Below are 55888 nucleotides of genomic sequence, written 5' to 3' on the forward strand. Positions count from 1 at the left end.
CACATGGTTCTCCAGAAGGAAGGTCACGTCATTGAGGAACTCAATGGCCACCTTGCGATCCACCCGGAGGACAGCGCCGTTGATAAAGATACGCTCGCCGGATTTCAGCGAGATACGCAATGTGCTTTTCATTTCAATCCATCCCTGATGATGGTGATCACGTCGGCGATGCCCTTGAAGTTATCGGATTGGCGCATGCGAATCCGTTCGGCTTCCTTGAGCACCCATATGCCGATCGATATAAGGTCTGCCCTGAGATTGATGGGCAGCTGATTTTCTGGGCTGCGCAGATCGTCGATGAAGGCGATCCAGACGCGGCGCGTAAAGAAAAGTGCTTCGACGGCTTCCCGGGACTCGCGTCCCGATCTAATGGCCGCCTGCAGCATGGAGATGGCCTTGTCCAGGACCTGTCTTTCGCGGCCCTTGGAGTCGGCGACGTCATCCGCCATGATCTCTGCATAGGAAAACTGGTACATTCAGCCCCTCACTCCGTCATACTTCAAAGCGTAAACCCTTTGCCTGAACCCAGGCTTACGCGTTCTATTCTTCGTCCGCCGGATGGCGGATTCATTGTCGTCAGACATAATTGACGAGGCTGAGTTGAGATATCCTCGCCGTCAGATTGTATGAAATTTCCATCTGGTTGGTCAGCGCAGTTATCTTGGTCGACGCAGCATAGACGTCGACACCCTCAAGATCGTCGAGGTTGAGCTTGACGATATCGACCTGCGCCTGCAGCACTTCGTTGGCCATAGAGACGCGGTTTTCCGAGAGGCCAAGCAAGCCTCGCTGGCTGTCAACGCCGTAAATCGCCTTGCCCATGAAGTCGATTGCCTTGTTCGATACGACCGCGCGGGTGTCGCTGCTAATCGGAAGATTGAGCAATTCTATACCGATGACGGTGGCGTAGGCGAGCTGCTTGAAGCCGTCCTGATTGATACTCACCGAGCTCTGCACGACTTCCGTCCGTGAGATGCGGCTGGTCATCGGCGTATCCGACGCCGTCGACCACGTGGTCCCCCATTCCGGCCCGCCCGTGAACATCGGCTCAACGGCGATGTCAAAGAAGCTCTGCATCTGCGCAGGCGTGATGAATTCGGTCTGCGGGTCGTCCTTATTGAATCCGAAAAAGCTGGTGAAAGCCGTGTCGAAAGCCGTCCGTGCGCCGGTTTCGTCCGTCATGTAGTCGCCCATCGGCTTTACATCGGTGTTGATGCCGGCGAAGATATATTCGCCGTTGACCGATGTATTGGCCGCGTCGACCATCTGGTCGATCACGTTGGTCAGCGTCTGCACAGCGGTTCCGAGTTGGGTGCTGTCGGTCGAGCCAGCCAGCGCAACATATGTATTTAGCGCCGTCTGGCCAGCATCCGAGATCGTCTCCAGCGCCATCTGCGATGATGACAGGCGCTGCGTGACGACCGAGTTGGTCGCCATCAGATTGTCCATCATATCGCGCTCGCGGCGCAGATCGAGTGCGCGGGTGGTCGTGCCGCCCAGCGTTTCGCCGATATTATAGAGCTGCCCCGTCACCACTTCCTTCTGAGCTTGGACCAGCTCATTCTGGACGGAGTTGATCGTCGAGCGCATGGCTGACTGGACGGCGAGGTTGGATATGAACGAGGTTTTCATGGCCTATCATCCGACAGATGCGAGTAGGGCCTGGATCATCTCATCGACGGTCGCGACCAGTTTGCTTGAGGCTTTGTAGCTCTGCTCGAGATCGAGCATCAGCGACATTTCCTCATCGAGGCTGACGCCGGTGGTGTTGGAAAGCGCTTCGCTCACACGCGTGAGCTGCGCATCCTTGTTTTCCATGGCAGCGGCACTTTCGGAGATCAGCTGTTCCAGCCAGCCCACCGAACCCGTCGCATATTCGCCGATGCTGGTCCTGGCATCGATCATGGCATCGGGGTCGAAATCCCGTTCCGCCTCGAAGCCGGCGACATAGCCGTCGAGCAGATCGGAATAGCCCGCCTCATCATTCGTGTTGCCGAGGTAGTCACCCGTCACGAGCCCAAGTCCGTCGACATCATAACCGCCGTCCCGGAGCAGCGTCGGATCGCCGGCCAGCGACTTGACGAGCGTATCATTGACCTTGAGCACGGCAGAAAGGCCCGGAGTGAGCGTCCCCGTCACCGGAATGAGATCGCCGGCGGCGTAGCCGGTCCAGGTGAAGAGACCGGGAATCGGGTTGGCACCGCCGCCGGTCTGGTCTTCCTGCTGGAAGAGCTCGACCATGCCGCGTGCGGTTTCGTCGAGCTGGTTCTGATAGGTCGGGATGATGTCGTCGCGCATCTGCAGGAGCGCCTGCAGCTTGCCTTGGGCGGTGGAATTTCCAGTCTCGCCGGCGCTGACTTCCTGGCCGTCGATTACGACAGGATTGCCGACGGTCGTCGCATCATATGCCGGTTGCGGCAGGAACGATATTTCGCGCGCACCGGAGTCGAACAGCATGGTGCCGTCGGTGGTGTAAAGCGCCATATCGTTGTTGTCGCGGACGAACGAGCGGACCCCAACGATCTCCGAGATCTGCTTCAGATAGCGCTCGCGCATGTCGAGCTCGTTGTTCACATCCTTGCCGAGAGCCGTGCCGGACTTGATGGCACCGTTCACGTCGGTGAACTGCTTAAGCAACCCGTTCAGCTTCTCGATGAGATCCGAAATCTCTCGATCGATCGTGCCGCGCATTGACTGAATTTCGGTGGAGATCCCGTTCAGCGAATTCGCCACATCCCTTGCGCTCGACACGACCGTCGCTGCTAGCGTCGATTCGTTGGGCTTGGTGGCATAGGCTTGCAGATTGTCGCGCAATGTCTTGAGATAGGTGGACGGCGCGGTCTCGTAGTCGTTGCCGCCGAGCAGCGACTTGATGCCTTGAAGCTTCTGCTGCAGCACTTCCTGCGCTGCAGCATCCGCCGTCGAATGCATGACCTGCTTGACCAGGCCGTTGTCATATGTCCGCTCGATGACGAGCTTCTGCGCACCATTGGAGTCGACCGTCAGGGTTCCTACCCGGCGCGCATAGTCCGGGTTGGACGCGTTTTCGATGTTCTTCGAAAGCGCCGAGGCTTGCAGCCCCGTGTTGGAGAAGATCGACTGTGCAGTGCTGATCGCCGAGGACAATGACATGACGCTGGCCTATCTTTCAAACTTATCGCTTCAGGTTGACGAGAACGTCCATCAAGTCTGAACCGGTCTGGAACACCTTGGAGTTGGCCGTATAGGTTCGCTGCGACTCGATCATACGGGTCAGCTCTTCGGCGATGTCGACGGTAGAGTTTTCGAGAGCGCCGGAGACGATCGAACCCATGCCATTCGCGCCGGGGAAGCCCAAGATGACGATGCCGGAGTCATTGCTCTGGGCGTAGACATTGCCCGAAATCACCCGAAGCTCATCGGGGCTCTGCACCTGCGCCATAGCCAGTCGATACATCGGAAGAAGATCGCCATTCTTGTATTGGGCGTAGACGATGCCGTCTTCAGCGACCTGGATCTTCTCGACTTCGCTCGGCGCGTTGCCGTCGACTTCGGCACTGATTGTGAAATCATAGTTGAGCTGTGTCAGGCCGGTGAAATCCAAAGTCATCGCGAGCATGTTTGGCGGCGTGTCGGTAGGACCGGTGGCAGCCAGCGCCACTTCGGCTGCCGTCAGCGAGGCGGCGTCCAACTTACCGTTCGTCGGATCAAAGGTCAGGGCGATACCGCCGGCCACGACCGTGCCGGTTTCCTGGTCGGCGACATCCATCTGCCATGTATTGTCGGCTGTCTTCGAGAAGTAGACGTCGAAGATCACTTCGTTGCCGAGGGTGTCGAATGCCTTGATAGAGGTCTTATGTGTGAAGTCGTCGCCAACAGCCGCCCACGGAGCAGCGAGATCGTCCGCGCTGGCATCGAGGTTGGCGATAAAGGTGCCCAGCGTGGAACCCGTCGCGACGAGGCCATCCGAGGCAATCTTGACGGGCTCTAGGCCAGCATAGCCGTTCACCACCGGCGTCGGGTCGTCTTCGGTGTAGGGGTACCCCAGCAGCTTGTAGCCGCCGGCATTGACCAGTTCACCACTGCCATTCGGCACAAAGGAACCGGCGCGCGTCATGTAGGGAACACCGCTCGGGTCCTCGACGACGAAGAAGCCGTTGCCGTTGATGGCAAGGTCTGTGGTCGAAGACGTGTATTGCAGAGCGCCCTGATTGCTGATGCCGTATCGAACGTCGGTCTGCACCGCACCCGAGTTGTAGTTGCCGGACACCGAAGGCAGCAGCAGCGAAGAAAATTCGGTCGACGCTGCCTTGTAGCCGGTGGTGCTGGCGTTTGCGATATTGTCAGCAACCGTGCTCAGGCGGCTGGCTTGTGCATTCATACCGGACGAACCGGTTCTCATCATTCCATAAAGGCTCATATCGGATCCTCGTGTCCGTCGTTCATTGGGAGAGTAGGGAGCGCGGCTTGCGTGAACCTTATAGGTCGCCCGACCGATGCGCTTATCCTGGGTTTTCACGCAGAGACAAAATATATGACTGAAACTAAATGATAATTTCGGCGGTCGACGCCACTGCCCAGCCAGGCACGCAACCGGCCACCGGGCAAAAGAAATGGCGGGCACCGCATCACGCGAAACCCGCCATTCATGTCAACTTACTGGGATCGGATTGCCGATCGACCGTTTACTGCCAATCGATGCAGTATCCGAGGAAGCGCTTGGAATCGATCGGGTCGAAGCCGAGGCGCTTACGGAGCTTCTTGCGAAGCTTGGAGATGTGGCTTTCCACCACATTCTCTTCAACATCCTCATCGAAGATGCCGTAGATCGCATTGAAGATCTGGGTCTTCGAAACGCGGCGGCCACGATTGGCCACCAAATATTCGAGGATTCGACGCTCGCGCCGCGGCAGCGGGAACACTTCCCCTGCGATCTCGGGATCCCGACCATCCGAGAAAACCCTGACTTGGCCGATATCGGTGTAGTTGTTTTGGACTTTCTGCCGGCGCCGAATTGCCGCCGCACGTGCCAGAATCTCTCTGGGATGAACCGGCTTTCTCACCACGTCATCCACGCCGCAATCGAAGAATGCCAGCGTCGTTTCTAGAGAGGGAGAATCCGACACCGCGATAACCGGTGCCTGGCTCCGATCCCTGATCGCCCTCGGCAGGTCGAGCGAGAGCTCGGACTGTCCGATCAGGAACGCTTCCACGGCATCAATATCCGTGTCAGCTGCCGTCAAGACCCACTCCCCGAATTCCCCTGGATCAAATCCCGTGGAAGGCACGCCTTCACGGAAAAATAGGGAAGTGTAGCCATCTTTTACAAGTGTACGCTCATCAACCACTACGATCATCGTCCGCCTCCGAATCATCGTGTGAATTTCCAATGACCAATGAGTACGAATCCTGCGAATCGCCGTAAATATCGAAGAAGTCAGTCATACAAATTAACAGTAGATTAACCACTGAATGCCGATTTGCGCTATATATTGTGTCAATTCCTAGAGGCAGACACTAAATTCCGTTTTGCACATTAACGTATGGTTAATTCCCTGCAAAAAACGACTCATGGCTTGACTCGCCACATTGCCGCCCAATTTGCGCGCAGTCCGATTCAACCAAGGCGATTGTCTACTGTGGGTTGTCGCAGAACTCGGACGCCGTGGCGGTCCATTTTCCGTACCCCGTCGCGACGAGGTTCGAAATCACCCGGCACACGTACCGCTTTTGTGCCGGATCGTTGTTCGGGCCCGCGTGATAGCGAGCCACCGCCATGGTCCATGTGACATGCTTCGCATGCAGCCGCGAGAGAAATTTTGCGGCATATTCGACATTGCGGCGGGGGTTCAGCATGTCCTCCGGCGCCGCAAATTGGTCGCCGTGATAATGGTGATTGATCTGCATGCAGCCGAGATCGATGAGCTTGGCGCCCTGGCTACGGGCGTCCTCGAACGCCTGTAACGCGTCGTCGCGGGAGTCGGCGAAAATCGCCTTGCCCTCGACATTGAGCGCCCAGGGCTGGAGCGAGCCGCGCTTGCCCGTCTCCGTCAACCCCACCGAATAGAGAATACCTTCCGGGACGCCATATTTTGTGGCCGCAGCGGCGATCTCGCGCTCACAGATGCCACCCTGCGACGCCGTTGCGTCAGAGATAGAGATTGCCGGCCCGGCCAGGATCAGAGCTGCCGTCGCCAGCAGTGCCATCGGCGCTCGTGCCAGACGGCGTCCAGCGCGGCTGCTCGCGCTGGCCGTCGTTGCGACCGGACTGGTTGCTCTGTCCGTCACGCTGCTGGGCCTCTGCATCACGCTGGGCCTGCCCCTGCCGCGCCATGTCTCGATCTGCACCCGTATTGGTCCTGTCAGCCGCATTCAGTTGCACCGTTACCTTGTCGATGGAGAAGCCCTGATCCTGCAGCCCCCTGACGATATCGTCATGATCTGCGGAGAGCTGCTGATAGGCCTCGATCGAGTCCACACGCAGTTCGACCGTGAGTTCCTCGCCCTTGAGCTTCAGCGTAGCCACCATGTTGCCCAGATTTTCCGGGTTCATCTGGAGCTTGAGGGTGTTGACCTCGCTCACAGTGTTGCCGAGCGTGCTGAGGTCAGAACTCTGGGCAGCATGCAGGGCTTCCGTCCAAGTGGGATCTGCCTTGATTGCCGTTGTGAGCGCCGTTGCATTCGGCTCGGGTGTGAAGCCGAGATAGCGGCGTGCTTCGAGCACTGTCGCAGTATCGACCTTCGCTGTGGTCGCGGGCTTGGCCGCTTCACGTTGCGTGTCACCGGGGACCGTGGACACATCGATATCGACCGAGCGACCGCGGCCATTGGCACTGACGAGTCTTACGACGTCGTTGTGGGATGACTTGTCATCTGCCGCGGGGCTGTCCTTGGCGAGCTTGGCATCGGCTCCTGCTGCGATGTGATCCACGCGCGACGTATCACTGTTCGTGGTCAGCTTGTCCCCGTGGGAATCCTGCTCATCATCATCATCGGTCTTTTCCACTTTATCATCATCGGACGATTTCTTGCCGTGCTTGGCGTCCGTTTCCTTGGTGAGACCTAGAAGGAGGCCAAGTTCGTCGGACGGCGTCAAAGGTTGGCCGGCGTCAGCGTCAGCATCGCCTGAGACCTGCTGGATCTTGTTCGCCAACTTCTCTGCCTGTTGTTCGGCATCCTTGAGCTTCTCGACCAGTTTGGCCAACCGGGCCTCAGCCTGCTCGCCGGCCTGATCGACGCTGTGCGCCACCCTGGCAATGTCCTCGACCGTGATCTTCAGTTGCGCATGCTCATTGGCCTGGGCTTGGTTGAGAACCTGGACTTGAGTTTGGGCTTGAGTTAGCGTTTGGGATTGAGTTAGAGCCTGGGCTTGCGTCAGAGCCTGCACTTGCGTTGGGTTTTGGACTTGCGTCTGCGCCGACGTCCCGAAGCCGCGAAGCGCCGCAGAAAGTTCGAAAGTCGTCTTGGATCGGTTGTCGGTCGAGCGTCGTGATTCTGCTTCTGACTGCGGCCGAAGATCGATCTCCCCGTCCTTGCCCTTGCCACGGTGTGACTCCTGCTGGCCAGCCTTCGAGACGATGTCCTCGAAGCTGTTTGCCTGGTCGTCCTTTTCCGCCGAAGCCTGCTTGCGGTCACGATTTGCCGAATTGGCCGATTGTGCCGGTTGCGGCACGGCGGTTGGAAGTTGGTCGATCATCGTCAATTGCTTTCTGTTGAAAGAAGCGCGTCGATATCTTTGAGTTTTGATTTGCCCGCGCTCACGAAGTCCTCAATCCGATTAATCCGGGAATCGAGGGCCTGCATCCGTGTTTCCACCGGCAGGTCTTCGGCATTGGGAAGAGGATCGGGCAGCACCGGCGTTTCCGTGGCTGCCTCCGTGACCGCTTTCGCGACGCGTTCGGACATCATGTCCCGATATTCTTTGTCGACCATAGCCTGCCTTACTTGCTTCAGACTGGTCTCGCTGGGCGGCCGCAATACTTCCTCGCCAATCACCGTTGCCGCATCGCGCAGGAAACGATCCTTGGGCGAAAGCGCCTTGTCGGGAATCTCGGCAAGCTCCCGCAGAACCTTCTCGATCCCATCCGTGGGTACGTTGACGAGACCGGAGTAAAGCTCGGCCAGGGCCAGTTGGCCGCTGTCTTCACTGGTTGACAATCGTCGTGCCTCGCGGGAAGCGAACTCCGCCAGTTCCTTGTCGCCACCGATGGCGGCGCGTCGGCCAAGACGCAGGTAGATCTCGCGCTGACGCTTGCGTTCGACGAGCGATAGCACCGCCTTGATCTCCGGGGGCGGCAACGCCTCCTTGTGATCCATCGCCAACGACACGAAGATGTCGGCGAACTGCGAGGCATAGGGAGAGTTCATGAAGCGGCGCGCATAGCGCCGGGCGTAGGGCAGAGCGCGCTTGGCGTCGCCCTTCTGCGATGTGATGGCGAGCGCACGGCGAAGCGCCGCTTCCTCCACGATCGTGCCTGGCGCTTCGATGCGGGCCCAGTCAAAGAACTTCAGCGCCACGTCGGTCTGATCCTCCATCAGCGCGTTGGCGCCGATGAGTTCGAGATAGGGACCGATGCGCGTGTTGCGGTATTCGGGCACCACGTCCTTCAACTGCTTCGTGGCCGTGGATCCGCGGCCCGCGAGGTAGCGCCGCAGTATGCTGGTAACGCGATTGTCGAAATTGCCCTCGACGTCACGTTCGGCGAGGATATCGAGCGTTTCGGGGTTGCCGCCGCTCATGGCGAAAATCAGCGCCGCGTCGACATTGCGCGGATCGTCGAACACGGCCATGTCGATCGTGCGCAGCCGCCGGTCGATTTCATTGAGCAGATAGCGCTGCACCTCGAGGGACTCGATGTCCCCGCCGATGACCTTGTCCTGGATCGTCTGAAGCGACCGCACGAGCAGATAGGGTGGCGCCGAGGTCGAAGAGTCCTCCGCGCGAGGCGCGACCGGCAAAGCGAGCGCGACACACAAGGTGACGACAGTGATCAGACGGGGCGAGCGAGTAACCATCGGTTACCCCGCATCCGCCTGGAGCAGGATCTCGATCCGCCGGTTGCCCGGGTTGAGCGGATCCTTCTCGAACTTCAGCCGATGGTCAGCGAAGCCGGAGATCTGCGACACGCGCCCCTCCTCGATACCGCTCCGCATCAGCATGAAATAGGCGCTCTGGGCACGCGCGGTGGAAAGCCGCCAGTTGTCAAAGGTCTTGGACTTGTACGGGCGGCCGTCGGTATGACCGCGGATGGCGATCTTCCCCTTGCGTGCCTTGAGCAGCTTGGCGATGGTTTCCATCGCGGCAACGGTTTCCTTGGTCGGAATGGCCGACGCCGAGCGGAACATCGGCGTCTTCACCTGGTCGGTGATGCTGATCAACATGCCGCCTTCTGCGGGCTGAACGATCAGGCCCTCCGCCAGATAGCCCGCGCGGTTGCCGAGCGCCTTGCGTAGCGCATCCTGCAATTCGGCGGCCTGCTTGGCCTCATTCGCCACCTTGAGCTCGCCGTCGTCGAGCTTGCCGTTTTTGTCCTTGTCGAACTTGGCGAGCAGCGCCTTCTCGTTCTTGCCGAGCTCTTGCTGATCCGACTTGCCGTCCTTGTCGTGATCGGTCTTGCCGAGCTTGGACTTATCGGTCTTGCCATCTTCCTTCTTGTCGGATGGCTTGTCCTGGTCTGCCTTGGCCTGCTTTTCCTTGTCGCCGATGTCGGACTTGTCGGTCAGCCCCTCGCCTGCCTTCAGGTCGCCCTTCGGCTGCTCGCCGCTCTTCTTGTCGCCCTCGTCCTCGGTTCCCTTGAACATGGAGTCCGGATTGTCGGCGTTGATGATCTCGCCATCGCCCGGCAGGCCGGCGGTCTCGGCCGGCACATCGCTCGCATTGGCGGGCGAGGTCTTGGAGATTTCGATCTGTTGCGTCCAGAAATCCGGGTCGAATATGTCCTTGAAGGCCTCGCCGCCGTCGGCACCTGTTCCGGGGCCGGCGTCATTGGCACCACCATCGCCGCGCAAGCTGATATTGGCCTTGTCCTCGGTCTCCTGCGCGATCTCGGCGATCACAGCGTAGGGGTTTTCGAAGTAGTCCGCCTCTGATGACTTGACCTGCTCCAGCTCGGCATCGGACTCGGTTTCCTTGCCGGGATTGCTGTCCTTCTCGGCCGACTTGCCGTCCTTGGTATCCTTGGTTTGCTCCTGGGACTCGCTCTTGTCCTTGGCGCGCTTGGGCGTCTGGATGCCCTCGTCGGGCGGAACTTCGCTCGTCAGCTTGATCGGATTGAAGTAGCTAGCGACGGCGGCCTTCGTCTCTTCATTGGCAGCATTGACGAGCCACATGATGAGGAAGAAGGCCATCATGGCGGTCATGAAGTCGGCATAAGCAATCTTCCACGCACCACCGTGATGACCATCGTGATCGCCCCTGTGGCGCTTGACGATGATGATCTCGTTTTTGCCGTGGTGGTGGCTTTCCGCTTCGCTCATTCCATCACCTCGGCAAGCGACTGCGCCCAGACCGACAGACGCGTCGTAAGCACGCTTTCATTGATTTCGACGAGAATATCGATCGTCTCAGCTTCAACATGCCGGCAGGCAATGCCGCGCTCATCGAATTTGGGCTTGAGCATCTCATAAAGCCGCATCGGACCACGAACGAGCACGTCGGCAGCCTTCTCTTCCGTCATCGCTTTGCGGACTGCATCGGCGAGCGCAGTGACAGAACGGCGCGCGACATCAGCATCGATGATGGGCAGAAGCGCCTGCAGCGTCTGGTCGGCAACGGACTGCGAAATGGCCACCGTCATGTCGAAGAAGCGAGCATGGATCACGCGCATCACTTCGGAATCGTGGCGCTCTTCCTGGGCCACGACCTCATGCTGATGGTCCTCGGCGATCGTTACCAACTGGCCGGCGAAGTGCTCTTCCAGTTCGGCGCGCGCCTTGGCATAGCCCTCGTCAAAGGCCTCCTTGCGCTCGGCTTCCAGATCGATCTGAGGTTCCGGTTCGGAGAGAAAGTTCATATCGCCGAGGTCGCCGAGCGGAGAGGAATCTGCCAGGCTCGAAAGCATGGTCGTCCCGACCAGTGCGGTGGTTTCAGGGACGCTGAAGTCCTTGAGATACTTCGTCAGCATGGCATTCATCGCCGCCGCCATCTTCTTGTGGTGCCCCGCCGCATGATCACGGCATTTCTGTCCGAGACGCTAGAAGTTCAATCTTGTGCGAAGATGAAATGCATTGGGCCGCGCCAGGGCAATAACGCGGCCCAATCTTCCCGATCCACGCCGATGACCGTTGGCGCGGCGGAATCCTGGGGATCCGTGCACGCCGTAGCGGCCACCCTCCCCCTCCGGCGGCACCGTATGAGAACGACGCGCCATTACCCCTTTTTGTGCGGGGCCGATCTGGCCCCGGCTACCCTTACTTGAAGAGCTGCAGAATATTTTCGGCGTTGGAATTGGCGATGGAAAGCGCCTGGATGCCGAGCTGCTGCTGTGTCTGCAAGGCCTTGAGCCTCGTCGATTCTTCATTCATGTCGGCGTCGACCAGTCGGCCGATACCCTTGTCGATCACATCTCGCAGTGTGGCGACGAAGTCGTCCTGCATGTCGATGCGCATGTTGATCGAACCGAGCGTTGCTGCCGAGTTGGTCAGCGTCTGAAGCATGGCGTCGACGGCGGAAATCATGCCGGAGACTTCATTGTCGGTCGTCGTCATCGAGAGGGTGATCTCGGTACCGCTGGCCGCAGTGGCGGAGCCGGAGTCGAGGAGGAAGTAGGTCGCCGAGGTAGAACCGGTACCAGTGGGAACGGAGACAGCCGTATCGCGGGTGAGAATACCCTGAGCTGCATCATTGATGTCGATCAGCGTCGAGGTGGATGTGTCGAATTCCAGCGTTTCGACGGCGACCGTGCCATCGGACGCGCGGTTGAAGGAGCCGACCATTTCCACGATCGTGGGCGGATAAGCGGTATCGTTGAAGAGCCAGTTCTCGCCGGAGAAGGAGGCCGATTCCGCAATGGATCCGAGCTGATTCTTGAGCTCTTTCAGTTCCTCGTTGATCTTGTTCTTGTCGACACCGGGTTCGCGGGCGGCGACCAGCTTGGCTTTCACTTCGGTGATGACGTCGATGGCCGTCTCAAGCCCGGTATAGGCCGTGTCGGTCTTCGCGGCGCCTAGGCCGAGAGCGTCCTGGACGGTCGAAAGCGCCTTGTTGTCCGAACGCATGGTCGTTGCGATCGACCAATAGGCGGCGTTGTCGGATGCAGTCTCGACGCGGTAGCCGGAGGAGATGCGCTGCTGCGTCGTCTCCATCTTGCCATTGATGTCGCGCAATGTCTGGAGAGCAGCCATTGCGGCTGCATTGGTCATCATGCTGGTCATACTAAACCTGCCCCATCGGGAGTTTCCTGGCCATTCCGGAGTCGGGGCACCGGCAACGGCAGCTTCGCTTCATGCTATCTCCACCACACTTGCCCTGGGCGGAAGATCTGCCGTTCGTTAACTTGGTGTAAACAACTATGGTTAATCAGAGGTTAACAATGGGACGCGGGAGAAGACTTTATTAAGCTGTATAAACAAGATCTAAACCGGCAGCGCCCGCAGTTGCACGCCTGGCCTTCATCCTGGAGACCAGATTTCCGGCAGACATAGCTGTTTGCAGGGTCAGTCTGCGCGCTGAAGCTTGCGGCTGGCTGACGTGAGATCCGCCAGGCTATCGCACGGCGTGCAACCATACGCATTCAAACGCGAAGAACGCCGGCTGCGAAAGCAGCCGGCGTTCTTTTGTCAGTCGTTCGCTCTTGTGGATTAACGGAAGAGCTGGAGGACGTTTTCAGAATTGGAGTTGGCGATCGAGAGCGCCTGGATGCCAAGCTGCTGCTGCGTCTGCAGCGCCTTGAGCTTGGTGGACTCTTCATTCATGTCGGCGTCGACGAGGCGGCCAACACCCTTGTCGATCACGTCCATTAGATCGGCCACAAAGGATTCCTGCAGTTCGATGCGCATGTTCGTCGAACCAACGACGGCGGCGGCGTCGGTCATCGAGCTCAGCATCACTTCAATGGCCGAGATCATGCCATCGACATCGGTATTGGTCGTTGCAGCAGACAGCGCAATTTCCGTGCCCGACGCTGCGGTCGTGGAGGTTGCGTTGACCAGGAAGTAGGTCGCAGACGTCGTACCGGTACCGACCGGAACGGTGACGGTGATGTCGCCGGTCAGAAGGCCCTGGGCCGCATCGTTGGTGTCAACCAGCGTTGAGGTCGAGGTGTCGAAGGTCAGGATGCCGACCGACACCGTGTTGTCGGAAGCGCGGTTGAACGAGCCGACCATTTCCACGGAGCCGTTGGCTGTGGAGTCGTCGTTATAGAGCCAGTTCTGGCCGGAGAACGAAGCAGATTCCGCGATGGAGATCAGCTGGTTCTTGAGTTCGGTCAGTTCCGAATTGATCTTGAGCTTGTCGACACCCGGTTCGCGGGCGGCAACCAGCTTGGCCTTGATTTCGGTGACGACGTCGATGGCTGAATTCAGACCGGTATAAGCAGTGTCGGTCTTTGCAGCACCGAAAGCCAGTGCGTCCTGAACGGTCGAGAGCGCCTTGTTGTCCGAACGCATGGTGGTTGCGATCGACCAATAGGCAGCGTTGTCAGAGGCCGTTTCGACGCGGTAGCCCGAAGAAACGTGGCTCTGTGTTTCCTCCATGTTCGAATTGATCGAGCGGAGTGTGTCGAGAGCCGCCATTGCGGCTGTGTTGGTGATGATACTCGTCATGTTCGTACTGCCCCTTGTGTAACGGGTAAATTTGGAAGGGACATTCCGGGATATTCGAACCGGTAACGACGGACAGCTTCATGCCAGCTAACTCAGGTAAATCTGTTAGCCCGACGTTTCTATGAGCACTAATAAACACTCTTATGGTTAAAGAAACCTGAAGAGATATTCCTCGTTAACCATCTTTCTTATCGAAAAATTCCGAATTGCGATTGCCCGGGCGCACAACGAAAGAGGCCGCCCGGAAATCCGGGCGGCCTCTGAAGCCGGTATGCCTCTTCGCTTAGCGGAAGAGCTGGATGATGTTTTCGGCGTTGGAGTTGGCGATCGAGAGCGCCTGGATGCCGAGCTGCTGCTGCGTCTGCAGAGCCTTGAGCTTGGTAGACTCTTCATTCATGTCAGCGTCGACGAGGCGGCCAACGCCCTTGTCGATCACGTCCATGAGGTCGGCTACGAAGGCGTCCTGAAGCTCGATGCGGGCGTTAGCGGCACCGAGGGTAGCGGCAGAGTCGGTCATCGAGCTGAGCATGGACTCGACAGCCGAGATCATGCCGTCGACGTCGGCGTTGGTCGTCGCAGCCGACAGCGCGATTTCCGTGCCGGAAGCAGCCGTGGTGGAGGTTGCGTTGACTAGGAAGTAGGTCGCAGACGTCGTACCGGTACCGACCGGAACGGTGACGGTGATGTCGCCGGTCAGAAGGCCCTGGGCCGCATCGTTGGTGTCAACCAGCGTCGAGGTCGAGGTGTCGAAAGTCAGGATGCCGACCGACACGGTGTTGTCGGAAGCGCGGTTGAACGAGCCAACCATTTCGACAGTGCCGTTGGCTGTGGAGTCATCGTTGTAAAGCCAGTTCTGGCCGGAGAATGCAGCGGATTCGGAGATCGAAACCAGCTGGTTCTTGAGTTCGGTCAGTTCCGAGTTGATCTTGAGCTTGTCGACACCCGGTTCGCGGGCGGCAACCAGCTTGGCCTTGATTTCGGTGACGACGTCGATGGCCGCGTTCAGACCGGTATAGGCGGTATCTGTCTTTGCGGCACCGAAAGCGAGAGCGTCCTGAACGGTCGCAAGCGCCTTGTTGTCCGAACGCATCGTGGTGGCTATCGACCAGTAGGCAGCGTTGTCGGCAGCCGTTTCGACTTTGTAACCCGAAGAAACGCGGCTCTGAGTTTCTTCCATGTCCGAGTTGATCGAACGAAGAGTGTTCAACGCAGCCATGGCTGCACTGTTTGTCATGATACTTGTCATACTGATACGCCCCTTTTTGAACGCTAAGACTTGAAGGGACATTCCGGGTTAGCGCCCGGTAACGGCGGAAAGCTTCATGCAGCTAACCGAAAACGATGTGTTAGCCCGACGTTTCTATGGATAATAGGGATAAACGGTTAGGGTTAAAGAAGCTTGAAGCGCCGCTCGCCTTAACCAGATTTCTTATGACATGGTCGGAATGCAAATTGTGAAAATTGACAAATGAAAAGGCCGCCCGGGTGACCGGGCGGCCTTTCAAGTCTTGACGCTCTTCGTTTAGCGGAAGAGCTGGAGAACGTTTTCAGCGCTCGAGTTGGCGATCGAGAGTGCCTGGATGCCGAGCTGCTGCTGCGTCTGCAGCGCCTTGAGCTTGGTGGACTCCTCATTCATGTCGGCGTCGACGAGGCGGCCGACGCCCTTATCAATCACATCCATCAAGTCTGCCACGAAAGCGTCCTGCATTTCGATGCGGGCGTTGGCGGCGCCGAGGGTGGCGGCGGAGTCCGTCATCGAGTTGAGCATTGATTCAACGGCCGAGATCATGCCGTCGACATCGGCGTCCGTGGTCGCAGCCGACAGCGCGATTTCCGTGCCCGACGCTGCGGTCGTGGAGTCGGCATCAACCAGGAAGTAGGTCGCCGATGTGGTGCCGGTACCGTTCGGAACGGTGACGGTGACATCGCCTGTCAGAAGACCCTGGGCAGCGTCGTTGGTGTCGACGAGCGTGGAGGTCGAGGTGTCGAAGGTCAGGATGCCGACCGACACCGTGTTGTCGGAAGCGCGGTTGAACGATCCAACCATTTCGACCGAGCCGTTGGCGGTCGTGTCGTCGTTATAGAGCCAATTCTGACCGGAGAACGAAGCCGATTCGGAGATCGAAACCAGCTGGTTCTTGAGTTCGGTCAGTTCCGAGTTGATCTTGGTCTTGTCGACACCCGGCTCGCGAGCTGCGACCAGCTTGGCCTTGATTTCGGTGACGACGTCGATGGCCGAGTTCAGACCGGTATAGGCTGTATCTGTCTTCGCGGCGGCGAAGCCGAGAGCGTCCTGAACGGTCGAGAGCGCCTTGTTGTCCGAACGCATCGTGGTGGCGATCGACCAGTAGGCGGCGTTGTCGTCAGCGCCGGCGACACGATAGCCGGACGAAACGTGGTTCTGCGTCTTCTCCATGTCCGCGTTGATCGAACGCAGAGTGTTAAGTGCCGCCATAGCGGAAGAGTTGGTCATAATAGAGGTCATCGGGGGTGTCCCTGAATACGCGTTACAAGAGGGACATACCGGGTTTAAAACTTACCGGTGATAACGGTTCGGCCTCATGCCTAACGACCCGCTTTCTGCGCAATCGTGTCCGTCTCTTGAGGCCGATTATTGGTTTCAATGCTTGCGTTTATCTTAATTCCGCAAGGTCGGTGGAGTCATAGGAAATGAAGCGTAAACGGCTTTATTAAAAGGAAAACAATATGGAAATTCAGATGGTTAACGAAGCGTCAGGTAAACGACCTGACAAGGCTTCCAACCAGCAGGTTCCAGCCGTCGATCAGCACGAAGAAAAGGATCTTGAACGGCAGTGAAATCGACGTCGGCGGCAGCATCATCATGCCCATCGCCATGGTAATTGTGGCCACGACAAGGTCGATGACGAGGAACGGCAGCACGATCAGGAAGCCGATTTCGAAGCCGCGGCGGATCTCCGAAATCATGAAGGCCGGAACGAGCACGCGCAGGTCGATCTGGCCATTGGTCGTCGATGGCTGACCGCGCTCGGCCGCGATATCGGCAAAGAGAGCGAGATCCTTGTCACGTGTATTGTTCGCCATGAATTCCCGGAACGGCACGGCAACGCGTTCCAGTGCCTGCGTTTCCGTGATCTGCTCTGCCAGCAGCGGCTGAACGCCATCCGTCCAGGCGCGGTTGAGCGTCGGTGACATGACGAAGAAGGTCATGAACAGTGCCAGACTGGTCAGGATCATGTTGGACGGCGTGGTCGATAGGCCCATGCCCGACCGGAGGATCGAAAACGCAATGATGAACCGCGGAAAGCTGGTCACCATGATCAGGATGCCCGGCGCGACCGAAAGAATCGTGAGCAGGCCGAACGTGCGGATAATCCAGCTCGCGACCGAGCCGGTGATCGGCGTATTGAGGATGTCAGGCGTGGTCGTCTGCGCCATCGTCTCGCCCGCCATGCCCGGCAGGATGATCAGCAGGACGAGGGCGGCAATCACCGTTGTCGCGAGTTTCCGGATCATTGGATTAGAAATGTCCTGAACATGAGGCGTGACACCTTGCCTTCCGAGATCATGTCGGCACGCTCTTCGAGATCTTCCTTGAGATACTGGAAGCCGCGGGGCCCTTCGATCTGCTGGAGCGACACGGTCCTGAGATAGACAGCGATATCCTGGTGGATGGTTTCCGCCAGCTTCGCGTCCGGCTTATCCTTGAAGAGTAGAGCCACTTCGAGGCGCACCCAACGGTCTGTCGGAAAGGCGAGATTGGTGGTGATGGGTTCGAGCTGGACAACGCCATTCTCTTCGGTCGCGAGCTTCGGCAGACCTTCTTCCTTGCTGCCACCTTCGGCAGGCTTTTCCTCCGCCTTCGCTTCGACCTTGGGCGGCTCGACCTGGGGTGCGAGCATGTTGCCGACGAGCCAGCCGCCGATGCCGCCGATCACAGTGACCGCCGCGACCCCGATGATGGTCATGACAAGGCCGGATTTCTTCTTGGGCGCTTCGGATTGGCTTTCGTCGAGCATCTGCGTGTCCCGGCCTAGATCGGTGAGAAGACGTCGATGACCTGCTGGCCAAGCGGCGGATTCTGGATTTCGGAGAGTCGGCCGCGGCCGCCATAGGAGATGCGCGCCTCGGCGATCTTTTCGTAGGCAATCCTATTGTCGGCATCGACATCCTGCGGCCGGGCGATACCGGCGAGGTTCAGAACGCGGAGTTCCTGATTGACTCGGACTTCCTGGGAACCCGAGATCAGAAGATTACCATTGTCCATCACGCCGGTGACGACGACCGCGAGCTGCAGGTCCAGCACTTCCTTGCGCTCGATCGAACCGTCGCCCTTGGAATCGGACTTCGAGGAATTGCTGATCGTGGCATCGAGCGACTGGTCGTTGTGCGTATCTGTGCCGAACAGGTTGAAGGCCTTGCTCCAGGAACTCTCGCGTTTGCGTTCGGTCGTATTGTCGAAGGTCGCCTTGTCGTCGATGTTGATCTTGACCGTCAGGATATCGCCGACCTTGAGCGCGCGCGCGTCCTTGAAGAGCGCCGACTTCTGGTCGCTCCAGAGCGAATAGCCCGTCGCGACCTGCTGCGGCTCCTTGGGATAGAGCGCGAGTTCATTGGTCTTGGTGAGATTGAGACCCGAACCGATCGGGCTCATCGCGGGCGCGCGATTGAGATCCTTCACCGCCTGGCCCGAGCAACCCGCAAGGAAAGCGACGGCGGCCATGGGCGCCGCGTACTTGAATGTCATGACGGATTCCTTTGCGCGATGCGGCTGCCTGCGGCCGAGATGATCTCGGTGAGTGCCGCAGCCTTCTTGGGATCCATCTCTGCGAGGATCAGGCTCGATTGCCGCGGCGAGAGCTTCATGATGATGGCGGATGCCAGGTTCGGATCGATCAGGTCCAGCTGACCTGCGGCCGCATCCGGCTTCATACCCTTATAGATATCGACGAGACCGGACTCGGCCTTCTTGAGGAACTCGTTGCGCTGTTTCAGCCAATTCTCATACTCGGACTTCTTCTTCTCAAGCTGCGTAATCCGGTCATCGACCTGTGTCTGTAGCTTCACCAGTTCCTCCTTCTGCAGGAGGTAGCGCTGGTCGCGAGCAGAGTCGGCGATGTTGGCGCAGAAGGCCTTGATCTCTTCGCGCGCGGTCTTCGCGGCAGGCTTCGGCTTCTGTTCTTCCTGAGCCAGAGCCCCCGAGATGGAGCCGATGGAGAGGACCAGCACCGGAGCGATGGCCATCTTGAGCGAACGGGTCATCTTGATCATTGCAGTACGAGCTCCGCATGGAGGGCACCGGCAGACTTGATCCCCTGCAGGATGGCAATGATGCCATCAGGCTTCACACCGATGCTGTTGAGGCCAGATACGAGGGTCTTGAGGTTGGGACCGGCGAGCACCGCAACCTTGCTGCCCTCCTGATTGGCGATGATGTCGGTCGATGGTTGCACCGCCGTCACGCCATCAGAGAAGGGCAAAGGCTGGACCACCGTAGGATTTTCGCTCACCTGCACCGTCAATGTCCCATAGGACACCGCAACCTGCGAGATCCGGACGTCGGCGCCGATGATGATGGTGCCGGTGCGCTCATTGATCACGACCCGCGCCGGCGAGTCCGCCTCGACCGTCAGGTTCTCGATCTCGGCCATCAAACGGGCGAGATCGGCATTGCGCGGCTTCTCTATCACGACCTCCTGGTTGTCGTTGACCTCCGCGATGCGGCCGCCATAGATGCCCGCAGCATAGGCGTTGATGACATCCTGCATGCGAACTGCGGTCGAGAAATCGGGATTGCGCAGTTGAAGGACGAGATTGACCGAATCCTTGAAACGCGATGGCAGAGGCCGCTCGACGATGGCGCCATTGGGCACGCGACCCGCGGTGGTGACGCCTTGGGTCAATTGAGCCGCATCACCCGTTGCGGAGAAGCCGGAGACGATGATTGCGCCTTGCGCCACGGCGTAAATCTGACCATCAGCCCCAGTGAGCGACGTCATGACCAGCGTACCTCCGCGCAGCGAGGTCGCATCGCCGAGCGAACTGACGGTCACGTCCATGCGCGAACCGGGGCTTGCGAAGGGCGGCAGGTTGGCCGTGACCATGACGGCCGCGATGTTCTTCGAGCGATTCTCGCCGCCCTGCGTCGAAATGCCGAGATTCTGCAGCATGGCGCGCAGCGACTGCTCGGTGAACGGCGAGGCGCGCAGGCTGTCGCCCGAACCTTGCAGACCGACCACGAGACCATAGCCGATCAGCTGGTTGTCACGTCCCGCCTGAAGCGAGGCAATGTCCTTGATGCGGGCGATCGCCGCCGCTTGGGCCGGCTGGGCGGGAAGAATGCCCGATATCGCCAGCGCGATCACCAAGGCGAAGAGTTTTCTCATTTCTGCACCACCAGCACCGATCGGTCGGGCATGATCGTTCCGGAGAGAATGACCCCGGTGTCGGTGTTCCGAACCTGGATGAGCTCGCCGACGGCGCCCTCAGCCAAGGGAGTACCGGCGGCGGTAATGCGCAGCACGCCATTGTCATAGACGAGCAGGATCTTGTCGCCCCGCTTCACGGCTGACGGCTGTTTGAGGCCCCCAACCATGATCGTCCGGCCAGGCAGCAGTGTCCGTGTCGTCACCAGGCCTTCGACCTGATTGACATCAGACGCGTAGCCCAATGCGAGATTGCGATTGGTGACTTCCACCAACTTCAGCCGCTTGGCGTCGATTTGCTCACCCGGATAGATGATCTGCGTTGGAACAACGGCAAAGCCGAGAGTCTCGGCACGCGCCACCGAGACGGCGAACATTGCCGGTACGAGTGCGGCAAGCGCCGCCCTTTTCAAGCCAATGAAAAATGTCTGGCCAAACATCATGTTCGCCTGCCTTCTACTGTCACATGTTCTTGCTGACGGTGGCCGCCATTTCGTCCGCAGCAGTGATCACCTTGGAGTTCATCTCATAGGCACGTTGTGCGGAGATGAGCTCGGTGATTTCCTTCACCGGATCGACGTTCGAGCCTTCGAGGTAGCCCTGCTGGAGATAGCCAAAGGACGGATCATCCGGGGCGCCGACCACGGGCGAACCCGATGCAACGGTTTCCTGGAACAGGTTGTCGCCGAGTTCCTTGAGACCGGCTTCGTTGACGAAGTTGGCGGTCTGTATCTGACCAAGCTCGGTCAGGTCCGTGGCACTGCCGATGCGGGCGAAGACCTGCCCAGAGCGGTTGATGGTGACTTCGGTCGTATCGACGGGAACGGTGATGTTCGGGACCACGCGGGCACCATTGATGGTGACGAGTTCGCCGTTCTCGTTGGTGTTGAAGGCGCCGTCACGGGTGTAGACCGTGCTGCCATCGGCCGCTTCAACCTGGAAGAAGCCACGGCCGATAATCGCGACGTCAAACTTGTTGCCTGTCGCGACGAGGTCGCCTTCGGTATGCAGATTGCGAACCGCAGATGTCTTGACGCCGAGGCCGATATTGATGCCCTCGGGCACGGTCTGCTGGTTGGCGACATTTGGGACGCCAGCCGCGCGGTCCGTCTGATAAATCAAGTCGGAGAACTCTGCCTTTGCGCGTTTGTAGCCTGTCGTATTGATATTGGCGATGTTGTTCGCGATGACCTCGAGATTGGTCTGCTGCGCGTTCATGCCGGTGGCTGCGATAGAAAGAGCTCTCATGACGCGTCCTCAGATTGGCATTTTGACGATTTCTAGATAGGCCGACACGATCTTGTCGCGAAACGCCATGGCGGTTTGCAGGGTCTGGTCGGCGCTCATCACCGCCTCGACGACCTCGCGGGTCGAGGCCTTGCCGAGCATGCCGTCCATCGACTTGGTCTCGGCGGCCTTCAGACTGTCGGCGAAGTTCGTGCCGACGGAATTCATGAAATCAGAGAAGTTCACGCCAGTCGGCGCGGTTTCGGCGATGAGCGGGGTTGCTTCGGTTTCCGAGGCGTTGCGCGTCGCTGCCGAAAGCGCCGATGTGAGCGAGCTGATAGGATCAACTATCATGATGACGACCTCAGAAGATCAATGGTGGAGTTGATGAGATCGCGCGCCTGGCGGATCGACTGAAGGTTGGCCTCGTAGGAGCGATTGGCCTCACGCATGTCGGCCATTTCGACGAGGACGTTCACATTCGGATATTTCACCACGCCATTGACATCAGCCGCGGGGTTGCCCGGATCGTATTCGGTGCGGAAATCGGACTTGTCGACACCGATCTTCTTGATCTCAACCGTATCGACGCCGGCTGCACGATCCAGTTCCTGTGCGAAGGATACCGTCTTGCGGCGGTAGGGATCGGCGCCGGGAACGTCGCCGGTCGAGCGCGCGTTGGCGAGGTTTTCAGAGACCACCCGAAGGCGCGAAGACTGGGCTTCGAGGCCAGAGGCAGAAATCTTGAGGGAAGCGACCAAAGGATCCATCTATCAGCCCTTTCTCACGGTCATCAGCATCATCTTGTTGAAGGATTTCACGATCGCAGCGTTGAGATCGTAATCGCGCTTGATCGAACCCTGCTTCATCAGCTCTTCGGACAGATTGACCGAGTTGCCCGAAAGCTGCGTCGCGCTGCCTTCATTGACTTCGGATTCGACCACGAAGCTGTCGGTCGGGTTCTCTGTGAAGTGAAGCGGATTGGTCGCCTTCATAGGCAGCTGCGTGTTTTGCAGCACGTTGTCGAAGGCGGTTGTGTCCTTCGCGCGAAAGCCCGGCGTGTTCGCGTTCGCGATGTTGCCGGAGATGAGGGTCTGCCGGGTCGAGAGCCATTCGGCCTGCCGGGACGCCAATGTAAAAAGCTGGATTGATTCCATCACTGTCTCCGTCGTCATGACTGACCCTGAACCTACGAGGACAATCTTGCGCGGGACTTGCTGAGATTAAGACTTTCTTAACCTAAGAAATTTCCATTATAAAACAATTACTAAGCTAATTTTCGGTAGCGACGTAGGTCGCTCCGCCATCCGTGACCAGAACCCATTTTCCATCACGCTGCTCAAGGTCGGCGACCTTGGTCCGGTCCGGTAGCACGTCGCCCTTGCGCACAACGAAGATGCCCGTTCCATCCTCGATCATGGCTTGGTCCTTGATTACCTTGAGCAATTTGAAGTTCCTCGGTGCTGACGGAAATGGCTGGGCCGGCAGGACTTGCTCGGTGTCAGTCGTCGGTTCTTCCACGGCCGGAACGGTGCCGGTCACGATATTGTCCTCGAGAGGTGCCAGGGCGGTCTTGCGTTCCTCAATGCCATTGGCATCGCGATCCAAGGTCGACCTGCGTGAGGGGACCGCCGCGTCGCCCGACACCATTGCCCTCAGGGCCTCAAGGCCGAACTTGTCCTCGTTGACAAAGACGTACCAGGGGAAGAAGGCTGCCGCCAACGCGATCAGGGCGCCGGACCAGCCGATGATGCGGTCCGTTGTCCAGAATTTCTTCTTCCGGACCGGAAGCGGCGGAACGGGTTCGTCTGCGTCGAAGTCGGTCATATCACCGTGGCCGTGTCATTGCGCCGGACTGTGGCGCCGCCTGCGCGGCTGCCTTGAGCGCTGTTGCGAGGTCGGCGAAGCTGTCTCTTGCGGGCTTCTCGCCGGGGGTCTGTTTGAGAATTTCGTAGATGATGGGAACCTGCTTGACCGCGATATCGAGATCTGGATCCGAACCCTGTCGATAACCGCCGATCAGGCGAAGATCCTTGGTTTCCTCGTAGCGATGGACGAGCGCTTTCAGCCTGCCGACCAGCTTCTCCTCCTCCGGCGTCCAGGCTTTGCGGGCGAGACGCGAGATGGAAGCGAGCGGATTAATCGGCGGATAGCGCCCCTCCTCTGCCAGCGAGCGCTCCATGACGATATGACCGTCCAGAATACCGCGGGTCGAGTCGGCGATAGGATCGTTGTGATTGTCTCCATCGACTAGGATGGAGATGATGGCGGTGATCGAACCGGTGCCTTCCGGACCCGGGCCAGCACGCTCGAGCAGCTTCGGCAGTTCCGTAAAGACCGAGGCGGGATAACCGCGCGCAATCGGCGGTTCCCCGGACGCTGTCGCAACTTCACGGATCGCATGCGCGAACCGTGTGACGCTGTCGACAATCAGCAAAACGTTATCGCCCTGGTCGCGGAAATGTTCGGCAATGGTCACGGCCGAGAGCGGCGCCATCTTGCGCAGCATCGGGCTTTCGTCCGACGTCGCGACCACGGCTACCGACTTCTTCAGATTTTCACCGAGCGTGTCCTCGATAAATTCGCGCACTTCGCGACCGCGCTCGCCGACCAGCGCGATGACGACCTTGTCAAACGCATCGGCACGCGCCAGCATGGAGAGCAGCGTCGACTTGCCGACGCCAGAGCCGGCGAAAATGCCGAGGCGCTGGCCAAGGCAGAGCGGCGAGAAAATATCGATCGCGCGCACGCCTGTCTTGAAGCCCTTCGTGATGCGCTGCCGCGTCATGGACGGCGGCGCCGTATTCGAAATAGCGCGGCGATGAGGCCCGCTCTCGAGCGGCCCGAGCCCGTCGATCGGCTCACCGAGCGAATTGATCGTCCTCCCGCACCAGCTTTCCGCCGGCGACAGCCGGAACGCCCCGCGCCGAAGAATCAGGTCGCCGATGCCGATGGGCTCACCCGGTTCGATCGGGCAGACGAAGGCGATATCGGGCTCTACCCGCACGACCTCGCCGAGATGAACACCAGTCCGGGACTGGTGCGCCACGAATTCGCCAAGCCGCAACTGGTGTGAGAGGCCGGTGACCGTATAGTGCCCAGCTGCGATCGTCTTGACGCGACCGCCCTGTGCGACCAGCATTTCGGGATGGCTGAAACGGCCGAAGATGGTGGCTGCCGCCGCCATCTTCTTGCTGTTGCCTTCGTTGTCCTGGAAATCGAGCAAGATCTATCCCCCGGCGTCAGCCTGCGCCGCCCAGCGTCTTGATCGCATCGGACATGCTTGTCTCGCTGTCGCGCATCAGCTGCGTGACATTCTCGAAGGTGCGTTGCACGGTGATCAGCTGCGTCATTTCCTGGATCGGGTTCACATTGCCCTGCTCGACGAAACCCTGCACCACTCCTGCCCCGGCGCGGTCAACGACCGGCTGCGGCGCCTGCGACGGAATGATCGCGCTGTTGCCGGCGCGGATGAAGTTCGGACCGATTTCCGCCTCGAAGAGGCCGAGGGATGCGACCGGCCTGCCGTTCTGATAGAGCGTTCCGTCCTGCGAGAGATCGGGTGCGCCGAGCGCCGGGTCGAGCGTGATCGGTCCACCCCCCGCGTCCAGGACCGGGTTGCCCTCGAGCGTTACGAGAGCGCCGGTATCGAGGATGGAGAAGCGGCCGTCACGCGTGATCGCGGAACCCGACGGCGTTTCGATCGAGAACCAGGTGTCGCCCTTGGTGGCGAAATCGAGCGGGTTCTTCGTCTGAGTCAGGCCACCATTGCGGGTCGAGACGTATTCCTGACCCTCATTGACATACGCAACACTCGTCCCTTCCGCATTTGTCATCACGTCGTCGAACTTAAGCTGCGTCGCGCGGAAGCCGACGGTGTTCATATTGGCCAAGTTGTCGGCGATGGTGGTCATCCGTCGATCGAGCGCGATCTGGGACGACAAGGCGACATAGAGACCCGACTGCATGGTCTTTCCCCCGTCCGGCAATCATGGCCGGCGAAATAGCGTGCACTATATGGATGGAACCCGCTCGCGAGCGAACGCACGAATGCCGGTTTCCCACCCTTTCCTGCGGCCGAATCTGCGAGGATTTGCTTGTGCGAACCTGTCGGGATTTCTCGGCTTAAAAGGCCCTTCCGAACAGCTTCACGCAAGGCAGATTCTCTATCCCGGAAGTCCAAGATACCGTAACAGGCACGGGCTCCATTTCATGAATATCATCATCGGTCTGGTCATCGTCTTCGGCTGCATCATCGGCAGCTTCATGGCCAGTGGCGGCCATATCGACGTGCTCTGGCAGCCCTATGAGTTCATCGTCATCCTGGGCGCCGGCTTCGGCGCCTTCATTGCCGGCAATCAGATGAAGGTCATCAAGGATTCCGGCAAGGCGCTGGGTGAAGCCTTCAAGAACAAGGTTCCGAAGGAGCGCCAGTATCTCGACACGCTCGGCGTGCTCTACTCGCTGATGCGCGACCTGCGCACCAAGTCGCGCAACGAGATCGAAGCGCATATCGACAATCCGGACGAGTCGTCGATCTTCCAGACTGCGCCGACGGTGCTGAAGAACAGAGAGCTGACGGCTTTCATCTGCGACTACGTGCGCCTGATCATCATCGGCAATGCGCGCAGCCATGAAATTGAAGCGCTGATGGACGAGGAAATCGAGACGATCACGCATGACAAGATGACGTCCTATCACTCCATCCAGGCGATGGGCGATGCCTTCCCGGCTATCGGTATCGTCGCGGCCGTTCTCGGCGTTATCCATGCGATGGGTGCGATTACGGAGCCGCCGGAAGTTCTCGGTCACCTGATCGGCGCCGCGCTTGTCGGTACCTTCACCGGTATTCTGGTGTCCTATTGCATCGTCAACCCGATGACGTCGATGATCAAGGCGGTCCGCACGAAGCAGAACCGGCTCTACGTCATCGTCAAGCAGACCCTCATCGCTTACATGAACGGCTCGGTCCCGCAGGTGGCTCTGGAATATGGACGCAAGACGATCTCCTCCTACGAACGCCCATCGATCGATGCCGTCGAACAGGAAATGATGAACCCCGGCGGTGGCGGCGAGAAAGCGGCCTGATAGAAAGTCAAGGAAGTTGAAGCAATGACTGCTCGCAACACCCTCCCAATAGACCCGAAACTGCTGGCGATCCTGACCGGCGACCTCGGCGACAATTCCAGGATCGGCAAGACCTGCTCCGACCTCGGATCGGTCTTTGCCGCCTTTCTTCCCGATCTCATCGAGACCGAGACGAACCTCAAGTTCAGCTTCGCCTACGAATATTGCGAGACGGGACTGAAGGACGACCTGATCGGCGATCTCGACGACTTCATGGTGCTCATCGACGGTTCGCTCAAGAACTGGTGCACCGATTTCACCATCGCAGTCCCGTCCCAGGTGATTGTCGCCATGGTGGAGTGCCTGCTCGGAGGCGATCCCGACAGCCTCATCGAACCGATGGCGCGTGCGGCATCGAGCATCGAGCTCGAAATGGCGCCGATGATCACCGACAAGATCTCGTCAGTGTTGAAGTCGGCGGTGAATGCACCCGGCAATTATGAACCGATCCTCTCCAAACCCTACAATGTCAAAGACAAGCCGAAGCATCCGGACGACTATGTCGATCCGTTTGCCGCGCTGGTTCGAATCAAGGTGGAGTTTGGCGCGCTGACCAGCCATTTCTGCGTCATCGTTCCGCACAAGAACCTGCTCAAGACCGAGGTCAAGGCACCCAAGGCGACCAACGCCGCCAGGGCGTCCGTCGAATGGGCCGACCTGCTCAAGGAACAGGTCAAGCGCTCCGACGTCCGCGTCGAGGCTCGGATCCATCTCACCCCGCTTCGTCTCGGCGCGATCTCCAGGCTGCAGGCCGGCGATGTCATCCCTTTCCTGGAGAAGGGCGACGTCAGCGTCCAGGTCAGCGCCAATGGCCGCGATCTCTACGACTGCGAGTTCGGTCGTGCGGGTGAGCGGTACACGGTTCGGGTCAAGGATACGATCGGCGGCGAGACAGACCTGCTGAACGATCTGATGGCCAAGCCCTGATTAATCTCAATCTCTTTTCAAACTAAAGCCCGGCGCAAGTTACAACTGGAATAATTCACATCATGGCACCGAGAAAAGCGAAACTCGACGAACAGGACGCTCCCGGCAACGATCTGGAGCTTGACCAGGCTATCGACGATCTGCGCGGCGTGCTCAAGGCCGACGAGCAGGGCGGCGGCGATTTCGGCATGGACTTCCCCGCGGCGGACGGCAGTGACGCCTTCGGCGGAGACTTCGGTGCTGACACGGACAGCACCTCCTCCTTCGGCGGTGATTTCGGCGCCGATACCAGCTTCGGCGGCGGCAGCGACTTTGGCGGCAGCCTGGGCATGCCGGACATGGCGATGTCCGAGCCCGGCAGCGCCATGACGTCGAATCTCGACCTGATCATGGACATCCCGATCGATGTCCAGATCGTGCTCGGTTCGAGCCGCATGCAGGTTTCCAGCCTGATGAACCTGACCGAAGGCGCGACGATCGCCCTCGATCGGAAGATCGGTGAACCGGTTGATCTCATCGTAAACGGTCGATTGATTGGCCGTGGTGAGATAACTGTACTAGAAAATGATGAGACCCGATTCGGCATTAGGCTGATCGAGGTCATGGCTGTCAAAAAGACCTGACAGTCAGACTTGGAAACAGCCGGGATGATCCCGGGGAGGTTTTCGTAATGTTCGACTTCGATAGTTTTGAGAACACGGGAAGCACCCTGTCGCAGCCTGAAAAGGCAGCGGCGGTGCTCCTTGCCATGGGCCGCGGGGTTGCGGGCCGGCTTCTCAAATACTTTACCCAGGCCGAACTGCAGGCCATCATCCAGTCTGCGCAGACGCTCCGGACCATCCCGCCGAACGAACTGCTCGACCTGGTCACCGAGTTCGAGGATCTGTTCACCGAGGGCGCTGGCCTGATGGACAACGCCAAGGCGATCGAGGCCATTCTCGAGGAAGGCCTGACGCCCGACGAGGTCGACGGCCTGCTTGGCCGCCGCGCCACCTTCGAGCAGTTGGAAACCTCGATCTGGGACCAGCTCGAAAGCGCCGATCCGACCTTTGTCGCGAAATATCTGCTCAACGAGCATCCTCAAACCATCGCCTATATCCTGACGATGATTCCGTCCTCTGCCGGCGCCAAGGTGCTTATGCAGATGCCGGAAAGCCGTCGCCCCGACATCCTCAATCGTACTGTCAACCTAAAGGAAGTCAGCCCCAAGGCGGCCCAGGTCATCGAGAAGCGCGTACTCGACATCATCGGCGACCTCAACAAGGAACGCAATTCGGTCGGCAGTGTCAGGGTCGCCGACCTCATGAACCAGCTCGACAAGACCGAGGTCGAAACATTGCTCGATTCGCTCGAGGCGCTCTCCCGCGATGCGGCGATCAAGGTACGGCCGAAGATCTTCCTCTTCGAAGACCTGCTGCTCATGCCGCAGCGCAGCCGCGTCCAGCTCTTCAACGACATTTCTGCTGATGTCATCACGATGGCACTGCGCGAAGCCGCGATGGATCTCCGCGAATGTGTGCTCTCGGCGATCGGCGCGCGCCAGCGCCGCATGATCGAGGCCGACCTCGGTGGCACTGGTCAGGGGGTCAACGCCCGTGCGATTGCCATGGCGCGGCGTTCGATTGCGCAGGAAGCAATCCGGCTGGCACAGGCCGGCCAGATCCAGCTCAAGGACACGGGCGAGTCGGCAGCGGCCTGATCGGACCGAGGGAGTTTGACCCATGGCCGACGGTGCCGACAAAGAAAGTAAAACAGAGCTACCTAGTCAAAAGCGCTTCATGGAAGCCGCCGAGAAGGGCAATACGCCCTTTTCGCGCGAAATCCCGGTCTTCGCTTCGACGCTCGCGATCTATATCTACCTTCTCTTTTATCTGCCCTCAGGTGTTGCCCACCTCTGGGAAACGTTGCGCGACCTGTTCGAGAAGCCAGACCAGTGGCACTTCGAGAACGGCCAGGACATCCTAGCGCTCTTCATGCGCCTCGGCTGGGAGTCGACGGCGATCATCGTGCCGGCCTTCATACTTATGGGGTCGTTCGGCATCATCGCCTCGATCTCCCAGAACCTGCCCAGCCTGATCTTTGATCGTATCGAGCCCAAATTCTCGCGACTCAACATCGTGCAGGGCTTCCAGCGCATCTTCGGACTGCCGGGCCTGGTCGAATTCGGCAAGTCGCTGTTCAAGGTCCTCGTCGTCGGTGTTATCGTCACGCTCGCGCTGCGCAGCGAATTCATCTCCTCGATCGACGCGATGTACGCCGATCCGAACTTCCTGCTCGCCCGTCTCACGTCGGACGTGAAAGTCATCCTGATCATCATGATCCTCGCCACGGCCACGGTCGGTGTCGCCGACTATTTCTGGACCCATCATCAGTGGTTCACCGAGCTCAAGATGACCAAGGAGGAAGTGAAGGAAGAGCGCAAGCAGATGGATGGCGACCCCATCATGAAGCAGCGCCAGAGATCCTTCGCGCGTGATCTCGCCCGCAAGCGCATGATGGCCGCGGTGCCACGCGCCACGATGGTCATCGCCAACCCGACTCACTACGCCGTGGCGCTCCGCTATGTGCGCGAGGAAGACGCAGCCCCGGTCGTGCTCGCCAAGGGCACTGACCTAATCGCCCTGAAGATCCGTTCGATTGCCGAGGAAAACGGCATTCCCGTCTTCGAAGACCCGCCGCTGGCCCGCTCAATGTTTGCGCAAGTCTCGGTGGATAGTGTCATTCCGCCGGTGTTTTACAAGGCGGTCGCTGAACTCATCCAGCGCATCTACTCTTCGAAGAACAGATCCAGACGGGCGAGCCTGAATTAATGAGAAAAACTGCGCATTCTGCCGAACGCGAAAAGATCGTCGCGGAAGCCCTCTCCCCTGTGGCAACCGAACTCAGACTGATTGACGCAGCCGATCTCGTATCACTCTTGCGCTATGAGCGGTGGGGCAATATTTCCGACCTCGTCACTTCGGCCGCGGAACTCTATTTCCTGCCGGGCACCGTCAGACTGGGTGCCGGCGGCGACTACCGCCTCGACTGGGACAGCAAGCCCGAAATCCTGCTCGATCTCGAATTGAAGCCCGATGGCGTAACGATCTACGCGAAGCTTTCGCTGGCGGATGTCCAGGCCGGCGTTGAGATCAATCACATCACCTTCCACCGGCCCTCCGTCGATGCCGACACGGATACCGCATTCCTCGCAAAAACGCTGTCGGAAGCGCGCTTCGTCGTGAAATCCGACCGGCCGCGCGGTAGCGAAAGCAGCCACTGAACCCAAAAGAAAATCAGGCGATATAGCCGAGACGAATCGCCTTGGCGATCGCCTGGATCCGGTTGACCGAGTCCAGTTTCATCGTCGCGGTCGCCAGATAGGCGTTGACGGTGTGGACCGAGAGGCGGAGTTTTTCGGCCACTTCTTCGCTGACAAGTCCATCGCCGGCGAGTTGGAGGCAGGCAACTTCGCGGCTGCTCAGCACATCGTCCGGCGACGTACGACGTTCATCGAGGACGAGCAGATCCATCATCAGCTGATGGCTGCGGTCATGAAGGTCGACCACGGCTTCGCTCGTAAGGTCGAGATAGTTTGCGGCGAAAAGGACATAGCCATTGCCCATGCCGCCGAGGCGAATGGGAAAGGCCACGCCACAGACCGGAAGATGCCGCACCTTGAGGTGGCGGACGAAGCCTGAAAAATCGGCCATCTCGGCAGTCTGGTTGTCCTCTGTGCCGTTCCACAGCAGAGGCAGCGACGAGATTTCGAGATGCTCAAGCAGCGCCTCACCATAGCTCTCCATCAGCTCGGTCGCCGTGATCGGACTGTCGGACGAGAAGTTGTCGATGATCAGGGATAGCTTCCGGCGGCCCGGCAGCCCCGAATTGTTCATCTTGAAGACGGCGAAGTTCCTGGCATGCGCGAAGCGCTGCATCGCGATCAATCTTGGGAAGAAGTCGGCGCGGCTGGCCTGCCGGCCCGGTCGCTTACCTGAATCCCCCTTCCCCTTCCCGTCCTTCATCGTCACGTGCGCCCTATACGAGATTGTTTCGAACGGCATAGGCGATGGCCTCGGACCGGGTCCGCGTGGCCGTCTTTCGCATGACGCTCGTGATGTAGTTGTTGATGGTGTTCTTGGAGATGCCGATGATCGTGGCAATCTCGTCGCTCGTCTTGCCCTCGGCGATCCAGTAGAGGCATTCGAGTTCGCGGTCCGTGAGTTCGAGCTCCCGGCCGGTCTTCACCTGCTCACTGAAGAGCAGGCTGGCGAGATAGCTCGTATAGACGCCGACCGCCCTCAGTCCCTGCTGTGAGAGAATCATGTCCACCGGGCACAGCAAGATCAGGCAGTAGCGAATGCGTCCGACATTGAAGGCAATCGAGCAATATTGATTGCTCGCCCCCTTGGGCAGACCGGCCGCGTCCGGCAGCATCGAGAACTGCGGCTGCAGCACGGACAGACATTTGTCGAGTTCCGTCGCCCTGTTGGTATCGGCCAAGAGCGGCACGCTCTTGCGCACCAGATCAAACGGCCAGTCCGAAGCAATCACGTTTTCGAGCGGAGTTCCGGCATTGGCATCCTGGCGCATCAGCAGATAGCCCGATGCTCCGACGTAATCAGACAAGGCCGTAAGGCCCTTTGAAATATCTAATGCCTCTATGGCATCGGAAAGGCGCGACAAGAGCTGATCATACGTCATCACTCGATGACCCCGCGCCAGCATCGACCCGACCATTCCATCTTTTGGCAATTCACTCGCTTTGTTTCCTAACACCTCGCCCACCGCATCGCTGGCTAAAGGAACTTCAACGCCCTCCAAGATGTGCCTCGATCGTCATGACGAAGCCCATCACCGGTTGCAACCACACATATCAAAACTGGCGACAAAGTCACCGGAAACCCGCCTGGCGCGCCGCATCCTCGTTTGCGAATCGCCTGCTTCAGTGATGTTCTGATTCGGTGTCGAGTTCAACGAAATATTAAAAATCCGGAAACGTCTCAAAAGGTCGTCAACACTTGAATTCTCTACCATGAGATTTCGCAGCTGGCTTAAACAGGTGAATGAATTCTGCAAAAATGAAAGGCGGCTGTTAAGCCGCCTTCTCGTTCGCTGCCCATTTGCGAAGGATCTTTGCCGCACGTTCTTCGGAAAGATCCACCATCCGCGAGAGTCGCCGTTCCGGGCCTTCCTTGACGCGCTTGGTGATACCACCGACATCGTCGTCGGCGGTGAGGAGATCCTCCGTCGAGTCAAAGCCGAAGTCCGAACCGAAGCCTTCCATGAGGGTGGAACCATTTCCACCCACGGTCGGCGGCGAGAAATCGGGCAGTTCGAGACCGGCAGTTTCGCCGAGAGGCACAACCCCCGAGGAGTCTCCGATCCTTGCAGCAGCCAGTTCGGGGCCGCCGATGACGCGGATGAGCGGACGGAAGCCGAGGAAGACGATGAGGAAGGCGACGACAATGAAGGCGAGCGCATTCATCATGCTGCCCATGTTGCGCATGAAGATATCCATGAAGCCATCGGCGGCCGGAGCTTCGGCGAGCAATTGGCTCTCGAGGAAGTCGATGGCCGTCACGTTGATCGTGTCGCCGCGCTTGTCATCGAGGCCAACGGCCGAAGAGACGAGCTTCTGCATCTCGTTGACAATCGAGTCATACTTCGCCTGGTCGAAGGGCTCGCCGGCGAGTTTCGCGATGCGACCTCGATTGACGACGACGGCGATAGACAGCTTGTCGATCTGGTAGCCGTTGCGGACAGTGGCAATCGTCTTCTGATTGATTTCGAAGTTGGTTTGCTCTTCCTTCTTGTCGTTCTGGTCGGACGACTTCGGACCAGAGGTCGTCGAATCGTTGCCTTGCGGAACGTTCTGCTCGACAGTCGCGGCCTCGTCGGCGCTGACCTGCTCGGACTTCTGGTTTTCCTTGGTGACGCGCGTGGAGCGTTCAACCTTCGATTCGGGGTCGTAGACCGTTTCCTGAATCTGCTGCGCGTCGGTATTGAGCTTCGCCGTCACCGAGGCGCGGAAATTGTCCATGCCGAGGAAGGGCGCGAGCGCCTTGTCGATGTTGCTCTCGAGTTCCATCTGGACGTTTTGCGCGATGTTCAGCGCGCGGTTCATAGTCGAATTGGTCGGATCGTCGCCAGATGCGAGCAACTGACCGGCCGAATCGAGGATCGTCACGTCGTCCATCGAAAGGCCGGGAACGGCCGACGCGACGAGGTGACGGATCGAGGCAGCGGCACTGCGTCCGGTCGTCTGCGACGCGCGGATCATCACCGAAGCCGTCGGCTTCTGTTCAGCTTGGCGGAACGAGCCGCGGTCGGCCATGACGATGTGGACGCGCGCGGCCGTGACGCCGTCGATTGCCTGGATCGTGCGGGCAATTTCGCCTTCGAGAGCGCGGACCCGGGTGACTTCCTGCATGAACGACGTCAGGCCGAGCGAGCCGACCTTGTCGAAGAGTTCGTAGCCGGCATTGTTGGAACTGGGCAGCCCTCGCTCTGCAAGAAAGAGCCGCGCCTTGCTGGTCATGCCGACCGGCACCGAGATCGACGTCCCATCGCCCCCGACCTGGAAATCCATGCCGCCTTCCGAGAGCGCGACGCTCACCTGGTTGAGGTCGGTGGTCTCGAGCCCGATATAGAGCGTTTCATAGCCCGGCTTGTTGACGTAGTAGGTGCCGAAGAACACCATTCCGATGATCGCAACGCCGACAGCGCCAAGCGCCAAAAGGCGGCCGGGACCCAACGAAGCCAGATTTTTCAGGATTGCCGTAAGCTGGTTCAACAGATTCATTCTGTTCTCACGCGGTTGCAGAGTCGTGCCGAGAGATCATTTCTCAGCGCCAAGCTATGCCTTCAAACTTGCGCGAAGGTGATCTTCAGCCGATGCGATCGGTCCTGAACTGAAGTCCAAAATGGGAGGCGATGCCGATGGCGCAGGCCACAGGGTCGGCGAGCGACGTATCGACCTCCAGATCGTAGCGCACTCCGACATGAACGCGGGGAAACTGCCAACGCGACAAACCGAGCATGCGGTCGCCTCTCTTTAGCTCACGGTCTTCCAGCACGGCCAGCGGCGCAAACACTCCGACCTTCAGGAAGCGTATCTCGGAAAGGAGGGCTTCATATTCGCTCAATCCGCCATCAAGAATGACATCATCAACGATCAGATTGTTGCCGGCGCCAGCCATAGCGGCTACCGAAAGCCTCATTCCCTTGAGAAGGCGTCGACCAGCCGCGCCAATTTCGATCGCGATCTGCGGCTTGTCTTCATCGATCTCGTTCCGACCGAGGAACCCTTCAGGGTCGTCGTGAAACCGATCTGGGAACATTTCAAGGAAGGAATCCAGAGCAACGTGGAGCCAAGGCTCGGACAATACGTTCTGGAGAGCCCGCGCCAGGGAACTCTTGCCGGCGCTGCCGGCGCCGTTAAGCAGAATGACGGTCGCTGCCATTGAGAACCCCTGCCCGCTATCCCGAAAGACATGCGGACAAAGGCTAGGATAGTGCCGAGGTCCTTGCAAGAACGACGTGAGCGGCGTGTTCAGAACAGGTCGAAATCGCCGGCGGCGCGATTGAGCGGCTGCGAATGGCCGTGGCGGAGACTGCCACCGGAAAGCGCCTTCTGCATGTCGGCCAATTTCACGAGATTGAGTGCCGTGGCGACGTCGACGAGAAGTTCTTCGGGAACGCTTGCGGCGATCGTGTCGATGAATTCCGCGAGGCCGCGAGCCTTCTGGACAGCGAGATCAATGCCCTGCATCACCATCAAGCGTTCGGCAACACCGAGTGGTGTATTATGGCTGTCCGATATGGTCGGCTCGATCCGCTCGATGAGATAGGCGACGTCGTGGAGTTCGGCCACGATCCGCATCAGGATGTCGGGAAGCGCCTCTTCATGAGGAGCCATTTTAGACGCAAAACTCGACTGCATACACGACACCTGGGGTTAGAAGAATTCGATCGAACTCTCGGCGGGTTTGGGAGCGGCGACGGGGCGGATTTCCTGTTGGACGGTGCGCTGCGTTTCTGCGCCAGTCAGTGCGTATTGGCGAGCGCGGCCCGAAACGGGCCAGAATTCGAGCTTTCGGCCGGCATCGCCTCCCGTAGACGCGCTGACGATCTGGATGCCTTCGTCGGCCAGGAAGCGGGTCGCGAAATCCGCGTTCTGCTGACCGACATTGGAGAAGGAAGCAATGGTCTTGGCTCCGCCGAATATCTTGGCCTCGAGGCGGTCGCGGCGCGCGCCCTGCTTCAGGAGGCCGTTGATCAGCAGTTCCATGAGATGCACACCGTAGCGGGAAACGTCGCCACCTTGCGCCAGGGCATCAACCGAGCCAGGCAGCAGAAAGTGGTTCATTCCCCCGACGCCGGTTACCGGGTCGCGCAGGCAAGCCGCCACGCAGGAGCCGAGAACCGTCGAAAGCACGACGGTGGGGTCGTTGGAGACCTTCCACTCGCCCTGTATGACATGCATACGCCTGAAACCATCAACATTCATTTCAACGGTCCAAAAACTGCTTCGATTGCCGCCTTCATCTTTTCGATGGTGAAGGGCTTCGCCAGGACGTTGTTGGCACCCATTTGTGCCGCCTTCTGCACCAGCGCCCGGTCGCCCTGGGCTGTCAGAATGATGAAGGCCGCCTTCTTGGTCGCTGGGTTGGCCCTCACATTCTGGAGGAAGCCAAGACCATCCATCTTCGGCATGTTGAAGTCAGAGATCACCAGGTGATGCGGCGTCTGGGCCATGATCTGCGACCCCTGAAGACCATCGCCTGCAGAGGTGATCTGCTTGAACCCGAGTTGCGTCAGAGCATCACTCAGTAGAAGCCGGCTGGTGACCTGATCGTCGACGATCAAGACCTTGATTTTTTCAGCTAATGACATTTAGTCGCTCCCTTCTTTTCGGGCGGCTGTTAGTTTCAGTATCTCCTCCCCGATGCCACCGAGTGGTAGCTGCGTCTCTACAGCCCCCAACTCGAACGCCACGCGGGGCATTCCGTAGACAACGCAGGTTTTTTCGTTTTGCCCTATTGTCCGGGCGCCTGCATGCCGCATTTTCAACAGACCCGAAGCGCCATCGCGCCCCATGCCCGTCAGTATGACGCCGACCGCATTGCGGCCTGCGAGTTCTGCCACCGAGTCGAACAGCACATCGACCGATGGGCGATGTCCATTGACCGGCGACTTGTCGATCAGTCGGCAGGAGGGGGCGTGTGCATTGGCGACCGTCAGATGACTATCGCCCCCCGGCGCGAGATAGATTCGCCCGATCTCCAGTCGCGCGCCGTCGGTCGCTTCCTGAACCTGGGGCGCGCACAGTCTGTTCAGCCGGTCCGCGAAGCTCTTGGTGAAGGTCGCGGGCATGTGCTGAGTGATGACCGTTGGAGGGCAATTAACCGGAAACTTCTTAAGAACCTCTATAAGAGCCTCGACGCCGCCTGTAGAAGAGCCGATCGCGACCACCTTGCGGCCCACCTTATAGTCGGGGGGTGCATTGGTGTTGGCCACGGGCGTAGGCGGCTCGACCGGCTTGCGCGTGTACTGGTAGCGTGCGGCGGATTTCGCGGCCGCCTTCACCTTTTCGATCAACTCGTGGAACGGACGAATATCGCCCGGGGCCGGCTTGCCGACGCAATCAAAGGCGCCGATTTCCAGCGCGGCGATCGTCGCTTCCGCACCGCGCTGGGTGAGTGACGACACCATGATGACGGGCATCGGCCGGAGCGTCATGATCTTTTCGAGGAATTCGAGACCGCTCATGTTCGGCATCTCGATGTCGAGCGTCAGGACATCCGGGTTCAGTTCCTTGATCTTGGCGCGCGCCTCGAGCGCATCACCACACTGGCCGATGACATTGACTTCGGGATCCGAATTGAGAACAGCCGTGATCATGCCCCGCATCGTGGGGGAGTCATCGACAACGAGCACTCGTGCAGGAGCCATCAGACCTTCCCCCCGAACTTGCCGTTGAAGCGATAGGTCGTGATCCCGGTGTTGTCGAAGGCGGCCTTGGCATCACCCGAAACGCGCTCGGAGTGACCGATATAGAGATGACCGCCGACGGGCAGCAGCTCGGCGAAACGCGACCAGATACGCATCTGCGTCGGCTCGTCGAAATAGATCACGACGTTGCGGCAGAAGATAACGTCGAACTTGCCCTTGAACGGCCATGCCGCCATCAAGTTGAGCTCGTTGTAGGTGATCAGTCGCTTCACCGCATCGGTGACCTGATGCTTGAGCTTTCCGTCGACCGTGACGTCCTGGAAATACTGCTTGCGCATCTGCGGGCTGACGCTTTCGAGCGAAGCCGTGTCATAAGCGCCGAGACGGGCAGCCGCGAGGATCTTGGGATCTATGTCGGTCGCGAGAATCTTGAAATCGTAGTCGGCGATGTTCGGGCAGACGCTGAGCGCGGTGAGCGCGATCGAATATGGCTCCTGACCATCGGAGCTTGCGGCGGACCAGATTCGTGCGCGACCGCCTGCTTTTACCCGATTGACGAGTTCCGGCAAAACCTCGGTCCTGAGATGGTCGAAGTGATGATTCTCGCGGAAGAAGCGCGTGAAATTGGTGGTCAGAAAGGACAGCATTTCCCGGCGTGGGGCGCTGCCAGCGGGAGACGCGACAAGCTGGCAATATTCGCGGAAATTGCGCAGGCCAAGCTGTCGGATGTGCTTTGACAGGCGCGAATAGACGAGCGACGCCTTGGACTCGTTGAGCGCAATGCCTGCATCAGAATAGATCATCGACGCGATTTCGCCGAGATCCTTGCGCGTCAGAGGGAACTCCCCGGCTGCGAGGACCTCGTCTGGATTGCGCCGCTGGTCAATGGCTACATTCATGTTATGCCGCTTCGCTTTCGGTTTCCGGGAAGATCGCCTCGAGTTCGATGAGGCAGATCATGCGCCCTTCCATGGCCAGGATGCCCCGCGCAAAGGATCGCTCGGCGTCAGAGGCGATTTCCGGCGTGGGCTGAATATCGTCGTCGGTAACGGTCAGAATGTCCGACACGGCATCGACCAGCAGCCCGACGACCCGGTCGCGAACCTGGGCAACGATAATGACGTGGCGGGCGGTCGGCTCGGCAGGCTTCATACCGAGACGGTGTGAGAGATCAACGATCGGCAGGACGGCGCCGCGCAGATTGATCACACCCTTCATGTAGGAGGGTGTGTGCGGCATGGGGGTCGCCGTGGTCCAGCCGCGGATCTCGCGCACGGACATGACATTCACGGTAAATTCCTGATCACCGATGCGGAAGGCGATGAGCTCCCGACCTCCGTGCGAAAGGGTTTTTCCGGTAAACGACATGTGTTCCGATCCTGTCCTTGCTCTTCTTGCTCGCTATCAGCCCGTGGCTGCCAGCGCGCTGTCTATTCGTAGTGCCTGGCCCCGCGAGGCGGAGACGACCGCATCGACATCCAGGATGAGCGCGACGCGGCCATCACCAAGGATGGTGGCTGCGGCGATACCCGGCACATGGGTGTAGTTTGCCTCAAGGCTCTTAATAACCACCTGACGCTGACCCTGAATCGCATCGACCATCAGCGCGCGTTGTCCGCCACCTTCCGATTCGACGAGAAGGGCAACGCCCTCGACCGGATTGGCCGGCTTGGCGCGGTAGTTAAGGATGCGCCCGACATCGACCAGTGGGCAGAAGGAATTGCGGATTGCGATCAGCTTCTGGTTCGCACCGAAGGAATGGATCGCAGCCGCCTCAGGCTGCAGCGTCTCGACGATCGCGGTGAGCGGGACGACGAGCGTCTGGTTTGCGACGGTCACGACCATGCCGTCGAGCACCGCAAGGGTGAGCGGCAGCGACATGGTGAAGGTCGAGCCATGGCCCGGGCGAGAATGGATCGAAATGCGGCCGCCCAATGCCTGAATCGAGCGCTTGACGACGTCCATGCCGACGCCGCGGCCGGAAACGTCGGTGATCTTGTCAGCCGTCGAGAAACCCGGCGCGAAGATCAGGTTGTCGATTTCCTCGTCGGAAAGATTTGAATCGGCCGGAATGAGGTCGTTGTCGATCGCCTTCTGGCGGACACGCTCGCGATTGATGCCGGCGCCGTCGTCGGCGAGCTCGATCACGATGCGGCCTGACCGGTGCTTCGCCGTCAGGCGCACGGTGCCTTCCACAGGCTTTCCAAGAGCCTCGCGCTTTTCCGGTGACTCGATGCCGTGGTCGACCGAATTGCGAATCATGTGCGTCAGCGGCTCGGCGAGCTTGTCGATGACGGTCTTGTCGACTTCGGTGTTCTCACCTTCGGTCACCAGGCGTACGGACTTGCCGACCATGTCGGCAACTTCGCGGACGATACGCGACATACGCTGGAAGACCGGCTTTACCGGCTGGGCGCGGATGGCCATGACCGAGTCCTGGATCTCGCGGGTGAGCTGCTGGAGCTCGTCGAGACCCATATTGATACCCTGGGTGCCGCTCTGGTCATTCTCAATGACGCTCTGAGCCAGCATGGCCTGGTTGATGACGAGCTCGCCGACGAGATTGATAAGGCGGTCGACTCGGTCGAGATCGACGCGGATCGTCGGGTTCGCACCGGCGGCGTCGCCACTGTTCTGCTTGGCCGCGGGAGCTTCCTTCTTCTCCGCACGAGCTGCCTGTCTCTCGGATGGCTGGGATGCAGCAGCCAATTCCTGCGCCTGCACGGCAGCCATTACGGCTTCGACGTCAGGCAGATGATCGTTGTTCGACACTGCAGGCTCGTCATCGAGCATCGCGAGGTCGAACGGAACGGGCTGCATCGGCAGCTCTTCTTTCTGAGCTTCTTCCTCGACTTCGCCGTCTCCAAGGAGCTTGATGTCCAGATCGCAATCCCACTCAGCGAATTCGAAGACCTGGCGGATGGCCTCTTCGCCCTTCTCGGTCTTGATCCAGATCTTCCACGAGAAATAGGCAGCTTCCGGCTCGAGCGTGTCGAGGTTCGGCAGGCTGGACATGTCGCAATGAATGCTCATGTCGCCGACGCGACGGAGATCGCGGAGCAACAGTGCTGCGTCGTTACCCTTGGTGTAGAGCTCCGAGCGCGGCTTGAAGAGGACCTCGTAAGTCGGAATCGTCGTCGCCCGCTCTTCGTCGGAGCCGAAGTCGTCAAAGGAGAACGGGATCGGCTGGAAGCCGCTCTCATCAGTCGCTGCAGGCTTGGCAGTTGCTGCGGCGACCGGGGCGACCGCTGCGGGCTTCGGAGCCGGCGCCGCCTTGGGAGCGGCCTTTGCCGGCGCTTCATGACCGCCGCCGATACTTTCACCATGGGCGAGCGCTTCGAGATCGCGAACCAGACCGGTGGTACGGCTCGGATCGATCGAACCGCCATCGCGCGCGGCATTGGTGAGGTCGGCGAGCACGTCTGCCGACTTCAGCATCACCTTCATGACATCAGGACCGGGGTCGAGCTTGTTGGAGCGGACGCAGTCGAGCGTCGTTTCGAACACGTGGGCAAAGGCCACGAGATCGTCGAGGCCGAACGCGCCAGCTCCTCCCTTGATGGAATGAACGGCCCGGAAAACGGCGTTGACAGTCTCGGAGTCGGTCTCGCCGTCATTCATCTTGAGCAGACCGGATTCCAGTTCCGCGAGCTGTTCCTCGCATTCCTGGAAAAAGATCTCTTTGATTTCGTTCATATCCATAGGAGAAACTTCCCGGTTAGACGGTTAGGCAGTCACGCGTTCGATGGCATCGATCAGCTTGGTCGGATCGAACGGCTTGACGATCCAGCCGGTAGCGCCCGCCTGACGTGCGCGGTTCTTCTTTTCCGCATCGCTTTCGGTCGTCAGGACAAGGATCGGGATCGCCCGATACTTGTCGTTGCGACGAACGCCTTCGATAAAGCCGAAGCCGTCGAGGCGCGGCATGTTGATGTCAGTGACGATCACGTCAGGATTGCACTGTTCAAGCACTTCGAGGCCTTCAATACCGTCTTCCGCTTGAATGGTTTCGAAACCCGCATTGTTGAGGGTAACGAGGAGCATGTTCCGGATCGTCCTGGAATCATCCACCGTAAGGACTTTTTTCTTCATCAGTTGCTCTCCTTTGCCAGCATGTGATCGTAGTTCACACCTGCAAGCTGCATGGTCTTCGTCAATGCGTCTGACATTTGGGAGAATGTCAGGCTGTGCTTTTCCTCCTCCCAGGTCTTGGCGGCCGACATGAGTACCTGGATGCACAATGCGCCGACCCGCTCCACCGCCGAGGCGTCGATCGTGAGATCGCTGCCGCGTTCGGCCATGAGTTGCGAATGCAGGCTGCCCGCCGCATTGAGATCGAGCACATTGTCCAGGCTGAGTGTCTTGGCGGCTGATGCCTTGCGCTTCATGTTCTTGTTCCCTTGTTGACCTTCATCGCGAACGCAAAAGCATCACGACCCCTGCGCTGCTGGCTATGGTCGAGGACCTGCCGTGCGCCCTGCCAGAGAATGGTGTCTCGTGGTTCGGTCGAGCCGTTCCGCCGCGCATTCATCATCCGCGCGCCCTCCCGCCGAGAGCGAGGCGTACCGGTTCGGCAAAGGCCGCGCCGAAGACATCGTCCTGCTCAGGTTCCGGAGCCGACACAGTGGCAACCTTGGTGGAGGATGGGGCCGCCGCCTCACGCCGCTTTTCCAGACGAAACTCGCGGATCGTCTTGCCGAGTTCGAGAATGACCGTGTGCAGATCGCCGGACATCGACCGGGTCTCCGCCGCCGTCGCGCCAAGCGCCTCGAGATCTGTGCCGAGTGCCGAGACACTCTGCGTGATCAGGCCGATGCCGGATGCTGTCTCGCCGGCGTCGGTGACGATGGAGACGATCATCTCGTTGATCTCCGAAACCTGCTCGACAATGCCGCCGATCGCTTCCTGCGTACGAGCAACCATCTGTACGCCACCGTCGACCTGGGATTTTGTGGTCGTGACAAGCTGCTTGATCTCGCGTGCGGCATCAGCGGAACGCTGGGCCAAGGCACGGACTTCCTGGGCCACGACCGCAAAACCACGGCCGGATTCACCTGCCCGGGCAGCCTCAATACCGGCATTGAGGGCCAGGAGGTTGGTCTGGAAGGCGATGTCGTCGATGACACCGATGATCTGGCCGATGCGTTCAGCAGACTGCTCGATGTCGGACATGGCGGATATGGCTTCGCTAACGACGCCACCGCTCGCCTGTGCGGCCTGCCGGGCCTTGCCCGCGGCACGTTCTGCCGTGCGGGCACCTTCCGCGCTGCGGTCGGCCTTTGCGCGGATACTTACCAGCATCTCGGTTGCCACACGTGATTCACGAGCGGCGGTCGCAGCACTTTCGGCAAGCGATGTCGCGGAAAGCGCGATGCGTCCAACCTGGTTCTCGGCCCGCGTGGTATTCTCGCCCGCACCGGCAAGCGCCGATCGCAAAGCGCCGATCGCGTCATCGAGGTCCGCAAAGACCTCGGCGCAGCCTTCGGGCAGCCCGTCGAGCCCGTGGCCGGAAAGATCCTTGTCCGCAAGACGGGCGGAGAGAACGGAAATACAGCGGCGTGTTTCGTCGGCGTGGGTCGAACGCAGGGCGGCGAGGGACTGCTGCTGGCTGAGGCGAAGGTCGTTGAAGCGCAGCGACACCGCGATTTCAAGGTCGACAAGCGCAGTCCGCAATACGGCGGTCACGAGTTCGGCGAGCTTTGCCTGCCTGGCGGCGGCGTTGCCGAACATGGATTTCGGCCAGAATTCGGCGATCAGGCCGGAGAGGAAATGTTCGAGGATCACCGCATGACCCGCGACATGCCAGCGCGGATCGAGGCCCATGCGGCGCTCTGCATCGGCGAGCACTTTCACACGCTCGGCATAGAGCGCGTCGAAGCGGGCGTCGGTGAGGACTTCCCAGTGGGAACGGTTGAGATCGTGGAGCCGCTCGAGTTGCGCGTCGCTGTCGAAATTGCGCGCCGCATCGGGGAAGCTCTGGAAACGGTGAAAAAGATCGCGCAGCGCGGTCTTGAGATGTGGCAGCAGCAGGTTGCGATGATCGCGCAACAGGGCGGCCGCCGGCTCGTCGAGACCAGCAAAGCGAAGTCGGCCGTTAAGGCTCCCGCCTTCCCGCCGGTCACTTCCTGCCGATGTCGGTGCTTCTTCCAAGCCCTTAACCCCGCCTACGCCACGCCCGCCGGCAGCCCATGCCGGCGCATTGATGAACAACCAGCCTGCACGCCTTTCCCGCCTCTCTTGGCGATGAGGGAGCAAGACCGAGATGGTCTTTCATTTTCGAGAAATCCGGATTGGACCGGGACGACGATGCGGCATCATGCCTGGGGACGGTTTTCGGCCCTTTTCGGCGTGACTTTAATCTTTATGGTTAATTCCTTGCTTGAAGGTTAACGTCGGGTGGAGAGGTCTGGTAAGAAAAAAATAAATCCTAATATAAGAATTCATTAGCCTTTCGGAAGTATCGAAAGCTGCACACTCTCCTCAGGCCGTCAGGCTCGCGCAAGCTTCGATCGCTATGTCTTCCCATTGCTATGTTGACGATGCAGTCACATGAGGAAGAGAAATGATCGTTCTCGGATTGAGCGCCACACTGATCGTGGCTTCGACATTGGTCGCGCTGATCATGTTGCTCGGCATTGATGTCGAGCGTCAGTCGGCCAGCGAACGGCTGTTCTAGGCTCGTAGCGGAGCTCGACCTGCGGCCCATGAGCGTGGGATGTCCCTCCTCCCGCACACATCCTGCACGCCATTTTGACAGACGTGCCGCGACGCGATAACCCTTGGCCCATTCTCATATTGGTTATCGCAAGTCCCATGAGCGTCGCATCCGTCAAAGCATTCTTCTCCGCATACGCCCCGGATATCAAAGTGCTCGAACTCGATGTCAGCACCGCCACAGTGGAACTGGCGGCTGCCGGCCACGGCGTGGCGCCCGACCAGATTGCCAAGACACTGGCGATCCGCGTCGGCGAGGAGATCGTTCTGCTTGCTACCAAAGGCACTGCCCGGCTCGACAACAAGAAGTTCAAGGCGCATTTCACCACGAAGCCGCGCATGCTGCCGCTGGATGAAGTGGAGCGCGAGACCGGCCATCCGGTCGGTGGCGTCTGCCCCTTCGGCCTCGCCAAGCCGCTCAAGATCTATTGCGATGTCTCGCTAAAGCCTTTCGACGAAGTCGTGCCGGCTGCCGGTGGCGTGAACGCTGCGGTCAGGATCGCGCCTGCGCGCATGGCCGAACTGACGCGTGCGGAGTGGGTCGATGTCTGCGAGTGAGGCAGTACCGCTTTCGGGGGGTCAGTGCCGAGCCGCGCGAGCGCTGACGGATGTTTCGCGCGCCATGCTGGCCGATATGTCGGGGATTTCGGAGACAGTCATCGACGGTTTCGAACGCAAGCTTGTCGAACCAGACGATCAGGTTCGGGCCAAGCTACGTCACGCTCTCGAGACGTTCGGGGCACTTTTCTTCGATGATGACAAGCACGGCGGGCGTGGCGTTCGTCTGAGATTCAATTCCGTCGAGGCCGCTCGCATCGATCGGCTGGAGAACGAAGGTGGGCCGGCCGGCGAAGACGACGTCGCCTGACCAATCCGGTCAGGCGAGATCCGGCTGAACGGGCCGGGGGATGCGGCTGTTGGGGTCGATCTTGAGGCGCTCGTCGCGTTGGACTTCTTCCGGATTGTTTTCTTTCTCGCCGTCCGGCGCGATTGTGACGGGAAGCCCGGTTTCCTTGTCGATCTGCATGTCATGCGCATTGCCGCGCACCGGTTCGTCGCGCTTGCCGACGCCATGACTTCTGTCGGATTGGGTCATCGTGATTCTCCTCAAAATGCTGGCGGCCGGGAGCGCCGCGTTCGGAACGTGCGCTCCCGGCCTTCGATCCGTCAGTGGAAGGAACTGCCGTCGGCTTCCTCGATTGCGTCCTGCCCCTTCACAGAGAGCTTCACGCGACCGCCTTCGACGCCTTCGACATTTGAGAGGCTGATGAAATGATGATGGCTCTGATGGCCAGGATCGTTCTCGTTGCGGGTCAGCTTGATACGGCCGCCTTCAACGCGGTCGACAGTGCCCACATGAAGGCCATCTGCGCCAACAACGTCTGCATGTTCGCGGATTTCGGATTCGTTGATCATGGGTGTGTCTCCTTTTGCCAGAAGGGAACGCGGAACTCTGGAAAAGGATGCATGAGAGTTGCGGACCGTTCGTCGCCGCGCCTCGGGTCTCAGCGCCAGACGCCCGTATTCCGATGATGGTTAAGCATTCGGCAATCGCTCGCGTTCGCGCCATATCACGTTGAAATATATGATATCTTTCTCCAAGGGTCCCGTCCCGGCGACCTGACGGCAATCATCGCCGCAACCTCGAGTGGTTGCAAACATCCAGAGACGCTGGAAGCTGAGCCGAAAATTCAAATTATATTAATTCGCACCTATCTACTGTCTGCCGCGACAATTCTATTTGGGCAGCATCTCCATGTATCGTGTCCTGACATGCCTCACCACCGAACATGACCTCCGGCTGGTCCTGCTCGCGGGTCTAATTTGCCTGCTGGCCAGCCATATGGCCGTCTTGCTGGTGCAGCGAGGAAAAGCGACACAGGGCAGCGCACGCTGGATCTGGCTTGGGGTTGCTGGTGTATCCGGCGGCTTCGGCATCTGGTCGACGCATTTCATTGCCATGCTTGCCTACGACCCGGGCGTCGTGGTCGGCTACGAAGCGCAATTGAGCCTGCTGTCGCTGGCCATGGCGATCGTGGCGACCTTCGCCGCCGTGTCCTGCGCCGTATTCCTCAGCGGCACGACGGCCTATGTTAGTGGCGGTCTGCTCTTTGCCGCAGGCGTCGCTTCGATGCACTTCACCGGCATGCTGGCGATCGAGTTCCCTGGCGAGATCGACTGGAGCACCGACCTTGTCGTCGCATCGATCTTGCTCGGCGCGATCTTTGCAACCACCGCCTATTCATTTGCCCTCAATGGACGTTCCGACTGGGTCCGCAAATATGGTGCGACGCTGATGCTGACGGTTGCCGTGGTGGCGCTTCACTTCACCGCTATGGGCGGCATGACCGTGACGCCCGGCGCCGAGACACTCGACCCCTCGACGCTGCTCTCGCCTTCTTTGATGATCATAACCATCGCAACAACATCGCTCTCCCTTTTGAGCTGCGGCCTGGCGGCTGGTTATTTCGCTGTGCGCGCCGAGCGCCAGGCGGCCGCGGGCGAAGCGAATTTCAAGCGTCTCGTCCAGGGCGTGTCCGATTACGCGATCTACATGCTGGACCTCGACGGCAAGGTCAGCAACTGGAATGCCGGTGCCCAGCGCGCCAAGGGTTACACGGCGGATGAAATCGTCGGCCGCAACTTCTCCACCTTCTATTCGGCCGAGGACCGCGCCAAGGGTCTGCCTGAGCGCGCGCTGGAGAAGGCTCGCTCGGAAGGCAAATTCGAAGCCCAAGGCTGGCGTTACCGCAAGGACGGCACGTCGTTCTGGGCGCATGTCGCGATCGACCCGATCTACGACGATCGGGGCGAGCTCGTCGGCTATGCCAAGATCACTAAGGACGGGACCAAGCAAAAAGCCGACGCCGATCGCATCGCACAGGTCAGCCGCAACCTCGACATCGCGCTCGAGAACATGTCGCAGGGCATCTGCCTTTTCGACAAGGACCAGAGGCTCGTCCTCGCCAACCGACATTACAGCGAGATCTTCAATTTCCCCGAAGGCTTCGCAGCTGTCGGCCGATCCTATCGCGATATTGTCGAACAAGGCTTCCTGCTGCGCCTCAGCGATCCAGATGCCGCGCTGTCCCGCGCCCAGGAACACTACGAACGCGCGATGAAGACTGTGCGCTCTGGTGGCGGATCGACCGTCATGCAGTTCTCGGATGGGCGTTCGATTCAGTCGATCTATACCGCCACCGAGGAAGGCGGCTGGGTCGTCACCTTCGAAGACATCACCAAGCGTCTCGAATCCGAAGCGAAGATCGCCTATATGGCTCGCCACGACGGCCTGACCGGCCTGCCGAACCGCGCGGTTTTCAACGAAACACTCGGCCAGGAAATCGCGCTCGCGGAGCGTTCGGGCGCCAAGGTGGCGGTCATTGGCATCGACCTCGACAAGTTCAAGGAAATCAATGATCAGCACGGCCACGCCGCGGGCGACCAGGTCCTCATGGAACTCACCAATCTGATGAGCAACGTGCTGGGGTCGGGCGAATTCGTGGCCCGATTCGGCGGTGACGAGTTCGCAGCGATCAAGCGCTTCGATGAAATAACCGAGGTGCACGATTTCATCGCGCGGCTGGAGCGTTGCCTGATCGGCGAGGTCACGATCGATGCCTTTGAGGTCAAGACCGGCGCCAGCCTCGGCGTCGCCATCTTCCCGCAGGATGCCCGCGACGGCGAGCAACTGCTCGCCAATGCCGACCTCGCCATGTATCGCGCCAAGACTTCGCTGATCACCCGCGTCTGTTTCTATGAAGGCGCGATGGACGAGGCCGCCCGGGAACGCCGAGCCCTGGCGCAGGATCTCTGGGAAGCGATCGAGAAGAAGCAATTCCACCTGCATTACCAGGTGCAGAAGTCCGTCTCTTCGGGCAAGACGACCGGCTACGAAGTGCTGCTGCGGTGGGAGCATCCGACCCGCGGCAATGTCCCGCCGATGGATTTCATTTCGCTCGCGGAAGAATGCGGCGCGATCCTGCCGATCGGCGAATGGGTGCTGCGCGAGGCCTGCCGTGTCGCCGCGGGCTGGGATGAGCCGCACAAGATCGCCGTCAATCTCTCGCCGATCCAGCTCGGTCACCAGGACATGGCCGCGATCATCCGTCAGGTGCTGGTCGAGACCGGCCTCAACCCGCGTCGGCTGGAAATCGAGATCACCGAGAGCTCGATCATCACCGATAAGGCGCGCGCGTTGCATACGCTGCGCCAGATCAAGGCGCTGGGTGTCTCGATTGCCATCGACGACTTCGGCACCGGCTATTCGTCGCTCGAGACGCTGCGCGCCTTTCCCTTCGACAAGATCAAGCTCGACCGCAGCTTCATGAACGAGGTGGAAAGCAGCCAGCAGGCGAAGGCGATCATCCGCGCCATTCTCGCGCTCGGCCAGAGCCTCGACGTGCCGGTGCTCGCCGAAGGCGTCGAGACTGCCGACCAGCTGGAAATCCTCCAGAAGGAAGGGTGCGACGAAGCGCAGGGTTATCTGCTCGGCAAGCCTAAGCCGGTCGGCGATCTCGACCACGAAGAATCCAAGTCGGAAGCCGCTTGAGCGGGTAGCGTCGGGGCTTAGGCCGAAGTGCCCTCGGTCTTTCCAATGAGGACAGAGAAGGCCGCCGCATAGGCTGCCCGCATGGCGAGACTCTTGGTCTCGCCTTCCTCGAGCTCAGGCGCGACGCGCTTGAGCACGATTCCGCTGATCAACTTTGCCTGCTTCCTATGGATCGGCTTCGCAAGAAGCTTGGCTTCCTGATAATTCCGCTGCAGCTCGGCGCTCTGCCAGGCAGGATCCGCGATCACGGCATTGACGGCTTGCGTCGCTGCCCGGGTCGCAGCCTTGAAGGCCGCGGGCGGAATCGGAACTGACTTTGCTTCTTCTGCCGGTTTTGCAACCGCTATCGGCGCAGGCGCTGGCTTGGCGACCACGACTTCACGAACACCGTGCTTGCGGCTCGGCACCTTCGGCACAATGAATGGCTCGCGCCCGGAGACCTGCGGCTTGCGGATAGGCTCGACAGCCCGCGCGGCTGGCTGCTCTGCCTCGGCCGTCGGCACCTTGAACTTGAGCGATAGTATCGGTCGTCCCGTCTTCCCGTCCATCAGGATCCCGCCTGAACGTCATTCGACTTATGCATGCTTAGCACTCCATCACGTGACTTGCGTGACGTGTCAACAGCCAAGCTCAGTTTGTCGCACAGCGATCGCATGATTTTCTCTCGCCGCTGCTAAATGCACAAATCGCAAGCAGGTTTCAGACGGCTATGGGTCAGATGGTGCATTTCTGTGCCGACGGCGAAAAAACGGCATCAACGCGCTGAAGATGTGGTCACCCAGACGGGTTTGCGCTTCTCAGCAAACGCCGCGCGACCTTCCGCTGCCTCGGCGCTATCGCCAAGGACGCCGATCGCCTTTTCGGCATAGATCATTGCCGGTTCCCGTTCCAGCTCGCGAATGTCGAACAGGGCCTTCTTGCCGGCAGCCACAGCGTTGGGTGCGGCAAGAGTGAGCTTGCCTATGACCTCTTCGATTAGCCCATCGAGCTCCGCCGCGGGCACCGCGCGATTGACGATGTTCCACGTCACCGCCTCTTCAGCCCCGATGGTCTCGCCGAGATAAGCCAGTTCCCGGAGCCGACGCTCGGGCACCTGATGGACGAGCCGGGTGGCAATCATCAACGGAAATACACCAACCCGCACCTCCGGCAGGCCAAAGCGGGCGTGATCGGCGGCGTAGGCGAGATCGCAGGACGCCACAAGGCCGAAGCCGCCTGCCAGGGCCGAACCATTGAGGCGGGCGATGACCGGCTTACCACAGTCCTGGATCGCACGCAGCACATTGCCGATGGGGTTGGTGCCATCTTCGCTGCGGAACATACGCGACCCCTCTTTCAGGTCGGCACCGGAACAAAAGGTCCGGTTGCCCGCGCCGGTCAGCACGACGGCACGGATATCGGGATCGGACGAGCCTTCCGTTAGCGCTTCAACCAGGGCCGTCGTCATGGCGACGTTGAGGGCGTTGTGGCGATCCGGCCGGTTTAGCGTGAGCCAGAGAGCCGGCCCACGCCGTTCGATGAGCAGTTCCTCAGCCATTGCGAACTCCTGACTTGGCAAGATGGGCGTGGCCAGCGCGCGAGGCATTGGGGCGACCGAGCTTCTCGCTGATCCAGCCGCCGGTTTCCGCGAGTGATTCGAAGTCCACGCCGGTCTCAATGCCGAGGCCGTGGAGAAGATAGACCGCATCTTCGGTCGCGACATTGCCGCTGGCGCCCGGCGCATAGGGGCAGCCTCCAAGGCCGGCGACGGAGCTGTCGAACACCGCGATACCCTCCTCGAGGCTGGCAAGGATATTGGCGACGCCCTGGCCATAGGTGTCGTGGAAGTGCATGGCGATCTTCTCAAGCGGCACCGACCCTGCCACGGTCTCGATCAGCAGTCGGATCTGCCACGCCGTGCCGACGCCGATCGTGTCACCGAGCGAGATCTCGTAGCAACCCATGTCGATAAGCGCCTCAGACATCCTAGCGACGTCGTTGCCGGGCACAGCGCCGTCATAGGGGCAGCCGGCGATACAGGACACGTAGCCGCGCACGCGAAGGCCTGCGGCGAGGGCCCGTTCTGCAACCGGTGCCAGCCGCTCCAGGCTCTCGGCGCGGGAGCAGGCGATGTTCTTCTGGCTGAAGCCCTCGGAGGCGGAGACGAAAATGGCGATCTCGGCGACGTTGGCAGCAAGCGCCGACTCAAGCCCTTTCATGTTGGGCACCAGGGCCGGATAGGACGTTCGCGGCCGCTTGACTATGCGCGCGAAGACTTCCGCCGAATCCGCCATTTGCGGCACCCATTTCGGCGACACGAAGGCGCCAGCCTCGACCGCCGGAAGGCCGGCTGCCGACAGGCGATCGACCAATTCGACCTTGATATCCAGCGGCACGATGCCGGCTTCGTTCTGCAGCCCATCGCGCGGCCCGACCTCGACCAGCCTCACCCTCCTCGGGATCGTCATGCGCCTGCCTCCGGCAGGAAGGATACGAGCACTGTGCCAGCTTCGGTCATGGCGCCCTCGACGGCGTTGATGGCTTCGACAATGCCATCCGCCGGCGCGCGGATCGTGTGCTCCATCTTCATCGCCTCCATGATGACCAGGGCTCTGCCCTTCTCGACCCGCTCGCCGGCTGCGGCGAGAACGGCGCGGATGATGCCCGGCATCGGCGCCGTCAGCCCACCATGAGCATGATCATCCCCAGCTTCGGCAAACGGATCGGGCAGCGCGACGGTGAACCGGTCGCCGCCGGCGAAGAGATCCCAGCGACCGTGCAAGCCCCAGAAGCGCCCCTGCAACTTTCGTCCGTCGATCCGCGCATCGAGCAGACCATCGACCGAAAGCGTGCCCTCCGCCTGCACCGACTTGCCGTCGATGTCGAGCCTATAGCCGCGCTGTTCCATGGACACGCCGATATCCAGCGCGCGGTCGCCGATCGACAGGCACAGGTTCTCGCGCGGCGGCAAATTGAGCCGGAAGCCGCCGAGCTGTGCCCAGGGACTGTGCGGATCGGCCGATCCGGATGCCGTTTCGGCGGCAGAGGACTGGCGGGTGAGCAGGATGCCCAACACCGCCAACGCGATTGTCTCGTCGCTTGCCGCAGGGGTGGCTAGCAGCTCCGCCTCATGTCGGGCGATGAAGCCGGTATCGAGTTCGGCCGCAGCAAAGGCCGGATGGGACGCGAGCCTGAGGAGGAAGCCGCTGTTGCTGGTGACACCCGCAACCGCCGTAGCGGAAAGCGCTTCCCGCATGCGCCGCACGGCCGTCGATCGGTCCTCACCCCAGACGATCAACTTCGATATCATCGGGTCGTAGTGCACGGTGATGCGGTCGGCGGCGCGGATGCCGCTGTCGATACGCACATTGGGGCCGGCCTCAGGCATGGCGAGATGGGTGACGAGGCCAGTCGACGGCAGGAAGCCGTTGAATGCATCCTCGGCATATATGCGGGCCTCGATCGCGTGGCCCTGGATTTCGAGTTGGCTCCAGCTTTCCGGCAGATGCTCACCGCTCGCGACACGCAACTGCCATTCGACGAGATCGAGCCCGGTGATGTATTCGGTGACCGGGTGCTCGACCTGCAGCCGCGTGTTCATCTCCATGAAATAGAATTCGCCCAAAGCATCGAGCAGGAACTCGATCGTCCCGGCGCCGGAATAGCCGATGGCCTTGGCGGCAACGACAGCCGCTTCGCCCATGCGCCGACGCAGATCGGCCGAGAGGCCCGGCGCCGGCGCCTCCTCGATGACCTTCTGGTGGCGACGCTGGATCGAGCAGTCGCGCTCGAAAAGCGAATGGCAATTGCCGTGGTTGTCGGCAAAGACCTGGACTTCGACATGGCGCGGGCGGACGAGATATTTCTCGATCAGCATTCGGTCATCGCCGAAGGAGGCGAGAGATTCGCGCTTGGCGCCGGCGAGTTCGGCCAGGAAATCCTCAGGCCTTTCAACAACGCGCATGCCTTTGCCGCCACCACCCGCCGAGGCCTTGGCCAGAACCGGATAACCGATACGCGCCGCCTCAGCCGCCAGCAACTCAGGCGACTGATCCTCGCCATGGTAGCCGGGCACGAGCGGCACCCGGGCTGTCGCCATCAGAGCCTTGGCCTCGCTCTTGCCGCCCATGGCGCGGATCGCGGAGGCCGCCGGGCCGATGAAGACGAGACCGGCTCTGTGGCAGGCCTCCGCGAAATCGGCATTCTCAGACAGGAAGCCGTAGCCGGGATGCACGGCTTCGGCACCGCTTTCGAGCGCGGCGGCAATGATCTTGCCCTGGTCGAGATAGGACTGGCGCGCGGGCGCCGGGCCGATGTGGCGGGCATCGTCGGCCATGGCGACATGCTGCGCGTCGCGATCGGCGTCGGAATAGACCGCAACTGTCTCGACGCCCATTCTTCGGGCGGTGCGGATGACACGGCCGGCGATCTCGCCTCGGTTGGCAATCAGGATCTTTCGGAACATCGCCATCATCACATCCTGAATATGCCGAACTGGGTCTGCTCGATCGGCGCATTGAGTGCCGCGGAGATACCGAGCCCGAGGACCATGCGGGTATCCGCCGGGTCGATGATGCCGTCGTCCCAGAGCCGGGCGCTGGCATAATAGGGATGGCCCTCGCGCTCGTATTTGTCGCGGATCGGCGCCTTGAACGCCTCTTCCTCCTCGGCCGGCCATGTCTTGCCCGATGCTTCCAGCCCGTCACGGCGTACCTGCGCCAGAACCGACGCCGCCTGCTCGCCGCCCATGACGGAGATGCGGGCATTGGGCCACATCCAGAGGAAGCGCGGCGAATAGGCGCGGCCGCACATGCCGTAATTGCCTGCCCCGAATGAGCCGCCGATGACGACGGTGAATTTCGGCACCCTGGCGCAGGCCACCGCGGTCACCAGCTTGGCGCCGTCCTTGGCGATGCCGCCTGCCTCATACTTTCGGCCAACCATGAAGCCGGTGATGTTCTGCAGGAAGACCAGCGGAATGCCGCGCTGGGCGCAGAGCTCGATGAAATGCGCGCCCTTGAGCGCCGATTCCGAGAACAGGATGCCATTGTTTGCGACGATGCCGACGGGATAGCCGAAGATATGGGCGAAGCCGCAGACCAGCGTCGTGCCATAGAGCGCCTTGAACTCCTCGAATTCCGAGCCGTCGACGATGCGGGCGATGATGTCGCGTACGTCATATGGCTTGCGGGCGTCCGCCGGGACGATGCCGTAGAGATCGTCGACCGGATAGAGCGGTTCGGCCGGCTTGCGCATCTCCAGTTCGACGCGCTTCGGCCGGTTCAGAGTGCCGACAATGCGGCGGGCAATGGCAAGTGCGTGGCGGTCGTCGTTGGCATAGTGGTCGGTGACACCTGAGGTGCGAGAATGGACGTCGGCGCCGCCGAGATCCTCCGCTGACACGACCTCGCCGGTCGCCGCCTTCACCAGCGGTGGGCCGCCGAGGAAGATGGTGCCCTGGTTCTTGACGATCACGGACTGGTCGCTCATGGCAGGCACATAGGCGCCGCCGGCGGTGCAGCTTCCCATGACGACGGCGATCTGCGGAATGCGCTCCGCCGACATTGTGGCCTGGTTGTAGAAGATGCGGCCGAAATGATCGCGGTCGGGGAAGACCTCGTCCTGGTTCGGCAGATTGGCGCCGCCGGAATCGACGAGATAGAGGCAGGGCAGCTTGTTTTCGCGGGCGATCTCCTGGGCGCGGAGGTGCTTCTTCACCGTCAGCGGATAATAGGTGCCACCCTTCACCGTCGCGTCGTTGGCGACGATGACGCATTCTCGGCCGGCAACACGGCCGATGCCGGTGAGGATGCCGGCGGCCGGGACGGGTTCGTCATAGACCTCATGGGCGGCGAGCTGCGAGAGTTCGAGGAAGGGCGTGCCGGGATCGAGCAGGCCATCGACCCGGTCGCGGGGCAGGAGTTTGCCGCGGGATAGGTGGCGTTCGCGGGCTTTTTCTCCGCCACCCTTGGCGATCTCGGCGGTCTTGGCGCGGAGGTCGGAGACGAGGGCCCGCATGTGGGTGGCGTTGGCTTCGAAGGTGGCGTCGCGCGGGAGGGGGGTGGAGAGTTTCATTGGGTGCTCTCCGTTTCCCGAGCTTCACCCCTCACCAAGCGCACCCAAGCATTCGGCTGCGCCTCACGCGGGCTTGCTATCCTCTCCCACAAGGGGAGAGGTAGGGTGCCACGAGCACCGCCTTGTTCGAGGCATGGCAGCGCCGCGAGTTTACCTCTCCCCTTGTGGGAGAGGATACGAAGGCCGGGTGAGCGCAGCGAGCCCTTGGCCGAAGTTGGTGAGGGGTGAGAAACGCTGACCAAACTCATCATCCCCTCACCCATTCCCCTTCACCAGTTCCCGCCCGATCAGCATCCGCCTGATCTCGCTCGTCCCGGCGCCAATCTCATAAAGTTTGGCATCCCGCAGCAACCTCCCGGCCGAACTGTCATTGACATAGCCCGATCCTCCCAACAGCTGGATCGCATCCAGCGCCGCCTGCGTCCCTCGCTCGGCAGCAAACAGGATCACACCCGCCGCATCCTGCCGCGTCACGCGTCCCTCGTCCGCGGCCTTGGCCACGGCATAGACATAGGCCCGCGAGGCATTCATCGACGTGTACATGTCCGCGATCTTGCCCTGGACGAGCTGGAACTCGCCGATCGGTTTGCCGAACTGCTGGCGCTCCCTGACATAGGGCAGGATCAGATCCATCGCCGCCTGCATGATCCCGACCGGGCCGCCCGCCAGCACCGCGCGTTCGTAATCGAGCCCGCTCATCAGCACGTTGACGCCGCCATTCAACTTGCCGAGGATGTTCTCCTCCGGCACTTCGCAATCCTGGAAGACGAGCTCCGACGTGGGCGAGCCGCGCATGCCAAGCTTGTCGAGCTTTTGCGCCGGGCGGAATCCCTTGAAGCTCTTTTCGATAATGAAGGCGGTGATGCCGCGCGGGCCGGCGGCCATGTCGGTCTTGGCGTAGACGACCAGCGTATCGGCCTCGTGGCCGTTGGTGATCCACATCTTGGCGCCATTGAGCACATAGCGGTCGCCGCGCTTGTCGGCCTTCAGCTTCATCGAGACCACGTCGGAGCCCGAGCCGACCTCGCTCATCGCCAGCGAGCCAACATGGCCTCCGGAGATCAGGTCAGGCAGGTAGCGCTTCTTCTGCTCCGGGGTGCCCCAGCGGTGGATCTGGTTGATGCAAAGGTTGGAATGGGCACCATAGGAAAGGCCGATCGAGGCGGAAGCACGGCTGATCTCCTCCATCGCCACGCAATGGGCGAGA

General features: G+C 60.2%; 59 protein-coding genes (2 of these 59 only partly in view). 9 read left to right on the top strand and 50 right to left on the bottom strand.

Annotated elements, in window-relative coordinates:
* From flbT to flgF, 28 genes are all read right to left on the bottom strand, one after another.
* On the bottom strand, positions 1-132 hold the start of the coding sequence (gene flbT, locus AC2YI2_RS00850; RefSeq protein WP_487384523.1) for a flagellar biosynthesis repressor FlbT. Its footprint begins 318 nt before the window's first position; 132 of the gene's 450 nt are visible here — the first part of the coding sequence; the start codon lies at positions 130-132; its stop codon lies off the left edge, out of view.
* Positions 129-476: a flagellar biosynthesis regulator FlaF gene (flaF, locus tag AC2YI2_RS00855; protein ID WP_487384524.1), complete on the bottom strand. Its 348-nt coding sequence runs from the start codon at positions 474-476 to the stop codon at positions 129-131. Before flaF ends, flbT begins: the two co-directional genes overlap by 4 nt.
* 100 nt (positions 477-576) lie before the next feature.
* The gene (locus tag AC2YI2_RS00860) at positions 577-1632 is read right to left on the bottom strand and encodes a flagellar hook-associated family protein (RefSeq protein WP_487384525.1); all 1056 of its coding nucleotides are present in this window, start codon (positions 1630-1632) and stop codon (positions 577-579) included.
* A 6-nt stretch (positions 1633-1638) separates the two neighbouring features.
* Complete coding sequence (gene flgK, locus AC2YI2_RS00865; RefSeq protein ID WP_487384526.1) at positions 1639-3132, bottom strand: flagellar hook-associated protein FlgK; 1494 nt, start codon at positions 3130-3132, stop codon at positions 1639-1641.
* Positions 3133-3154: 22 nt separating this feature from the next.
* Positions 3155-4399 carry a flagellar hook protein FlgE gene (locus AC2YI2_RS00870; protein WP_487384527.1) on the bottom strand — a complete coding sequence of 415 codons (1245 nt, stop codon included), beginning with the start codon at positions 4397-4399 and terminating at the stop codon, positions 3155-3157.
* 265 nt (positions 4400-4664) lie between these two features.
* Entirely contained in the window at positions 4665-5336 is a 672-nt protein-coding gene (gene rem / locus AC2YI2_RS00875; protein WP_487384528.1) for a transcriptional activator Rem, read from the bottom strand.
* 277 nt (positions 5337-5613) lie between these two features.
* Positions 5614-6186, bottom strand: a complete 573-nt coding sequence (locus AC2YI2_RS00880) for a transglycosylase SLT domain-containing protein (RefSeq protein WP_487384529.1) — start codon at positions 6184-6186, stop codon at positions 5614-5616.
* Positions 6128-7675: a flagellar hook-length control protein FliK gene (locus AC2YI2_RS00885; protein ID WP_487384530.1), complete on the bottom strand. Its 1548-nt coding sequence runs from the start codon at positions 7673-7675 to the stop codon at positions 6128-6130. Before AC2YI2_RS00885 ends, AC2YI2_RS00880 begins: the two co-directional genes overlap by 59 nt.
* A gap of 2 nt (positions 7676-7677) precedes the next feature.
* The gene (locus AC2YI2_RS00890) at positions 7678-8994 is read right to left on the bottom strand and encodes a chemotaxis protein (protein WP_487384531.1); all 1317 of its coding nucleotides are present in this window, start codon (positions 8992-8994) and stop codon (positions 7678-7680) included.
* 3 nt (positions 8995-8997) lie between these two features.
* Positions 8998-10455, bottom strand: a complete 1458-nt coding sequence (locus AC2YI2_RS00895; RefSeq protein WP_487384532.1) for a MotB family protein — start codon at positions 10453-10455, stop codon at positions 8998-9000.
* Positions 10452-11111, bottom strand: coding sequence for a hypothetical protein (locus AC2YI2_RS00900; protein ID WP_487384533.1), 660 nt, complete (start codon positions 11109-11111; stop codon positions 10452-10454). The genes AC2YI2_RS00895 and AC2YI2_RS00900 overlap by 4 nt, the downstream gene beginning before the upstream one ends.
* A gap of 277 nt (positions 11112-11388) precedes the next feature.
* On the bottom strand, positions 11389-12351 hold the full coding sequence (locus AC2YI2_RS00905; RefSeq protein ID WP_487384534.1) for a flagellin N-terminal helical domain-containing protein: 963 nt from the start codon (positions 12349-12351) through the stop codon (positions 11389-11391).
* A 426-nt stretch (positions 12352-12777) separates the two neighbouring features.
* Complete coding sequence (locus AC2YI2_RS00910; RefSeq protein WP_487384535.1) at positions 12778-13740, bottom strand: flagellin N-terminal helical domain-containing protein; 963 nt, start codon at positions 13738-13740, stop codon at positions 12778-12780.
* A gap of 283 nt (positions 13741-14023) precedes the next feature.
* On the bottom strand, positions 14024-14986 hold the full coding sequence (locus AC2YI2_RS00915) for a flagellin N-terminal helical domain-containing protein (protein ID WP_487384536.1): 963 nt from the start codon (positions 14984-14986) through the stop codon (positions 14024-14026).
* A 276-nt stretch (positions 14987-15262) separates the two neighbouring features.
* Positions 15263-16225 carry a flagellin N-terminal helical domain-containing protein gene (locus AC2YI2_RS00920; RefSeq protein WP_487384537.1) on the bottom strand — a complete coding sequence of 321 codons (963 nt, stop codon included), beginning with the start codon at positions 16223-16225 and terminating at the stop codon, positions 15263-15265.
* 248 nt (positions 16226-16473) lie between these two features.
* Positions 16474-17235 carry a flagellar type III secretion system pore protein FliP gene (gene fliP / locus AC2YI2_RS00925; RefSeq protein WP_487384538.1) on the bottom strand — a complete coding sequence of 254 codons (762 nt, stop codon included), beginning with the start codon at positions 17233-17235 and terminating at the stop codon, positions 16474-16476.
* The gene (locus AC2YI2_RS00930) at positions 17232-17738 is read right to left on the bottom strand and encodes a flagellar basal body-associated FliL family protein (RefSeq protein ID WP_487384539.1); all 507 of its coding nucleotides are present in this window, start codon (positions 17736-17738) and stop codon (positions 17232-17234) included. The genes fliP and AC2YI2_RS00930 overlap by 4 nt, the downstream gene beginning before the upstream one ends.
* A 14-nt stretch (positions 17739-17752) precedes the next feature.
* On the bottom strand, positions 17753-18466 hold the full coding sequence (gene flgH, locus AC2YI2_RS00935; RefSeq protein WP_487384540.1) for a flagellar basal body L-ring protein FlgH: 714 nt from the start codon (positions 18464-18466) through the stop codon (positions 17753-17755).
* On the bottom strand, positions 18463-18990 hold the full coding sequence (locus AC2YI2_RS00940) for a MotE family protein (RefSeq protein ID WP_487384541.1): 528 nt from the start codon (positions 18988-18990) through the stop codon (positions 18463-18465). Before AC2YI2_RS00940 ends, flgH begins: the two co-directional genes overlap by 4 nt.
* Positions 18987-20105 carry a flagellar basal body P-ring protein FlgI gene (locus tag AC2YI2_RS00945; protein WP_487384542.1) on the bottom strand — a complete coding sequence of 373 codons (1119 nt, stop codon included), beginning with the start codon at positions 20103-20105 and terminating at the stop codon, positions 18987-18989. Before AC2YI2_RS00945 ends, AC2YI2_RS00940 begins: the two co-directional genes overlap by 4 nt.
* Positions 20102-20584 carry a flagellar basal body P-ring formation chaperone FlgA gene (gene flgA, locus AC2YI2_RS00950; protein WP_487384543.1) on the bottom strand — a complete coding sequence of 161 codons (483 nt, stop codon included), beginning with the start codon at positions 20582-20584 and terminating at the stop codon, positions 20102-20104. Before flgA ends, AC2YI2_RS00945 begins: the two co-directional genes overlap by 4 nt.
* 22 nt (positions 20585-20606) lie before the next feature.
* Positions 20607-21392, bottom strand: a complete 786-nt coding sequence (gene flgG / locus AC2YI2_RS00955) for a flagellar basal-body rod protein FlgG (protein WP_487384544.1) — start codon at positions 21390-21392, stop codon at positions 20607-20609.
* Between the two features lie 9 nt (positions 21393-21401).
* Positions 21402-21722 carry a flagellar hook-basal body complex protein FliE gene (gene fliE / locus AC2YI2_RS00960; protein WP_487385269.1) on the bottom strand — a complete coding sequence of 107 codons (321 nt, stop codon included), beginning with the start codon at positions 21720-21722 and terminating at the stop codon, positions 21402-21404.
* Positions 21722-22141 carry a flagellar basal body rod protein FlgC gene (gene flgC, locus AC2YI2_RS00965; RefSeq protein WP_487384545.1) on the bottom strand — a complete coding sequence of 140 codons (420 nt, stop codon included), beginning with the start codon at positions 22139-22141 and terminating at the stop codon, positions 21722-21724. The genes fliE and flgC overlap by 1 nt, the downstream gene beginning before the upstream one ends.
* Before the next feature lie 3 nt (positions 22142-22144).
* Positions 22145-22528 (bottom strand): flagellar basal body rod protein FlgB, encoded by a 384-nt coding sequence (flgB, locus tag AC2YI2_RS00970; protein WP_487384546.1) that lies wholly within the window; start codon positions 22526-22528, stop codon positions 22145-22147.
* Positions 22529-22643: 115 nt separating this feature from the next.
* Complete coding sequence (locus tag AC2YI2_RS00975; protein ID WP_487384547.1) at positions 22644-23198, bottom strand: flagellar protein; 555 nt, start codon at positions 23196-23198, stop codon at positions 22644-22646.
* 1 nt (position 23199) lies between these two features.
* Positions 23200-24558: a flagellar protein export ATPase FliI gene (fliI, locus tag AC2YI2_RS00980; RefSeq protein ID WP_487385270.1), complete on the bottom strand. Its 1359-nt coding sequence runs from the start codon at positions 24556-24558 to the stop codon at positions 23200-23202.
* 55 nt (positions 24559-24613) lie between these two features.
* Positions 24614-25339, bottom strand: coding sequence for a flagellar basal-body rod protein FlgF (gene flgF / locus AC2YI2_RS00985; protein WP_487384548.1), 726 nt, complete (start codon positions 25337-25339; stop codon positions 24614-24616).
* A 244-nt stretch (positions 25340-25583) separates the two neighbouring features.
* Here flgF and motA point away from each other — a divergent pair, with 244 nt between their 5' ends.
* The 6 genes from motA to AC2YI2_RS01015 all read left to right on the top strand — a co-directional run bounded on the left by motA (position 25584) and on the right by AC2YI2_RS01015 (position 30687).
* Positions 25584-26459, top strand: a complete 876-nt coding sequence (motA, locus tag AC2YI2_RS00990; protein WP_487384549.1) for a flagellar motor stator protein MotA — start codon at positions 25584-25586, stop codon at positions 26457-26459.
* Positions 26460-26483: 24 nt separating this feature from the next.
* Positions 26484-27425 carry a FliM/FliN family flagellar motor switch protein gene (locus AC2YI2_RS00995; protein WP_487384550.1) on the top strand — a complete coding sequence of 314 codons (942 nt, stop codon included), beginning with the start codon at positions 26484-26486 and terminating at the stop codon, positions 27423-27425.
* A 62-nt stretch (positions 27426-27487) separates the two neighbouring features.
* Entirely contained in the window at positions 27488-28048 is a 561-nt protein-coding gene (gene fliN, locus AC2YI2_RS01000; protein ID WP_487384551.1) for a flagellar motor switch protein FliN, read from the top strand.
* A gap of 47 nt (positions 28049-28095) precedes the next feature.
* Positions 28096-29124: a flagellar motor switch protein FliG gene (locus AC2YI2_RS01005; protein ID WP_487384552.1), complete on the top strand. Its 1029-nt coding sequence runs from the start codon at positions 28096-28098 to the stop codon at positions 29122-29124.
* A gap of 22 nt (positions 29125-29146) precedes the next feature.
* On the top strand, positions 29147-30235 hold the full coding sequence (gene flhB, locus AC2YI2_RS01010) for a flagellar biosynthesis protein FlhB (RefSeq protein ID WP_487384553.1): 1089 nt from the start codon (positions 29147-29149) through the stop codon (positions 30233-30235).
* Complete coding sequence (locus AC2YI2_RS01015; protein WP_487384554.1) at positions 30235-30687, top strand: hypothetical protein; 453 nt, start codon at positions 30235-30237, stop codon at positions 30685-30687. Before flhB ends, AC2YI2_RS01015 begins: the two co-directional genes overlap by 1 nt.
* A gap of 13 nt (positions 30688-30700) precedes the next feature.
* On the opposite strand, the gene visR is transcribed toward AC2YI2_RS01015, so the two are convergent.
* The 14 genes from visR to AC2YI2_RS01085 form a co-directional block, all read right to left on the bottom strand.
* Complete coding sequence (gene visR / locus AC2YI2_RS01020; protein ID WP_487384555.1) at positions 30701-31429, bottom strand: transcriptional regulator VisR; 729 nt, start codon at positions 31427-31429, stop codon at positions 30701-30703.
* A gap of 13 nt (positions 31430-31442) precedes the next feature.
* Positions 31443-32144: a transcriptional regulator VisN gene (gene visN / locus AC2YI2_RS01025; protein ID WP_487384556.1), complete on the bottom strand. Its 702-nt coding sequence runs from the start codon at positions 32142-32144 to the stop codon at positions 31443-31445.
* 355 nt (positions 32145-32499) lie between these two features.
* Positions 32500-34209, bottom strand: coding sequence for a flagellar basal-body MS-ring/collar protein FliF (gene fliF / locus AC2YI2_RS01030; protein ID WP_487384557.1), 1710 nt, complete (start codon positions 34207-34209; stop codon positions 32500-32502).
* A gap of 85 nt (positions 34210-34294) precedes the next feature.
* Positions 34295-34870: a chloramphenicol phosphotransferase CPT family protein gene (locus AC2YI2_RS01035; protein ID WP_487384558.1), complete on the bottom strand. Its 576-nt coding sequence runs from the start codon at positions 34868-34870 to the stop codon at positions 34295-34297.
* Between the two features lie 89 nt (positions 34871-34959).
* Complete coding sequence (gene cheT, locus AC2YI2_RS01040) at positions 34960-35349, bottom strand: chemotaxis protein CheT (RefSeq protein ID WP_487384559.1); 390 nt, start codon at positions 35347-35349, stop codon at positions 34960-34962.
* Between the two features lie 15 nt (positions 35350-35364).
* A complete protein-coding gene (cheD, locus tag AC2YI2_RS01045) occupies positions 35365-35916 on the bottom strand; it encodes a chemoreceptor glutamine deamidase CheD (RefSeq protein WP_487384560.1) in 552 nt (183 codons plus the stop codon).
* The gene (locus AC2YI2_RS01050; RefSeq protein ID WP_487384561.1) at positions 35913-36302 is read right to left on the bottom strand and encodes a response regulator; all 390 of its coding nucleotides are present in this window, start codon (positions 36300-36302) and stop codon (positions 35913-35915) included. Before AC2YI2_RS01050 ends, cheD begins: the two co-directional genes overlap by 4 nt.
* Positions 36303-37364, bottom strand: coding sequence for a protein-glutamate methylesterase/protein-glutamine glutaminase (locus AC2YI2_RS01055; RefSeq protein WP_487385271.1), 1062 nt, complete (start codon positions 37362-37364; stop codon positions 36303-36305).
* Entirely contained in the window at positions 37361-38260 is a 900-nt protein-coding gene (locus AC2YI2_RS01060) for a protein-glutamate O-methyltransferase (protein WP_487384562.1), read from the bottom strand. Before AC2YI2_RS01060 ends, AC2YI2_RS01055 begins: the two co-directional genes overlap by 4 nt.
* 1 nt (position 38261) lies before the next feature.
* Entirely contained in the window at positions 38262-38729 is a 468-nt protein-coding gene (locus AC2YI2_RS01065) for a chemotaxis protein CheW (protein WP_487384563.1), read from the bottom strand.
* Positions 38730-38765: 36 nt separating this feature from the next.
* Entirely contained in the window at positions 38766-41063 is a 2298-nt protein-coding gene (locus tag AC2YI2_RS01070; protein WP_487384564.1) for a chemotaxis protein CheA, read from the bottom strand.
* A gap of 24 nt (positions 41064-41087) precedes the next feature.
* Entirely contained in the window at positions 41088-41453 is a 366-nt protein-coding gene (gene cheY1, locus AC2YI2_RS01075; protein ID WP_201651997.1) for a chemotaxis response regulator CheY1, read from the bottom strand.
* A complete protein-coding gene (locus AC2YI2_RS01080) occupies positions 41453-41749 on the bottom strand; it encodes an STAS domain-containing protein (protein WP_487384565.1) in 297 nt (98 codons plus the stop codon). The genes cheY1 and AC2YI2_RS01080 overlap by 1 nt, the downstream gene beginning before the upstream one ends.
* A 142-nt stretch (positions 41750-41891) precedes the next feature.
* The gene (locus AC2YI2_RS01085; protein ID WP_487384566.1) at positions 41892-43511 is read right to left on the bottom strand and encodes a globin-coupled sensor protein; all 1620 of its coding nucleotides are present in this window, start codon (positions 43509-43511) and stop codon (positions 41892-41894) included.
* Between the two features lie 663 nt (positions 43512-44174).
* Between AC2YI2_RS01085 and AC2YI2_RS01090 the strand changes: the two genes are divergently transcribed.
* On the top strand, positions 44175-44633 hold the full coding sequence (locus tag AC2YI2_RS01090; RefSeq protein ID WP_487384567.1) for a YbaK/EbsC family protein: 459 nt from the start codon (positions 44175-44177) through the stop codon (positions 44631-44633).
* A complete protein-coding gene (locus tag AC2YI2_RS01095) occupies positions 44620-44943 on the top strand; it encodes a helix-turn-helix domain-containing protein (RefSeq protein WP_487384568.1) in 324 nt (107 codons plus the stop codon). The genes AC2YI2_RS01090 and AC2YI2_RS01095 overlap by 14 nt, the downstream gene beginning before the upstream one ends.
* A 9-nt stretch (positions 44944-44952) precedes the next feature.
* Here the strand turns inward: AC2YI2_RS01095 and AC2YI2_RS01100 are convergent, their stop codons facing one another.
* Complete coding sequence (locus tag AC2YI2_RS01100) at positions 44953-45171, bottom strand: hypothetical protein (RefSeq protein WP_487384569.1); 219 nt, start codon at positions 45169-45171, stop codon at positions 44953-44955.
* Between the two features lie 71 nt (positions 45172-45242).
* Positions 45243-45491: a DUF2171 domain-containing protein gene (locus AC2YI2_RS01105; RefSeq protein WP_487384570.1), complete on the bottom strand. Its 249-nt coding sequence runs from the start codon at positions 45489-45491 to the stop codon at positions 45243-45245.
* 340 nt (positions 45492-45831) lie between these two features.
* Here AC2YI2_RS01105 and AC2YI2_RS01110 point away from each other — a divergent pair, with 340 nt between their 5' ends.
* Positions 45832-48627: a bifunctional diguanylate cyclase/phosphodiesterase gene (locus AC2YI2_RS01110; protein WP_487384571.1), complete on the top strand. Its 2796-nt coding sequence runs from the start codon at positions 45832-45834 to the stop codon at positions 48625-48627.
* 17 nt (positions 48628-48644) lie between these two features.
* Here the strand turns inward: AC2YI2_RS01110 and AC2YI2_RS01115 are convergent, their stop codons facing one another.
* The 6 genes from AC2YI2_RS01115 to AC2YI2_RS01140 form a co-directional block, all read right to left on the bottom strand.
* Entirely contained in the window at positions 48645-49175 is a 531-nt protein-coding gene (locus AC2YI2_RS01115; RefSeq protein ID WP_487384572.1) for a hypothetical protein, read from the bottom strand.
* Between the two features lie 206 nt (positions 49176-49381).
* Entirely contained in the window at positions 49382-50164 is a 783-nt protein-coding gene (locus AC2YI2_RS01120; protein ID WP_487384573.1) for an enoyl-CoA hydratase-related protein, read from the bottom strand.
* Positions 50157-51074, bottom strand: a complete 918-nt coding sequence (locus AC2YI2_RS01125) for a hydroxymethylglutaryl-CoA lyase (RefSeq protein ID WP_487384574.1) — start codon at positions 51072-51074, stop codon at positions 50157-50159. The genes AC2YI2_RS01120 and AC2YI2_RS01125 overlap by 8 nt, the downstream gene beginning before the upstream one ends.
* Positions 51071-53071: an acetyl/propionyl/methylcrotonyl-CoA carboxylase subunit alpha gene (locus AC2YI2_RS01130; RefSeq protein ID WP_487385272.1), complete on the bottom strand. Its 2001-nt coding sequence runs from the start codon at positions 53069-53071 to the stop codon at positions 51071-51073. Before AC2YI2_RS01130 ends, AC2YI2_RS01125 begins: the two co-directional genes overlap by 4 nt.
* 8 nt (positions 53072-53079) lie before the next feature.
* On the bottom strand, positions 53080-54681 hold the full coding sequence (locus tag AC2YI2_RS01135; RefSeq protein ID WP_487384575.1) for a carboxyl transferase domain-containing protein: 1602 nt from the start codon (positions 54679-54681) through the stop codon (positions 53080-53082).
* Positions 54682-54936: 255 nt separating this feature from the next.
* Positions 54937-55888: the 3' portion of an isovaleryl-CoA dehydrogenase gene (locus tag AC2YI2_RS01140; RefSeq protein ID WP_487384576.1), read on the bottom strand. It continues 221 nt past the right edge of the window; the window shows 952 of its 1173 coding nt (coding positions 222-1173); its start codon lies off the right edge, out of view — the gene reads right to left on this strand; its stop codon occupies positions 54937-54939.

The sequence above is a fragment of the Rhizobium sp. SRI_017 genome, from assembly GCF_057586295.1.

Coding starts and splice junctions, on each gene's coding strand:
- flaF (WP_487384524.1), bottom strand. CDS start 476: ATGTACCAGTTTTCCTATGCAGAGATCATGGCGGATGACGTCGCCGAC.
- AC2YI2_RS00860 (WP_487384525.1), bottom strand. CDS start 1,632: ATGAAAACCTCGTTCATATCCAACCTCGCCGTCCAGTCAGCCATGCGC.
- flgK (WP_487384526.1), bottom strand. CDS start 3,132: ATGTCATTGTCCTCGGCGATCAGCACTGCACAGTCGATCTTCTCCAAC.
- AC2YI2_RS00870 (WP_487384527.1), bottom strand. CDS start 4,399: ATGAGCCTTTATGGAATGATGAGAACCGGTTCGTCCGGTATGAATGCA.
- rem (WP_487384528.1), bottom strand. CDS start 5,336: ATGATCGTAGTGGTTGATGAGCGTACACTTGTAAAAGATGGCTACACT.
- AC2YI2_RS00880 (WP_487384529.1), bottom strand. CDS start 6,186: ATGGCACTGCTGGCGACGGCAGCTCTGATCCTGGCCGGGCCGGCAATC.
- AC2YI2_RS00885 (WP_487384530.1), bottom strand. CDS start 7,675: ATGATCGACCAACTTCCAACCGCCGTGCCGCAACCGGCACAATCGGCC.
- AC2YI2_RS00890 (WP_487384531.1), bottom strand. CDS start 8,994: ATGGTTACTCGCTCGCCCCGTCTGATCACTGTCGTCACCTTGTGTGTC.
- AC2YI2_RS00895 (WP_487384532.1), bottom strand. CDS start 10,455: ATGAGCGAAGCGGAAAGCCACCACCACGGCAAAAACGAGATCATCATC.
- AC2YI2_RS00900 (WP_487384533.1), bottom strand. CDS start 11,111: ATGAATGCCATGCTGACGAAGTATCTCAAGGACTTCAGCGTCCCTGAA.
- AC2YI2_RS00905 (WP_487384534.1), bottom strand. CDS start 12,351: ATGACCAGCATGATGACCAATGCAGCCGCAATGGCTGCTCTCCAGACA.
- AC2YI2_RS00910 (WP_487384535.1), bottom strand. CDS start 13,740: ATGACGAGTATCATCACCAACACAGCCGCAATGGCGGCTCTCGACACA.
- AC2YI2_RS00915 (WP_487384536.1), bottom strand. CDS start 14,986: ATGACAAGTATCATGACAAACAGTGCAGCCATGGCTGCGTTGAACACT.
- AC2YI2_RS00920 (WP_487384537.1), bottom strand. CDS start 16,225: ATGACCTCTATTATGACCAACTCTTCCGCTATGGCGGCACTTAACACT.
- fliP (WP_487384538.1), bottom strand. CDS start 17,235: ATGATCCGGAAACTCGCGACAACGGTGATTGCCGCCCTCGTCCTGCTG.
- AC2YI2_RS00930 (WP_487384539.1), bottom strand. CDS start 17,738: ATGCTCGACGAAAGCCAATCCGAAGCGCCCAAGAAGAAATCCGGCCTT.
- flgH (WP_487384540.1), bottom strand. CDS start 18,466: ATGACATTCAAGTACGCGGCGCCCATGGCCGCCGTCGCTTTCCTTGCG.
- AC2YI2_RS00940 (WP_487384541.1), bottom strand. CDS start 18,990: ATGATCAAGATGACCCGTTCGCTCAAGATGGCCATCGCTCCGGTGCTG.
- AC2YI2_RS00945 (WP_487384542.1), bottom strand. CDS start 20,105: ATGAGAAAACTCTTCGCCTTGGTGATCGCGCTGGCGATATCGGGCATT.
- flgA (WP_487384543.1), bottom strand. CDS start 20,584: ATGTTTGGCCAGACATTTTTCATTGGCTTGAAAAGGGCGGCGCTTGCC.
- flgG (WP_487384544.1), bottom strand. CDS start 21,392: ATGAGAGCTCTTTCTATCGCAGCCACCGGCATGAACGCGCAGCAGACC.
- flgC (WP_487384545.1), bottom strand. CDS start 22,141: ATGGATCCTTTGGTCGCTTCCCTCAAGATTTCTGCCTCTGGCCTCGAA.
- flgB (WP_487384546.1), bottom strand. CDS start 22,528: ATGGAATCAATCCAGCTTTTTACATTGGCGTCCCGGCAGGCCGAATGG.
- AC2YI2_RS00975 (WP_487384547.1), bottom strand. CDS start 23,198: ATGACCGACTTCGACGCAGACGAACCCGTTCCGCCGCTTCCGGTCCGG.
- fliI (WP_487385270.1), bottom strand. CDS start 24,558: ATGGCGGCGGCAGCCACCATCTTCGGCCGTTTCAGCCATCCCGAAATG.
- flgF (WP_487384548.1), bottom strand. CDS start 25,339: ATGCAGTCGGGTCTCTATGTCGCCTTGTCGTCCCAGATCGCGCTCGAT.
- motA (WP_487384549.1), top strand. CDS start 25,584: ATGAATATCATCATCGGTCTGGTCATCGTCTTCGGCTGCATCATCGGC.
- AC2YI2_RS00995 (WP_487384550.1), top strand. CDS start 26,484: ATGACTGCTCGCAACACCCTCCCAATAGACCCGAAACTGCTGGCGATC.
- fliN (WP_487384551.1), top strand. CDS start 27,488: ATGGCACCGAGAAAAGCGAAACTCGACGAACAGGACGCTCCCGGCAAC.
- AC2YI2_RS01005 (WP_487384552.1), top strand. CDS start 28,096: ATGTTCGACTTCGATAGTTTTGAGAACACGGGAAGCACCCTGTCGCAG.
- flhB (WP_487384553.1), top strand. CDS start 29,147: ATGGCCGACGGTGCCGACAAAGAAAGTAAAACAGAGCTACCTAGTCAA.
- AC2YI2_RS01015 (WP_487384554.1), top strand. CDS start 30,235: ATGAGAAAAACTGCGCATTCTGCCGAACGCGAAAAGATCGTCGCGGAA.
- visR (WP_487384555.1), bottom strand. CDS start 31,429: ATGAAGGACGGGAAGGGGAAGGGGGATTCAGGTAAGCGACCGGGCCGG.
- visN (WP_487384556.1), bottom strand. CDS start 32,144: ATGGTCGGGTCGATGCTGGCGCGGGGTCATCGAGTGATGACGTATGAT.
- fliF (WP_487384557.1), bottom strand. CDS start 34,209: ATGAATCTGTTGAACCAGCTTACGGCAATCCTGAAAAATCTGGCTTCG.
- AC2YI2_RS01035 (WP_487384558.1), bottom strand. CDS start 34,870: ATGGCAGCGACCGTCATTCTGCTTAACGGCGCCGGCAGCGCCGGCAAG.
- cheT (WP_487384559.1), bottom strand. CDS start 35,349: ATGCAGTCGAGTTTTGCGTCTAAAATGGCTCCTCATGAAGAGGCGCTT.
- cheD (WP_487384560.1), bottom strand. CDS start 35,916: ATGAATGTTGATGGTTTCAGGCGTATGCATGTCATACAGGGCGAGTGG.
- AC2YI2_RS01050 (WP_487384561.1), bottom strand. CDS start 36,302: ATGTCATTAGCTGAAAAAATCAAGGTCTTGATCGTCGACGATCAGGTC.
- AC2YI2_RS01060 (WP_487384562.1), bottom strand. CDS start 38,260: ATGAATGTAGCCATTGACCAGCGGCGCAATCCAGACGAGGTCCTCGCA.
- AC2YI2_RS01065 (WP_487384563.1), bottom strand. CDS start 38,729: ATGTCGTTTACCGGAAAAACCCTTTCGCACGGAGGTCGGGAGCTCATC.
- AC2YI2_RS01070 (WP_487384564.1), bottom strand. CDS start 41,063: ATGGATATGAACGAAATCAAAGAGATCTTTTTCCAGGAATGCGAGGAA.
- cheY1 (WP_201651997.1), bottom strand. CDS start 41,453: ATGAAGAAAAAAGTCCTTACGGTGGATGATTCCAGGACGATCCGGAAC.
- AC2YI2_RS01080 (WP_487384565.1), bottom strand. CDS start 41,749: ATGAAGCGCAAGGCATCAGCCGCCAAGACACTCAGCCTGGACAATGTG.
- AC2YI2_RS01090 (WP_487384567.1), top strand. CDS start 44,175: ATGAGCGTCGCATCCGTCAAAGCATTCTTCTCCGCATACGCCCCGGAT.
- AC2YI2_RS01095 (WP_487384568.1), top strand. CDS start 44,620: ATGTCTGCGAGTGAGGCAGTACCGCTTTCGGGGGGTCAGTGCCGAGCC.
- AC2YI2_RS01100 (WP_487384569.1), bottom strand. CDS start 45,171: ATGACCCAATCCGACAGAAGTCATGGCGTCGGCAAGCGCGACGAACCG.
- AC2YI2_RS01105 (WP_487384570.1), bottom strand. CDS start 45,491: ATGATCAACGAATCCGAAATCCGCGAACATGCAGACGTTGTTGGCGCA.
- AC2YI2_RS01110 (WP_487384571.1), top strand. CDS start 45,832: ATGTATCGTGTCCTGACATGCCTCACCACCGAACATGACCTCCGGCTG.
- AC2YI2_RS01115 (WP_487384572.1), bottom strand. CDS start 49,175: ATGGACGGGAAGACGGGACGACCGATACTATCGCTCAAGTTCAAGGTG.
- AC2YI2_RS01120 (WP_487384573.1), bottom strand. CDS start 50,164: ATGGCTGAGGAACTGCTCATCGAACGGCGTGGGCCGGCTCTCTGGCTC.
- AC2YI2_RS01125 (WP_487384574.1), bottom strand. CDS start 51,074: ATGACGATCCCGAGGAGGGTGAGGCTGGTCGAGGTCGGGCCGCGCGAT.
- AC2YI2_RS01130 (WP_487385272.1), bottom strand. CDS start 53,071: ATGTTCCGAAAGATCCTGATTGCCAACCGAGGCGAGATCGCCGGCCGT.
- AC2YI2_RS01135 (WP_487384575.1), bottom strand. CDS start 54,681: ATGAAACTCTCCACCCCCCTCCCGCGCGACGCCACCTTCGAAGCCAAC.